48 protein-coding genes and 1 tRNA gene (2 of these 49 running past the window's edge) are annotated in these 57,671 nt (G+C 72.1%); 23 read left to right on the top strand and 26 right to left on the bottom strand.

Features of this window, described 5'->3' with window-relative positions; translation table 11 throughout:
• The 3 genes from BUE29_RS20660 to BUE29_RS20645 all read left to right on the top strand — a co-directional run.
• Window positions 1–638, top strand: partial view of a glycosyltransferase family 4 protein gene (locus tag BUE29_RS20660; RefSeq protein WP_073392346.1) — the 3' portion only. 586 nt of this gene lie to the left of the window's left edge; 638 of the gene's 1,224 nt are visible here — the last part of the coding sequence; its start codon lies off the left edge, out of view; the stop codon is at window positions 636–638.
• 99 nt (window positions 639–737) lie between these two features.
• Window positions 738–3,140, top strand: a complete 2,403-nt coding sequence (locus BUE29_RS21690; protein ID WP_084181592.1) for a right-handed parallel beta-helix repeat-containing protein — start codon at window positions 738–740, stop codon at window positions 3,138–3,140.
• A gap of 63 nt (window positions 3,141–3,203) precedes the next feature.
• Window positions 3,204–4,319, top strand: a complete 1,116-nt coding sequence (locus BUE29_RS20645) for a glycosyltransferase family 4 protein (RefSeq protein WP_073392345.1) — start codon at window positions 3,204–3,206, stop codon at window positions 4,317–4,319.
• Window positions 4,320–4,326: 7 nt separating this feature from the next.
• On the opposite strand, the gene BUE29_RS20640 is transcribed toward BUE29_RS20645, so the two are convergent.
• From BUE29_RS20640 to galE, 11 genes are all read right to left on the bottom strand, one after another.
• The gene (locus tag BUE29_RS20640; protein WP_073392344.1) at window positions 4,327–4,962 is read right to left on the bottom strand and encodes a hypothetical protein; all 636 of its coding nucleotides are present in this window, start codon (window positions 4,960–4,962) and stop codon (window positions 4,327–4,329) included.
• A gap of 97 nt (window positions 4,963–5,059) precedes the next feature.
• Window positions 5,060–9,475 carry a PKD domain-containing protein gene (locus tag BUE29_RS20635; protein ID WP_073392343.1) on the bottom strand — a complete coding sequence of 1,472 codons (4,416 nt, stop codon included), beginning with the start codon at window positions 9,473–9,475 and terminating at the stop codon, window positions 5,060–5,062.
• Between the two features lie 225 nt (window positions 9,476–9,700).
• Complete coding sequence (locus BUE29_RS20630; RefSeq protein WP_073392342.1) at window positions 9,701–11,119, bottom strand: O-antigen ligase family protein; 1,419 nt, start codon at window positions 11,117–11,119, stop codon at window positions 9,701–9,703.
• Window positions 11,120–11,127: 8 nt separating this feature from the next.
• The gene (locus BUE29_RS23305) at window positions 11,128–13,083 is read right to left on the bottom strand and encodes a hypothetical protein (protein ID WP_084181588.1); all 1,956 of its coding nucleotides are present in this window, start codon (window positions 13,081–13,083) and stop codon (window positions 11,128–11,130) included.
• A 34-nt stretch (window positions 13,084–13,117) separates the two neighbouring features.
• Window positions 13,118–14,422 (bottom strand): MATE family efflux transporter, encoded by a 1,305-nt coding sequence (locus tag BUE29_RS20620; RefSeq protein WP_073392341.1) that lies wholly within the window; start codon window positions 14,420–14,422, stop codon window positions 13,118–13,120.
• Window positions 14,423–14,470: 48 nt separating this feature from the next.
• Window positions 14,471–15,205: a WecB/TagA/CpsF family glycosyltransferase gene (locus BUE29_RS20615; protein WP_200800349.1), complete on the bottom strand. Its 735-nt coding sequence runs from the start codon at window positions 15,203–15,205 to the stop codon at window positions 14,471–14,473.
• A gap of 67 nt (window positions 15,206–15,272) precedes the next feature.
• Complete coding sequence (locus BUE29_RS20610) at window positions 15,273–16,265, bottom strand: NAD-dependent epimerase/dehydratase family protein (RefSeq protein ID WP_073392339.1); 993 nt, start codon at window positions 16,263–16,265, stop codon at window positions 15,273–15,275.
• A gap of 137 nt (window positions 16,266–16,402) precedes the next feature.
• A complete protein-coding gene (locus BUE29_RS20605; RefSeq protein WP_200800347.1) occupies window positions 16,403–17,110 on the bottom strand; it encodes a CDP-alcohol phosphatidyltransferase family protein in 708 nt (235 codons plus the stop codon).
• Between the two features lie 58 nt (window positions 17,111–17,168).
• Window positions 17,169–17,639 (bottom strand): FAD synthase family protein, encoded by a 471-nt coding sequence (locus BUE29_RS20600; protein ID WP_073392337.1) that lies wholly within the window; start codon window positions 17,637–17,639, stop codon window positions 17,169–17,171.
• Window positions 17,639–19,123, bottom strand: coding sequence for a sugar transferase (locus BUE29_RS20595; RefSeq protein ID WP_073392336.1), 1,485 nt, complete (start codon window positions 19,121–19,123; stop codon window positions 17,639–17,641). The genes BUE29_RS20600 and BUE29_RS20595 overlap by 1 nt, the downstream gene beginning before the upstream one ends.
• Window positions 19,124–19,766: 643 nt before the next feature.
• Entirely contained in the window at window positions 19,767–20,771 is a 1,005-nt protein-coding gene (gene galE / locus BUE29_RS20590) for a UDP-glucose 4-epimerase GalE (RefSeq protein WP_073392335.1), read from the bottom strand.
• 119 nt (window positions 20,772–20,890) lie between these two features.
• On the opposite strand from galE, the gene ppc reads away from it, so the two are divergent.
• On the top strand, window positions 20,891–23,740 hold the full coding sequence (gene ppc, locus BUE29_RS20585) for a phosphoenolpyruvate carboxylase (RefSeq protein ID WP_084181584.1): 2,850 nt from the start codon (window positions 20,891–20,893) through the stop codon (window positions 23,738–23,740).
• Window positions 23,741–24,046: 306 nt separating this feature from the next.
• Here ppc and BUE29_RS20580 read toward each other — a convergent pair whose 3' ends face one another.
• Window positions 24,047–24,412 carry a hypothetical protein gene (locus BUE29_RS20580; protein ID WP_143168297.1) on the bottom strand — a complete coding sequence of 122 codons (366 nt, stop codon included), beginning with the start codon at window positions 24,410–24,412 and terminating at the stop codon, window positions 24,047–24,049.
• 925 nt (window positions 24,413–25,337) lie between these two features.
• On the opposite strand from BUE29_RS20580, the gene BUE29_RS20575 reads away from it, so the two are divergent.
• The 3 genes from BUE29_RS20575 (at window position 25,338) to BUE29_RS23300 (ending at window position 26,772) form a co-directional block, all read left to right on the top strand.
• Window positions 25,338–26,231 (top strand): DUF2268 domain-containing putative Zn-dependent protease, encoded by an 894-nt coding sequence (locus BUE29_RS20575; RefSeq protein ID WP_073392375.1) that lies wholly within the window; start codon window positions 25,338–25,340, stop codon window positions 26,229–26,231.
• Window positions 26,232–26,318: 87 nt separating this feature from the next.
• Window positions 26,319–26,663 (top strand): recombinase family protein, encoded by a 345-nt coding sequence (locus BUE29_RS21680; protein ID WP_084181582.1) that lies wholly within the window; start codon window positions 26,319–26,321, stop codon window positions 26,661–26,663.
• Window positions 26,638–26,772, top strand: coding sequence for a helix-turn-helix domain-containing protein (locus BUE29_RS23300; RefSeq protein ID WP_234971540.1), 135 nt, complete (start codon window positions 26,638–26,640; stop codon window positions 26,770–26,772). Before BUE29_RS21680 ends, BUE29_RS23300 begins: the two co-directional genes overlap by 26 nt.
• 116 nt (window positions 26,773–26,888) lie before the next feature.
• Here the strand turns inward: BUE29_RS23300 and rfbD are convergent, their stop codons facing one another.
• Genes rfbD through rfbA form a run of 3 tightly spaced genes read right to left on the bottom strand, consistent with a single transcriptional unit; the run spans window position 26,889 to window position 29,202 of the window.
• Complete coding sequence (rfbD, locus tag BUE29_RS20565; RefSeq protein ID WP_073392333.1) at window positions 26,889–27,746, bottom strand: dTDP-4-dehydrorhamnose reductase; 858 nt, start codon at window positions 27,744–27,746, stop codon at window positions 26,889–26,891.
• Window positions 27,746–28,291, bottom strand: coding sequence for a dTDP-4-dehydrorhamnose 3,5-epimerase family protein (locus BUE29_RS20560; RefSeq protein WP_084181580.1), 546 nt, complete (start codon window positions 28,289–28,291; stop codon window positions 27,746–27,748). The genes rfbD and BUE29_RS20560 overlap by 1 nt, the downstream gene beginning before the upstream one ends.
• Window positions 28,288–29,202, bottom strand: a complete 915-nt coding sequence (gene rfbA, locus BUE29_RS20555) for a glucose-1-phosphate thymidylyltransferase RfbA (RefSeq protein WP_073392332.1) — start codon at window positions 29,200–29,202, stop codon at window positions 28,288–28,290. Before rfbA ends, BUE29_RS20560 begins: the two co-directional genes overlap by 4 nt.
• A 137-nt stretch (window positions 29,203–29,339) precedes the next feature.
• Between rfbA and BUE29_RS20550 the strand changes: the two genes are divergently transcribed.
• The gene (locus BUE29_RS20550) at window positions 29,340–31,181 is read left to right on the top strand and encodes a glycosyltransferase family 61 protein (RefSeq protein ID WP_073392331.1); all 1,842 of its coding nucleotides are present in this window, start codon (window positions 29,340–29,342) and stop codon (window positions 31,179–31,181) included.
• Between the two features lie 9 nt (window positions 31,182–31,190).
• On the opposite strand, the gene rfbB is transcribed toward BUE29_RS20550, so the two are convergent.
• Complete coding sequence (gene rfbB / locus BUE29_RS20545; RefSeq protein WP_073392330.1) at window positions 31,191–32,210, bottom strand: dTDP-glucose 4,6-dehydratase; 1,020 nt, start codon at window positions 32,208–32,210, stop codon at window positions 31,191–31,193.
• A gap of 89 nt (window positions 32,211–32,299) precedes the next feature.
• On the bottom strand, window positions 32,300–33,463 hold the full coding sequence (locus BUE29_RS20540; protein ID WP_073392329.1) for an SMI1/KNR4 family protein: 1,164 nt from the start codon (window positions 33,461–33,463) through the stop codon (window positions 32,300–32,302).
• A 197-nt stretch (window positions 33,464–33,660) separates the two neighbouring features.
• Here BUE29_RS20540 and BUE29_RS20535 point away from each other — a divergent pair, with 197 nt between their 5' ends.
• Window positions 33,661–35,103 (top strand): AlkA N-terminal domain-containing protein, encoded by a 1,443-nt coding sequence (locus BUE29_RS20535; protein ID WP_073392328.1) that lies wholly within the window; start codon window positions 33,661–33,663, stop codon window positions 35,101–35,103.
• Window positions 35,100–35,603 (top strand): methylated-DNA--[protein]-cysteine S-methyltransferase, encoded by a 504-nt coding sequence (locus BUE29_RS20530; protein WP_084181578.1) that lies wholly within the window; start codon window positions 35,100–35,102, stop codon window positions 35,601–35,603. Before BUE29_RS20535 ends, BUE29_RS20530 begins: the two co-directional genes overlap by 4 nt.
• Window positions 35,604–35,704: 101 nt before the next feature.
• Here BUE29_RS20530 and BUE29_RS22660 read toward each other — a convergent pair whose 3' ends face one another.
• A complete protein-coding gene (locus BUE29_RS22660) occupies window positions 35,705–38,002 on the bottom strand; it encodes a hypothetical protein (RefSeq protein ID WP_073392327.1) in 2,298 nt (765 codons plus the stop codon).
• Window positions 38,003–38,104: 102 nt separating this feature from the next.
• The gene (locus tag BUE29_RS20520) at window positions 38,105–39,193 is read right to left on the bottom strand and encodes a hypothetical protein (RefSeq protein ID WP_073392326.1); all 1,089 of its coding nucleotides are present in this window, start codon (window positions 39,191–39,193) and stop codon (window positions 38,105–38,107) included.
• 193 nt (window positions 39,194–39,386) lie between these two features.
• Between BUE29_RS20520 and BUE29_RS20515 the strand changes: the two genes are divergently transcribed.
• Window positions 39,387–40,022: a TetR/AcrR family transcriptional regulator gene (locus BUE29_RS20515; RefSeq protein ID WP_073392325.1), complete on the top strand. Its 636-nt coding sequence runs from the start codon at window positions 39,387–39,389 to the stop codon at window positions 40,020–40,022.
• A gap of 37 nt (window positions 40,023–40,059) precedes the next feature.
• Here BUE29_RS20515 and pth read toward each other — a convergent pair whose 3' ends face one another.
• Both pth and BUE29_RS20505 read right to left on the bottom strand, forming a co-directional pair.
• On the bottom strand, window positions 40,060–40,635 hold the full coding sequence (gene pth / locus BUE29_RS20510) for an aminoacyl-tRNA hydrolase (protein ID WP_073392324.1): 576 nt from the start codon (window positions 40,633–40,635) through the stop codon (window positions 40,060–40,062).
• Window positions 40,636–40,653: 18 nt separating this feature from the next.
• On the bottom strand, window positions 40,654–41,340 hold the full coding sequence (locus tag BUE29_RS20505; protein ID WP_073392323.1) for a 50S ribosomal protein L25/general stress protein Ctc: 687 nt from the start codon (window positions 41,338–41,340) through the stop codon (window positions 40,654–40,656).
• Window positions 41,341–41,532: 192 nt separating this feature from the next.
• Here BUE29_RS20505 and BUE29_RS20500 point away from each other — a divergent pair, with 192 nt between their 5' ends.
• Window positions 41,533–42,447: a 4-(cytidine 5'-diphospho)-2-C-methyl-D-erythritol kinase gene (locus BUE29_RS20500; protein WP_073392322.1), complete on the top strand. Its 915-nt coding sequence runs from the start codon at window positions 41,533–41,535 to the stop codon at window positions 42,445–42,447.
• 13 nt (window positions 42,448–42,460) lie between these two features.
• On the top strand, window positions 42,461–44,221 hold the full coding sequence (locus BUE29_RS20495) for an ABC-F family ATP-binding cassette domain-containing protein (RefSeq protein WP_073392321.1): 1,761 nt from the start codon (window positions 42,461–42,463) through the stop codon (window positions 44,219–44,221).
• A 12-nt stretch (window positions 44,222–44,233) separates the two neighbouring features.
• Here the strand turns inward: BUE29_RS20495 and BUE29_RS20490 are convergent, their stop codons facing one another.
• On the bottom strand, window positions 44,234–44,884 hold the full coding sequence (locus BUE29_RS20490; RefSeq protein ID WP_073392320.1) for a TetR/AcrR family transcriptional regulator: 651 nt from the start codon (window positions 44,882–44,884) through the stop codon (window positions 44,234–44,236).
• A gap of 17 nt (window positions 44,885–44,901) precedes the next feature.
• Here BUE29_RS20490 and BUE29_RS20485 point away from each other — a divergent pair, with 17 nt between their 5' ends.
• Together BUE29_RS20485 and kynU are read left to right on the top strand one after the other, a co-directional pair.
• Complete coding sequence (locus BUE29_RS20485) at window positions 44,902–45,678, top strand: tryptophan 2,3-dioxygenase (RefSeq protein ID WP_073392319.1); 777 nt, start codon at window positions 44,902–44,904, stop codon at window positions 45,676–45,678.
• Window positions 45,671–46,933 carry a kynureninase gene (gene kynU / locus BUE29_RS20480; protein ID WP_200800345.1) on the top strand — a complete coding sequence of 421 codons (1,263 nt, stop codon included), beginning with the start codon at window positions 45,671–45,673 and terminating at the stop codon, window positions 46,931–46,933. The genes BUE29_RS20485 and kynU overlap by 8 nt, the downstream gene beginning before the upstream one ends.
• Before the next feature lie 78 nt (window positions 46,934–47,011).
• On the opposite strand, the gene BUE29_RS20475 is transcribed toward kynU, so the two are convergent.
• A complete protein-coding gene (locus BUE29_RS20475) occupies window positions 47,012–47,974 on the bottom strand; it encodes an acyl-CoA desaturase (protein WP_073392318.1) in 963 nt (320 codons plus the stop codon).
• A gap of 153 nt (window positions 47,975–48,127) precedes the next feature.
• Here BUE29_RS20475 and BUE29_RS20470 point away from each other — a divergent pair.
• From BUE29_RS20470 to BUE29_RS20460, 3 genes are all read left to right on the top strand, one after another.
• Window positions 48,128–48,203: transfer RNA gene (locus BUE29_RS20470), tRNA-Gln, on the top strand.
• 45 nt (window positions 48,204–48,248) lie between these two features.
• The gene (gene glmU, locus BUE29_RS20465; RefSeq protein WP_073392317.1) at window positions 48,249–49,763 is read left to right on the top strand and encodes a bifunctional UDP-N-acetylglucosamine diphosphorylase/glucosamine-1-phosphate N-acetyltransferase GlmU; all 1,515 of its coding nucleotides are present in this window, start codon (window positions 48,249–48,251) and stop codon (window positions 49,761–49,763) included.
• Window positions 49,763–50,743: a ribose-phosphate diphosphokinase gene (locus BUE29_RS20460; RefSeq protein ID WP_073392316.1), complete on the top strand. Its 981-nt coding sequence runs from the start codon at window positions 49,763–49,765 to the stop codon at window positions 50,741–50,743. Before glmU ends, BUE29_RS20460 begins: the two co-directional genes overlap by 1 nt.
• Window positions 50,744–50,842: 99 nt before the next feature.
• Here BUE29_RS20460 and rsmA read toward each other — a convergent pair whose 3' ends face one another.
• The 3 genes from rsmA to BUE29_RS20445 are packed head-to-tail and all read right to left on the bottom strand — an operon-like array spanning window position 50,843 to window position 53,710.
• A complete protein-coding gene (gene rsmA / locus BUE29_RS20455) occupies window positions 50,843–51,685 on the bottom strand; it encodes a 16S rRNA (adenine(1518)-N(6)/adenine(1519)-N(6))-dimethyltransferase RsmA (RefSeq protein ID WP_073392315.1) in 843 nt (280 codons plus the stop codon).
• Window positions 51,682–52,896 (bottom strand): M20 metallopeptidase family protein, encoded by a 1,215-nt coding sequence (locus BUE29_RS20450; protein ID WP_073392314.1) that lies wholly within the window; start codon window positions 52,894–52,896, stop codon window positions 51,682–51,684. The genes rsmA and BUE29_RS20450 overlap by 4 nt, the downstream gene beginning before the upstream one ends.
• Before the next feature lie 31 nt (window positions 52,897–52,927).
• The gene (locus tag BUE29_RS20445; RefSeq protein ID WP_073392313.1) at window positions 52,928–53,710 is read right to left on the bottom strand and encodes a DeoR/GlpR family DNA-binding transcription regulator; all 783 of its coding nucleotides are present in this window, start codon (window positions 53,708–53,710) and stop codon (window positions 52,928–52,930) included.
• 166 nt (window positions 53,711–53,876) lie between these two features.
• On the opposite strand from BUE29_RS20445, the gene BUE29_RS20440 reads away from it, so the two are divergent.
• The 5 genes in view from BUE29_RS20440 to BUE29_RS20420 are tightly spaced (each overlapping or abutting the next) and all read left to right on the top strand, a layout consistent with a single transcriptional unit that may run on beyond the window.
• The gene (locus BUE29_RS20440; protein WP_073392371.1) at window positions 53,877–54,542 is read left to right on the top strand and encodes an HAD family hydrolase; all 666 of its coding nucleotides are present in this window, start codon (window positions 53,877–53,879) and stop codon (window positions 54,540–54,542) included.
• A complete protein-coding gene (locus BUE29_RS20435; RefSeq protein WP_073392312.1) occupies window positions 54,539–55,747 on the top strand; it encodes a sedoheptulose 7-phosphate cyclase in 1,209 nt (402 codons plus the stop codon). Before BUE29_RS20440 ends, BUE29_RS20435 begins: the two co-directional genes overlap by 4 nt.
• Window positions 55,744–56,622 carry an O-methyltransferase gene (locus BUE29_RS20430; protein ID WP_073392311.1) on the top strand — a complete coding sequence of 293 codons (879 nt, stop codon included), beginning with the start codon at window positions 55,744–55,746 and terminating at the stop codon, window positions 56,620–56,622. The genes BUE29_RS20435 and BUE29_RS20430 overlap by 4 nt, the downstream gene beginning before the upstream one ends.
• A complete protein-coding gene (locus BUE29_RS20425) occupies window positions 56,619–57,380 on the top strand; it encodes a TauD/TfdA dioxygenase family protein (protein ID WP_073392370.1) in 762 nt (253 codons plus the stop codon). Before BUE29_RS20430 ends, BUE29_RS20425 begins: the two co-directional genes overlap by 4 nt.
• Window positions 57,377–57,671: the beginning of an ATP-grasp domain-containing protein gene (locus BUE29_RS20420; protein ID WP_073392310.1), read on the top strand. It continues 1,031 nt past the right edge of the window; the window shows 295 of its 1,326 coding nt (coding positions 1–295); its start codon is at window positions 57,377–57,379; its stop codon lies off the right edge, out of view. Before BUE29_RS20425 ends, BUE29_RS20420 begins: the two co-directional genes overlap by 4 nt.

Here is a 57,671-nt window from a genome sequence, read left to right as displayed (position 1 = left end):
ACGTCGCGCGCCGATTCGCTTACGCCCGGCGGGTGGTGGTCGAGCCCAACATCGCGCTGTACGACGATTTCCCGCAGCGGACGGCTACCCCCCGGGACGACGGGTCACGACGCCAGGCCGTCTTCGTCGGTCGACTCCTGCCGTGGAAGGGCCCGCAGCTGGCCATCCGGGCGCTCGCCCGCCCGGGGGGCGAACGGTGGGACCTCGCGTTGTACGGCGAAGGCCCGTACGAACCGGCCCTGCGCGCGCTGGTCGGCGAGCTCGGCCTCGGGTCGCGCGTGAGTTTCGAGGGGCACGCGCCGCGTTCGGACGTGCTCGCCGCGCTCGCCGCCGCCGACGCGCTGCTCTTCCCGTCCATGCACGACTCGGCAGGGTGGGTGGTCGGGGAGGCCAGCGCCGTCGGCTGCCCGGTCGTCTGCCTCGACGTCGGCGGCCCGCCCCTGTTGGCCGATCGCAATGGCCTCGTCTGCCCGATCGACGGCGACGTGGTGGGTGGTCTCGCCCATGCCCTGGACGCCTCGACCACGTTCGAGTCGGGGCCGACCGACCGCTGGTCCGCCGAGCGACTGCCCGCCATGACCGCTCGGTGGTACGCCGACGCGTGCGGCCGATCGGCACGAGCGTCCACCTCGACATAAAATTTGCGTCAAGGTATGGACACCTTTCGCGACCGCTGGCAAGGTACGAGGGGTTAGTCGCCCGCGGGGGGCACCACTGGGGTCACCGAAAGAGACCGCATGTCCCCCACCCGCACCCTCGCACGGCTGCGCGTCGCCGCAGTCGCGCTCGCCGTCGCTGTGCCCGCCCTCGCGATTCCCGCCTTCGGGTCCGCGACCGCCGCGGCGTCGACGGCCTGCACCGTCACCGTGACGCCCTCGTCGAACTTCCGCGCCGCGGTCAACTCCGGCGCGAACGGCTCGGTCGTCTGCTTCGCCGCGGGCGTGTACCGGGTGACGGCGCCGCTGGCCCCGCGGCAGGGACAGACGCTGCGCGGCGAGCCCGGCGCCGTCCTCTCGGGCGCGGTCGCCGTCGACAGCTGGGCGGCGTCGGGCGCGCGCTACGTCGCCCACGGCTACCTCCCCGCGGCCTACTCCGACGGCGGGGTCTGCGAGAGCACGACCAGCAACGACTGCCGGCTCGCCGAGACGCTCCGGGTGAACGGTCGGCTGCTCAGCAGGGCCAGCAGTGCCGCCACCGTCACCGCCTCGAGCTACTACGCCGACTACGACACCAACGACATCTACCTCGGTGTCGCCCCGGCCCCCGGGCAGGCCGAGCTCTCGCGCACCCGGATCGGCATCCAGTCCTCGTCCTCCGACGTGGTCGTCGAGGGATTCACGATCGAGGGGTTCGCGTCGCTCTACCAGCGTGGGGCGGTCATGGTCTGCGGCCCCCGCTGGACGGTCCAGAACAACGTCGTGCGCTGGAACCACAACGTGGGGATCCAGCTCGCCCTCAGCGACGACGCACGGATCCTGTCGAACACGATCGACAGCAACGGCGAGACCGGCGTCTCGCAGTGGAAGTCGACGGGCGTCGTCATCAGCGGCAACACCATCTCGAACAACAACACCGACGGGTACTGGATCGCCGACGGGCAGTCGGGCGGGATCAAGTTCGCCGAGTCCACCGCGCTGTTCTCGAAGAACGTGGTGGCGGCCAACAAGGGCGTCGGGGTGTGGGCGGACTCCTACACCTACGGGATCACCATCGACCAGAACGTCATCCGTGACAACGACGCCGACGGCGTCCGCTTCGAGATCAGCAAGAACGGCGTCATCTCCGACAACCAGATCTCCGACAACGCCCTGCACCTCGGACGCACGTCGGGAACGTCGCTGTACAGCGGCGGTGGGGTCAACATCTCCAACGCGAGCCAGGTCTCGATCTCGGGCAACTCGATCAGCGGGAACCTCAACGGCATCGCGCTGCAGGACCGCAATCGCAAGGCCGCGCCCAGCGGGGAGAGCTATCACCTGGCGGACGTGTCGGTCACGGCCAACACGGTCGACATGCACGACGGGGGCGCCACGGGCGTGGTCCAGAACAGCGGGATCACCGACATCGTCACCGCCAACAACCTGCGGTTCAACGCGAACCGCTACCTGCTCGCAAGCACGGTCGACAAGCGCTTCTACCAGGTCGGCGGTGCCCTGACCTTCGCGCAGTGGCAGAGCACCCAGGACAGCACCGGTTCGGTCCGGCGCTACTCGGAGGCGACGCCCACCCCGACCCCGTCGACGACGGCCCCCACGCCCACACCGACCCCGGACCCGTCGACGACGCCCCCCACACCGACGCCCACGCCGGACCCGAGCACCACCCCCCCCACCCCGGACCCGACCAGCACCACCCCCACCCCGGACCCGAGCACCACGACTCCCCCCACGTCCGTGCCCACCACGACACCGCCCACGTCCGTGCCCACCACGACACCGCCCACATCCGTGCCCACCACGACACCGCCCACGTCCGTGCCGACGCCGAAGCCCACGCTGCCGACGATCTCGCTCACCGGCGGGAAGGTGACCGACACCTTCGCGCGCCGCGTGAGCAAGGGTTGGGGTTCCACCCACGGCCACGCCTGGACCAACAAGGCCCAGCAGCTCCGCGCGAGCGGAAACCGTGGCGTCGCCGCCCTCTCGCGGGGGGTCTGGTTGGACAACACACTCCAGGGCATCCGCAAGACGAACGTGACGCTCACCAGCCGGCACCGCGTCCTCGGCACGATCGGGGGAACGGGGACCTATCTCAGCCTGGACGCGCGCGTGATCGCCAAGAACGTGCAGTACCAGGGCACCGTCCGCGTCCTACCGAACGGCAAGATCAGCGCGATCATCTACCGGTTGAACCACGGTGCGGCGCGCATCATCGGCACGGAGGTCTTCCTCGGCACCCGCTTCTCGACCGGCTCCCCCATCGCCGCCTCGTTCTCGGTGAAGGGGACGTACCCGACGGCACTGTCGATGACCGTCGTCCACGGTTCGGGCGCCGGTTCGGCCGTGCGCGTGACGGCGAAGGACTCGACGCCGGCGCTGCAGCACTCCGGTGGAGTCGGCGTCACCCAGGGGCTGTCGTCACGGGCACGAGCCTCGGAGAAGGTGCAGGTCCGCTACGACCGCTTCATCGTCGCGTACTAGCGGACCGGATCCGCGGCCTTCGGTACGATCCATATCCAGTCGAGCCAGTCCCAGGAAGTGTGGATGTCACCGATCAGCTACGGCGTCAACGCGTGCTTCGTGCGCCACGGCCGCGTCGGTGGGGCCGAACAGGCGACGGTCAACCTGCTCGAGGGATTGCGGACGGAGGCCCGCGCCACCGAGGAGTGGGTCGTCTACGACCGTGAGCCGCTGGTCACGCGCAGTGACCTAGCCCCGGTCCGCGAGCACACGCTGCGAGACGTCCGCCGGCTGAACCGGATGGCGTACGAGCCGGTGGCGCTCTCGGCGCGTCGCCAGCCCGCCGCGTGGCTGCACCTGAACTACGCGACCCCTGCCGGATTGCGCGCGCCGGCGGTCACGGTGATCCACGACGCGCAGTACGCGCATTACCCGGAGAACTTCTCCACCGTGAAGCGGACCTGGCTCGCCCGCGCTCACGCGCACACCGCACGACGTGCGGACGCGATCGTGGCGATCTCCGAGTTCACCGCACAGGATCTCGCTCGCCTGCACGGGCCACGCATCAGCGACAAGATCACCGTGATCCCGAACGCCGTCTCCTTCCGCCGGCTGCTGGTCGACGACGGGCAGCGCGACACCCCGTTCGGACGCGACCGGCCGTTCATCCTGTCGGTCGCGGCACCGTACCGGCACAAGAACCTGCAGACCCTGATCGCGGCCCACGAGTCGATCGCGCGGCGGCACGACGTCGACCTGGTGCTCGTCGGGCAGGACCGCGACGCGATGGTGGGGCGCGCGTCGGCGGTGCGGCTCGACCCCGCCGAGACCGGGCCGCGCGTGACCTACACCGGATTCGTCGACGACGCCGTGTTGGGTGCGCTCTACCGGGCCGCGGCGGTCTTCGCCTTCCCGTCGCTGTTCGAGGGCTTCGGCCTGCCCGTCATCGAGGCCCTCGGTCTCGGCGTTCCCACCGTGACGACACGGTGCGGCTCGATACCCGAGGTCGGCGGTGATCTCCCGGTCTACGTGCAGGACCCGATGTCGGTCGCCGAGCTCGCCGACGCGCTGGTGTCCGTGCTCGACGAGCCGGACGCCGTGCGGCCGAGCGAGGCCCAGGCACAGTCGCTGCGCGAGCGGTTCTCCCCCACCACGGTCGCCCGGCAGTACGCCGAGTTGGTGCGGTCGGTCGCAGCCTGACCCGCACTCAGTTCGCGAAGGCGGACCCGGGAATGCGCACCGTCAGCAGCCGACTCCCCTGACCCCCGTCGCGTGTCGCCCCGAACACGACCACGGAGCGGGGACGCGGCGAGCGGACGCCGACGAGGAAGACCTGCAGGTTGTCGGTCGTCGTCAGTCGGAACGGGGTCGCTGCGCCGGCACGCCCCGAAGCCGACGCGAGCGCGAAGTAGATGATCGGCCCGGCACCACGCCCCGGGTGGCGGAATGCCCCACGCAGGTTCCAACCGCCGTTGATCACGTCGTACTTCATCTGCAGGAAGCGCAGCGCCGACCCACGTGGCACCGTCGCGCCCGCGGGCAACGGGTGATACGTCTTGTCCCAGCTGCCCGTAGCCAGCGGCGTGGGCGGCGTCGTCGTGGGCGAGGAGGCGCCGCCCGTCCCGGACGCGGACGAGCGCGGCGGCGCGGTGGTCCGGCCCGGCGTCGAACTCGACGACGCCGGGCTCTCGGAGACCACCGACGACCCCGCGCTGGCGGGAGTCGTCGTCGCGGCGTCCTTGCCGCTCCCGCCGTCGCAGGCCGCGACGAACACCGCCACCGCCGCCACGCTCGCCGCGATGCCGAACGGCAGACGCGGACCCGTCCTCGTGGTGGTGGGCACGGCATTCCTCCGCTGGTTCATCGGCTGCGTCCGCCGGACCGGCGCCGCTCGGACGGACCTCAACAATAAGGCCGTCCGAGCGACGTCCGGATCCGGTTCAGGACGGCTTGACCGCCGACAGATTGGTGAAGCTCGCGACCACCGGGGCGTTCGTCGAGCTGCCCGACGAGATGAACGCCAGGCCGATGGTGCCGGCCGCCTGCAGCCCCGCCGTGCTGTCGGTGGCTGTCACCTGCCACGCCGTCGGCTCCGCGACGGACGAGTTCCAGACCCGCGCACGCACCGACGTCGGCGACGTCCCGGTCACCTGGACCCGCAACCGCAGCACCGTGCCCGGCGTGTAGGTGAGCCCGGCGATCGTCGTCTGTGCCGCGATCTGCGTCGGCGTGCCGTTCGCGTCGACCCGCTCGAGGCCGATCGACACCGCACCGCCGGCGAGCAGCCTGACCTTTGCCTGGTAGATGCCGGTGCCGACGACGCGACGACCCTCGACCGAGACGTACATGCCGCCGCCCGTCGCTGCCTTGTCCGTCGTGAAGCCCGCTACGACGTCGGCGGACGTCGTCGAGACACCGGTGAGGTACTGCGCGGTCTGCGCCCCCGCGGTCAGCGACTGGAACTTCGCCGCGCCGCCGGACACGGAGTAGCGCGACGCGCTCCCGGCGCCGAGCTTCCACGCACCACCCGTGTCGGCCGTGCCCAGCCCGTTCGTGACGGTGCGGTCGAACGCGTCGCTCGCCAGGGTCTCGCGGGCCGCCGCGGTGTGGGTGACGGTGTCCGTCGCCCCGCCGTTGTCGGTCACGGTGAGCGTGACCGTGTAGTCGCCGGCCGAGGCGTAGGAGTGCGTCACGGTGGCACCCGACGTGGTGTCGGTCTTCCCGTCGCCGAAGTTCCACGCGTACCCGGTGACCGACCCGTCGGCGTCGGCGGAGGTCGAACCGTCGAACGAGCAGTCTCGCTGCGTGCACGTCACCGTGAAGCGGGCGGTGGGTGCCGAGTTGGGCGCGGTCGCCGTCGCCGTGTGCGAGACGGAGTCCACCGCACCGTCGTCGTCGACGACCTGCAGCGCCACGGTGTAGTCGCCGGCCGAGGAGAACGTGTGCGAGACCTTCGCACCCGAGGTGGTGTCGGACTTCCCGTCGCCGAAGTTCCACGCGTACGCGGTCACCGAGCCGTCGCTGTCCGTCGAGCCGGAGCCGTCGAACGTGCACGTCAGATTTGCGCAGCTGAGCGCGAAACTGGCCGTCGGCGGTGAGTTCGGCGCCGTGGCCACGGCGGACTTGGTCACGGTCGCGGTCGCCTGCCGGTTGTCGCTGACCGTGAGCGACACCGTGCGCGTGCCGGCGCTGCCGTAGGCGTGGTCCACCGTCGGTCCGGTCGTCGTCTTGCTGCTGCCGTCGCCGAAGTCCCATGCGTAGCTGGTGATCGAGCCGTCCGGGTCCGAGGACGCCGACCCGTCGAAGGAACACGTCAGATCGGTGCAGTTGACCGTGAACGAGGCCACCGGCGGTTCGTTGGAGCCGTTGCGCGCCGCGTAGTGGGACGAGACGTCCTGCGCGGTGAGGGCGGTCGGGTACACCGACACCTCGTCGATCGAGCCGTTGAAGGCCGAGCTGCTGGAGCTCCAGGTCGTGTCGTTGCCGACCCGCCAGTACCCGGTGAAGTTCTCCGAGACCGTGTTGGAGTTCGTCCCGATCAGCTGACCGTCGACGTAGAGCGCCATCCCGCCGCTGCCCATCGTCGCCACCACCTGGTGCCAGGTGTCGTCGTTGTAGGCGGTTGCCGTCGTGACGGTCGCCGCGCTGCCGTTGTAGGCACCGAAGACGAGCGTGCCGTCGTTCTGCATGTAGACGTGGCGGTCGTAGTGGCCGCTACCGCCGACCTGCGAGGACCCGAAGCCGATGATCTTGCCACCGACGTTGGTCGACGTCTTGAACCACGCCTCCTCGCTGTAGGTGGTCGGGTTGGCGACCGCCTGGTTGCTGTAGACCCCGCCGCCGGAGAAGCGGACCGAGGTGCCGTTCCCGCCGTCGAGCGCGCCCGGCTGCCCTTGCGTGTAGCTGCCGTAGTACGTGCCGCCGTTGCCCGGCCCGGCGGCATCGGCTGCCGCGGAGCCGGCGGTCTCGTCGAGCCGCCAGTACAGCGAGGGGTTCGACTTGTAGACGGCGCTGCCGTAGGTGTCCGACGGGCTCTGCGGGCGAACGGTCGCCGTTTGGCTCGACGTGTCGGTGGTTCCCGAGTTGTCGGTGACCGTGAGCTTCACCGGGTAGGTGCCCGCGGTGGCGTAGTCGTGCGTCGTCGTCGGTCCTGCCGTGGTGACCGTCTTCCCGTCGCCGAAGTCCCAGGCGTAGGAGGTGATCGAACCGTCCACGTCGTCCGATGCCGAGGCGTCGAAGGAGCAGGGTTTCGCGGTGCAGTCGACGGTGAACGACGAGGTCGGTGCCACGGCGTAGCCGGCCGCTGCGTAGTGCTTCGCCACCTGCGTCCGGCTCAACACGACCGGGTAGGTCGCGACGTCCGAGATCAGGCCGTTGAAGAAGTTGGACGACGGCTGGCCGGGCCACCCGTTGATGTTGTCACCCCCGATGCGCCAGTAGCCCCGGAAGGTCTGCGAGCCGGTGGCGGCGGCCGTGCCCTGGGCGACGCCGTCGACGTAGAGCACCATCGCTCCGCTGACCATCGTGCCGACGATCTGGTGCCACTTGCCGTCGTTCAGCGCGGCCTTGCTGGTCACCGTCCAGGTGCCACCGGAGTAGACGCCGAAGGTGACCCGCCCGTCGTTCTGCATGTAGAGGTGACGGTCGTAGTTGCTGCTCGTTCCCGTCGGCGAGTCACCGAAGCCCAGGATCTTCCCGCCCTGGTTCGTGGTCGTCTTGACCCACGTCTCCTCGCTGAACGTGCTCGGTCCGGCGAACAGCTGCGCGGTGCTCACGATGCTGCTGCTGCCGTTGAACGAGGCCGACCCGACGCCGCCGGTGCCGCTGGGCTGACCCAGCGTCACGTTGGAGTAGGTGCCGGTGCTCCGGTAGGCCGGGTTGCCGCTGTCCGCCGCCGTGGTGCCGCTGGTCTCATCGAGCTTCCAGTAGTTCGACGCGCCGTCGGCCGAGACCAGGGTGCTGTAGTTGGGCGCCGACGCGGACACCGTCACCGCGCTGGTCCAGTTGGAGTACGTGGATCCGACGCCGTCCGTCGCCTCCACCCGGTAGTAGACCTTGCTGCCGGGCGTCAGCCCCGTGTCCACGAACTGCGCGCTCGGGATGTTCCAGAACTTGGAGTTGAGGGTGAGCGTCTTGATCGGGGCAGTCGTGCCCTGCCGGTAGATGTTGTAGGTCAGGTCCTCGTCGTCGGCGTCGAGAGCCGCGGTGAAGGTGACCTGCACGGCGTTCGGGCCGACGACGCCGGCGACCGGCGTCTGCACCTTGCCCGGCGGCGTCTCCGGCGTGGCGGCGAAGCGGGTCAGGTGCGCCTGCGCGGCGCCGTTGACCGTCGTGAAGTCACCGCCGACGAAGACCTGGGTGCCGTCGGTCGCGAAGGCGAGCGGTCCGACGTTGGTCGGCGCCGCGGCGTTCGTGGTCGGGAACCAAGGCCCGATCCGGCCGTTCGCGGGATCCTGGACGAGCAGGAAGTGGTTCGCCGCACCGACGCCGGCGTTCTGGCCGAAGTCACCCTGGTCGGAGCAGTCGTGGGCGTGCGAGCCCTTGAACAGCCAGTTCCCGACGTACTGGATGGCCTCCGTCGCGCCGAGGCAGTTGCTCCGCCACACGAGCGCGCCGGTGTTGACGTTGCCGGCGAAGGTGCCGTCGAAGCAGCCGCCGCCGTCACCCGCGGCGGACGCGTAGACGGTGTCGCCCTTGACCACGATGTTGCGCACTCGGCTCACGCAGTAGCTCGACACCGGCGGCATCGCCGACTGCGCCGGGAAGGCGAGCGGCGTCCCCGTGGTGGGGTCCACCGCGGCGAAGGCCCGCTCCGGCTGGCCCTGCAACGTGTTGAAGTCGCCACCGACGAAGACCTTCGAACCGTCCTCGGAGACCGCCACGGCCGCGGGGTTGTCGCCGTCGGCGTTCGGGTCCCACGGGAGGAGCGCGGCAGTGGACGCCGAGACCGCGGCCATCTTGTTGCGCGTGGCGGTGTTGACCATGCCGAACGGCCCGACGAAGTACACCGAGTCGCCGTACTGCGCGATGTCCTCGACGCGGTACGACACGTCCGGCTTCCAGGCCGACACGACCGACATCGACGACACGGTGATCGCCGCGAGCCGCTTGTGGGTCTGCCCGCCGATGGAGGTGAAGTCGCCGCCCACATAGACGCGGGAACCGTCCGGCGAGGCCTTGAGCGCCCACACCTTGCCGTTGGGCTGCGGGTTGAAGCTCGTGATCAGGTCGCCGGTGGTCGCGTTGAACGCGGCGAGGTAGCTTCGCGCGACCTCGCCCGAGCCTGCGGCCGAACCGGGCGGGCGCACGCTGGTGAACTCGCCGCCGACGAACAGCACGCCCTTGGCGACCGCCATGGCGCGCACCGTGTCATTGGGCTGCCAACTACTGGACGCGGTGGCGGAAACGCCCGTCACGTCCGCGGCGTTCGCGGCGGGCGCAGCGGCCAACACCGGAATGCCCATAATGAGCGCAGCACAAAGTAGAACTCGCTTGAACATTGATTGGCCCCCGCCAAAGTCCCCCGACAAAATCCCCGGGACTTAATGTAGGCCAAACATCGAGGGCCATCAACTCGGCGCTCACGACGCGACGGAACGGCCGGGCGCGACGCGCCGCTTGACCGGTTTTGTCCGCCCCGAACCGGCATGCGACGCGGAACTCTGGCGCTCTCTAGCCGGGTTCGGGAACCGAGACCGGCACGGCGCAACCCCGCCCGACACCGCGGCCGGCCGACGACGGTCGGCATAGCTGGCCAGCGCCACCACCATCAGCATCAGCAACAGCGGCGAGGCGTCGCTCAGCCCGGTCTCGCTCGCACCGTCGATCGCCAGATAGGTCATCAGGAAGACGCAGCAGGCACGGACGAACGGCGTGCGGGCCCGGAACGCCATGACCAACGTGGTGAGGAACGCGGCGGCCACGAGGCCGAGCCCGATCAGCCCCGACTCGTAGTACAGCGTGATCCAGCTGCTGTCGATCGGTGCGAGGCTGAGGGTGTTGTCGGGGCGCCGGATGAAGACCGACGTGTGGCCCAGGCCGCGACCGAGCAACAACGTCGTCGTGTCGACGGGGAGATGGATGATGTAGTTCCACGCGACCGTTCGACCGGTCAGCGACGACAACTGATCCGTCGACTGACCTCGCTTGACCCACGCCAGGATCAGCGGCACGGCCGGCAGCGCGGCGACGATCGCCCAGACCAGGCAGCGCCGCAGCCGCCGGCCACCGTCCGATCGGAGCGTGGCCACCGCCGCGATCAGCAGCCCGAGTCCGAGCGCTCCGGTGGCCGTCCTCGTGCGACTCAGCACGAGCAGGGCGAGCCCGAGCAATGCGACCGTGCCGGCCGGCAGCGGCCTGACGCGCCGGAACGCCCAGTGCAGCACCGCGAACCCGGCGAGCACGGCGCCGATCTCGCCGATGCGCGTGGGCAGCATCGGCAGCAGCGGCCCCACCAACCGTCCGCCGGCGGAGAACGGGGTGCCGTTCTGCCACGCCCGGTCGGGCAGCAGGACGGGTCCGAGGATCGTCGTGACCCCGAAGACCAGGTATGACAGGAACATCGCCGTGATGATCCGCGTCCGCGAGTCGCGAAGATGCGACCACAGGCACAGCGGGATGACCAGGAAGATCAGCAGGCGGACCACGCGGGTGCCCACCGACAACGTCCCGCCGATGAGCATCGTGCTCGCCACCGCCAGCCCGGCGTAGACGAGCAGGTACCACCAGAGGGCAGGTACCCGACCCCGGATCGCGCCCCGGGCACAGACGATGGCGAGCAGCAGGCAGCCGGCGACCAGCACACCCTTCGAGGCATTCGACGACTGACCGCTGCTTCCGATGCTGGCCCTCGACCACGGCTGCACGCTGACCAGCAGCAGCAGCCACACCGACGTCACGACGGCGGTGGACACCCGCGCGGCCGTCGCGGATCGCGTGCCCAGCAGCGCGTCACCGAGGCGGTCCGGCGGCCGCGCGAGCGTGGCCCGATCGACGACCAAGACGGGCCCTAGCGCCGTTTGTTGCCGCGTGCGGACCGTCGGGTCTGGCCCGACGAGCGCTTGCGCGCCGCGGCCGGCGACCTGGACGGCCCGACTGTCCGGGCAGGCGACTCGGTCGCTGCCGAGTCCTCGCGGCTCGAGATCGCGTCGTCCGAGAGCTGGGGTTCGGAGGCAGTCGGTTCGGCCGGCTCGACCGGCTCGACCGGCTCGACCGGCTCGACCGGCTCGACCGGCTCGACCGGCTCGACCGGCTCGACCGGCTCGACCGGCTCGGTCGGCTCGGTCGGCTCGATGGGCGATGGCGGTTCGCCGGCCACCGGTTCGAGCTCGGCTGCCGGCGTCGAGATCTGCGGCCCTGCCACGGCCGTCGGCTCCGGCTCGGCACGCGCCGCGGGGCGTACCGGGCGGTCGGTCCGCTCCGTCGCCGGGAGTGCGACCGCCGGCGGCGCCACCTCGCCGCCGGCCGGCACGGTGACGACACCCGCGGGTTCGAGGCCGGCGTAACGCAGCGATTCGGCGGACTGTCGCAGCAGCGCGCCACGGTCGGAGCCTCGGGCAACCGCCAGGACGGACACCGCGGTGGCCGGCAGCGCCACCGATGCCCGGTTCGCCGCCTCTGCCCGCGCCAGCCAGATGCGGACCGGCTCCCCGCGCCGGCCCGCTGCTCCGAGCGTCGGTTCGGCCGCATCGTGCGAGGCGTCCCCGTCCCCGACGTCGACGCGAAGGCGCGCGAGCTGCTCGAAGCGACGCCCGACCTCACCGGCCACCGGCTCGGCGACGACGGCGAGGGGCAGCTGGAACGTCGTGGCTGCGGCACGCAGGGCCGGGATCTCGTCGTCCGCGGCGACGACCTCCACGGAGTTGCCGAGGGCCACGTACCCGGCGGCCAACGCCATCGCCGCGTGGGCGTTGGCGGCCGCCGTGGTCAGGGGACGCACGACCACCTCGTGACCGGACACCCCTGCTTCGTCGCGCAGCCGGTCGATGGCGCGCGCAGCCAACGCCGGCGCGTCTCCCAGATCGGCCGGGTTGTCGTCGACGCCCCGCCGCGTCGGCAGCCACCGCTGCCGACGTCGTAGGTGACGGAGATCGAGCAGGACCGGCGCGCCCGCCGCGAGCTCGAGGTCGGCGTCCGAGCGCAACCGGTCGGACAACCGACCCGACACGATCGCGAAGACGACACCGGCCACGAGCCCGCCGAGCAGGCCGAACGCCGCCCACCTGATCGCGGACGGTGACTCGTCCGCGGAGGCGACGGTGGCAGGCCGGGGGACGCTGCCGCCACCGTCGAACGCCTGCGCGGCCGAGTTGAGCTGCGACGCCCGCGTCGTCGAGTCGTCGGCGGCGCTCAGCAACGACTGTTGACGCTGCAGCAGACTGCTGGTCGAACGGGAGTTCTCCCGTTGCGCCTTCGCGATCTGATCCCCGAGCTGGGTGGCGGCCCTCGTCTTGGACGCGGCCTCGGCGGCCGCCTCCTTGCCGAGCGTGAACAGTTCGGAGCGGCCCTTGTTCTGCCGGTACGTCAGGTAGGCCCGGGCGAGTGCGTTGGCCCGCGACACCGCCTGCCTCGCGGTCGACCCGGTGGCCTTGACCGAGAACGAGTTCTCGGTGACCGCCGAGGCGGCGGCCCCGGAGAGGAAGGTCGAGGCGTCGCCGGCACGGTCGCCGAGCGCATCGACGGCGATGGAGACGACGGTCGGGCTGGCGATGATGCGCGCCTGCGTGTCGGCCGACAACTCGAGGCCGAGCGGACCGGCCGTGCTGACCGCGGCCTCGTTGGAGATCGAGGCGGGCAGCGTGTAGGTACCGGTGATCAACTCGGCGGTGGCGCTCCAGCTCCGCGCTCGGCTCAACCCGTAACCCGCTCCGAGGACCAGACCGACGACGCCGAACAGGACGATCGTCTTCCAGTACCAGTGCGCGAATCGCGAGATCCACTCTCGCGGCGACGTGCCTTCGTCCAAGGTTGGTGACCTCACTCGGGATCGACGCACGATGCTACGTCACGGACGACGCATCGGCGCTGTGGCGCCGGGCCGGGGCGTCGGAGCCCTCGTTCGCGCCGAAGCGGGAGCGCTCCGTCAGGTAACCGGACCACCAGACGGACAGGTAGACGACCGAGGCGGCGAACAGGCCGTAGGCCGCCCCGCGGGCCCCGTCCACGGCCACACCGACGAGTGCGCCCGCCAGCTGGGCCAACGAGGCGAAGACGCGGACGGCAAGGCTGCGACGAGCTGCCTTGAACGCGCGCAGCCCGACGAACGCGCCGGTGTTCAAGCCGTTGGCTATCTGATAGAGCGACAGCGGCAGGAGCAACGACGACGCGGCAAGCCAGGACGTGCCGACCAGCCCCGAGGTGACGGCGGCCGGGGCGAGACCGAGGATCAACCCCCATGCCAGCGCACCGCCGCCGACGAGGACCGAGATCGCCACGGCGACGGCGTCCAGCCTGCGCAGCCCCCGGTGCATCGCCCGCACCGCCTCCGGAACCGCCACCAGGCCGATGCCCTGGGACACGACGTTCACCGGGCCGAGCGCGATCTGCACGAGTTTGAGCTGCCCGACGGCGACGAGGCCGGAGACCAGGCCGATCGCGAAGAGGTAGACCTGCTGCGTCCCGGTGAACAGCACGGTCTCGGCGAGGAAGCGCGGCCACAGGGTTCGGTTCTCCCGCAGCCAGGCCAGTGCCAGCCGCGGGTCGGGCAGCAACCGCGCCTGGACCGCGCCGAAGCACGCGGCGACGCACGCCGAGAGGCCCCAGGCGAAGGTGAGCGAACTCGCCGACGCGTCGCTCACCTCGTTCGCGATGACGAAGGCCGGCACGAGCAGGACGGTCCACACGGCGTCGTTGACGAAGGACTTGCGACCCTCGGCACTCGCGAAGAAGATGTTGCGCCAGGCTTCCTGCAGCAGCAGACCGGGCATCGTCGCGCCGAGCGCGATGAGCAACCAACGGAAGTCGCCGCCGATGACGACGCCGACGAGGACGAGCACACCGCCGACCGCGGCGCCGGTCCACAACGCCGTGCCACCGGCCCGCCGGGAGGCGTCACGCGTGGCGTCGCTGTCCGCGGCGGAGAAGCGGACGACCAACGCGTCGGTGCCGATGGCGCGAACGACGCCCACCATGACCGAGTAGATGGAGAAGGCCACGGCGAAGACGCCGAACTCGCGTGGTGACACGACCCGCGCCACCATGATGCCGACGCCGAAGTTCGACAGGCTGCTCAGGGCTTGGTCGGCCAGTCCCCAGCCAAGGCGTTTGGCGACGGCTCGGGCGGACTGCACCGCCGTCGTGCTCATGCGATTCCTTCGTCCGACTCTCGACCGACGTTGTGGGGCGATCCCACTCTAGGGCCGCGACGCGACCGCGCGCGGCCGCTGGCGGAGCGCACCCCACACGAAGGTCGGCACCGCGCGTGCGTAACGCCGCCAGAGCCGGCGCGGCTCCTGTGCCAGCCGAAACAGCCACTCGACGCCGTGCCGCTGAGCCCACAGCGGAGCCCGCCGGACGCGGCCGGCATGCATGTCGAACGCAGCGCCGACCCCGATCACCACGGCGCGGTCGAAGAGGTGGATGTGGTCGGCCATCCACTTCTCCTGCTTGGGCGCGCCGAGACCCACCCAGACGAGCGCGGCGCCCGATTCGTTGATGGCCGCGATGTCGGCCGCGACCTCGTCGGGCGTCATCGGCCGGTACGGCGGCGAGGCCGTGCCGGCGACCCGTAGCCCCGGAATGTCCGCGCGCAGCCGCTGGACCATCTCCTCGGCGACGCCGGGCGCGCCACCGTAGAAGAAGGAGTCGTGTCCCCGGTCGACGGCCTGCCGCAGCGTCTCGGGCAGCAGGTCCGGGCCGCACACCCGGGTCATGTCCGAGAACCCGGCACGCTTGCCGGCCCACACGAGGGGCATGCCGTCGGGCAGTGTCATCCCCGAGCCGTTGTAGACCGAGAGCAGCTCGGGATCCGCGGCGGCGTTGACGAGCCCGTTGGTGTCCGACACGCACACGTAGGCACGCCGTCCCGCGTCGACCCACGCGAAGATCTGCTCGGTGGCGCTGGACATGGAGGCGGCTGTCACCTCCACGCCCAGCACCTCGAACCGCGCGAGCGTCGACCGCGCGCCGTCGCAATCCTGATCGGTCACGAGGCGCTCAGACACCCGCGGTCTGCATGCTCCGCGTCACCTGCTCGTGCACCCACTCGTACGTGCGCGTCATGCCGTCGAGCAGCGTGATCGAGGGCTCCCAGCCGTAGCGGGCGACGATCTCGGTGTTGTCGCTGCTGCGGCCCCGGACGCCCTGCGGCGCGGACAGGTCGTAGCGGCGCTCGAGCTCGACGCCGGCGATCTTCTCGACGATGTCGACGAGACCGTTGATGGAGACCAGCTCGGCGCTGCCGAGGTTGACCGGACGCGGGTCGTCGCCTCGCAGGATCAACTGGCTCCCCGCGACGCAGTCGTCGATGTACATGAAGCTGCGCGTCTGGTTGCCGTCGCCCCAGATGTCGATGGAGTGGTCACCGGTCAGCACGGCCGTCGCGACCTTGCGGCAGATCGCCGCCGGCGCCTTCTCACGGCCGCCGGTCCACGTGCCGATCGGGCCGTACACGTTGTGGAAGCGGGCGACCCGGGTCTCGACACCGAAGTCCTCGAGGTAGTGCCGGCACATGCGCTCGCTGAACAGCTTCTCCCAGCCGTAGCCGTCCTCGGCGTCGGCGGGGTAGGCGTCCTCCTCGCGCAGCGGCACGACGTCGGGCGACGTCTGGTGCCCGGCGGCGTAGACGCAGGCCGACGACGAGTAGAAGTAGCGCTCGACGTCGAACTCGTGCGCGGCCATCAGCACGTGCGTGCTGATGAGCACCGACAGCATGCACTCGGCCTTGTGGCGCTCGATGAACCCCATGCCGCCCATGTCCGCGGCCAGGTTGTACACCGTCGTCGAACCGGCCACGGCCTCCCGCGCGTGCTCGAGCAGCGAGACGTCCAGCACGCGGGAATCGGCCGCGGGTGCGATCTGCGACCACTCGTCGAGCGGCTTCTTGTCGACCGCCCGGACCGAGTAGCCCTGACGCAGCAGATCCGCGGTCAGGTGACCTCCGATGAACCCGCCCGCGCCGGTCACCAGCACGTCAACACGATCGACCATCTTGTTCCCCCGAACTCGACTTGTGGACGCCGGCGGCCTCGCCGCCGGCGGAATGCCGGCCCCGTGAATCGGCACGGTCAGGACGGCTCATCCCGAGGCTCGATGTTAGCTCAAAGTTAAGTTGTTGACCAGCACGGTCACGCCGACAGGGCGCGCATCTCGTGGAACCAGCGGTAAGCGCCGACGACGAGGAAGACGGCGTTCGCTGCGAAGAGCAGGGAGTAGACGACGCCGAACACCAGGTGGCTCGCCAGCACCGTCATGGCCAGGCAGAACACGCCGTAGTCGTTGGGCAGCACGACGATCGACCGCAGGAAGGGGGCGTGCTGGTCCGGATTCATGTTCGGTACCGCCGACCCGACGATGCCCTGGCGTTGGAAGTTGATGCGCCGGAGCAGGTCGGCCAGCACGAGGCCCATGAAGAACGTCGTCGCGACCGCGGAGAACCCGAGGGGGATCAGCAGGTAGCCCGGGTGGTCGAGGTCGTAGAACCGGAACCAGCACACGGCGACCGCGAGGTGGATCGTCGCGTTCTTGAGCGCGTCGACGACATGGTCGGTCCACTCGCCGGCCGGGCTGCCCCCGCCGCGCAGCCGGGCGAGCTGGCCGTCGGCCGAGTCCAGTGCGTAACCGAGGAGCAGCACGACCGCGACCACCACACCGGACACCGCGGTGGGGCGCACGGTGGCGATGCCCGCGATCGCGCTCAGCGTGCACACGCCGCTCAGCACCGTGACCTGATTCGGCGTCAGCCCCACCCGGAACGCCAGGGCGGCGAGATGCCGGCCGAGGCTGCGGTTGACCCATCGCGAGTAGCCCGGGACGCCCTCACTGCTCTTGCCCACCCGCCGCAGCGAAGCGACGACGTCGCGGTGACGGGTTACCGGTTCGGCCACACGCAGATCAAGCATCGTTGCGGAGGCGGCTGTCAAGCGCCTGACGCAGCATCGTGCTCGACGTCTGCAGCGTGTAGGGCAGGTACACGACCTCGACCCCGACCGACGCGAAGTCGGCTTCGAGCTTGTTCCCCTTCGCGGTGCCGCGCCAGTCGTCGCCCTTGATGATCACGTCGAAGCGCAGCCGCCGCCACATGTCGAGCTTCTCCGGCACGTCCTCCTCGACGACCTCGTCGACGTAGCGGATGCTCCTGACGATCTCCAGCCGCTCGACGAGCGGCACGATCGGCGTCTTGTTCTTGTTGCGCAACGACAGCTCGTCGGAGACCACGCCCGCGATGAGGTGATCGCACGCCAGTCGCGCGTTCTTCAGGACGTTCAGGTGGCCGACGTGGAACATGTCGAACACGCCGGGGACGTAACCGACCCGCCCGACCCGTCCGTCGCCGCCCTCGGCGGCCGGCTGCAGAAACGACATCAGTACGCCCCGTCCGCCTTCAGGACCGCCCGGGCGGTCTTCCAGAGCACGATCATGTCCAGCGACAGCGACCAGTCCTCGACGTAGCGCAGGTCGAGCCGGACCGACTCGTCCCACGAGAGGTCGCTGCGACCACTGACCTGCCAGAGACCGGTGAGACCGGGCTTGACGAGCAGGCGGCGCTTGACGTGGTCGCCGTAGGCCGCGACCTCGACCGGCAGCGGCGGCCGCGGGCCGACGAGCGACATGGAACCGGTGAGCACGTTGATCAGCTGGGGCAGCTCGTCCAGCGAGAAGCGACGCAGGACCCGCCCCACCCGGGTGACGCGCGGATCGGCGCGGATCTTGAACAGCAGCCCGTCGGACTCGTTCGACTCGAGCAGGTCGTCGCGGTGGACCTCGGCGTCGACGACCATCGAGCGGAACTTGAACATCGTGAACTCGCGGCCGTCGCGGCCCACCCGGGTCTGGCGGAACAGCGCCGGGCCGCGGCTGGTCAACCGGACCGCGAGGCCGACGCCGACGAGCACGGGGGCGAGCAGCAGCAACGCGGTCGCGGCGACCAGGCGGTCGAAACCACCCTTCATCGCCCGGCCGATGCCGCCGAACTTCGGCTTCTCGATGTGCAGCAGCGGCAGGCCGGCGACGGGCTGGATGTGCAGCCGGCCCCCACCGAAGTCGGCCAGGCCCGGCGACACGACCAGGTCGATGTCCGAGCCCTCGAGCTGCCACGAGATCCACCGCAGCTTCTCCGGGCTGACGTCACCGGAGAGCACGGCGACGGAGTGCGCCCCGCTCGCGCGGACGGCGTCGAGGATCGAGTCCACGTCACCCAGGACGGGGATGCCGAGGGTCCGCAGCTCCTGCTGCGAGGCGTCGTCGCCCTCGCCCGTCGACGACAGGCACGCGCCGACGACACGCATCCCGGCGTGCTCGTCGCGGCGCAGCATCGTGGCGAACGAGGCGAGCGAACCCAGGCCGCCCACGGCGACGACGTCGATCATCGACGCGCCGTGGCGCCGCCGGCGGTGCAGCACCTTGCGCGCCGAGTACCGCGCGGTGACGTCGAGGACGAGGGCAAGGCCGAACGCAGGCAGCGCGAGACCGCGGGCGACCGGCATCTGGAAGGTGTAGAGCACCAGGCCCGAGAGCACGGACAGGTACAGGAAGGCGCGGAAGACGCGATCGAACTCGGCGCTGCCGACCCCGACGAAGCGACCCTCGTACGCCCCGTTCAGGCCGACCGCCGCGACCCACGCGAAGGGCAGGGCGCCGGCGAAGAGCAGGTTGGTGGTGTCCAGCGCGCCGAAGCCGGGGAAGCGCATGACCCAGGCGAGCAGGATCGCGACGGCCGCGGCGCCGAAGTCGAGGCCGAGCAGGGTCAGCTGGTAGTTCCGGCGCCAGCCGGTCGACGCGCTCGCCGTGCGTTCGGCGCGGGTCGCCGACCAGTCGCCGGTCGAGATGGACGTGACGTCCTCGCTCACGACGGTGAGCGCGCGCCCGTGGTCTGTGCTGCGGTCATCGGTCCCGACCGACGGCGCGTGCGCAGCCCGCGGCCTGCGGCCGAGAAGCGTGCGCAATCCCCCGTCGGTGACCGTGAGGTCACCCAAAGACATGAATCCCCCGATTCGTGACCCCGGTGCCGCGAGCCCCCCAGCTCGCGTACGTCACGGCGTCGCTTCTGTTATATCGGGGTTTGGCGGCTAAGCCAAACGTGACGCGACTATTGGGTGACGACACGCCGAGAACAGGGACCAACGGCCCGACAAATCGGGCGGCAGACACTTTGACACCGTGTCACGTGAAGAACGTGCTAAGTTCGGGCTGGCGACGCGGAGCCACTCCACGCCGGGGGGAACGGTGTGACAGTCCGCCCCGCGCCGCCATTCGGGGCCGCCCCACAGGGCGCTGCCGGGAGCGCACGTCTGGTGCAACGCCGCTCCCTCGTGCCGGTCCGCACGCTGCCATGACGCCCGAAACGCCGCGCGCAGACCGAAGCTTTCCCGCGCGAGGCGCGGGAGGCGAGAATCCCCCGATTCCTGAACTGCGTCGCTATTAGACCAGTCCCGCTGACGCTACTCCAGACCCGCCTGCGACAGTCCGTCGCGCGAAGGCCATCCTGCGCCCTCAGGACAGGTCGTCCGAGCCGTCCTCGGCCGGCTCGCCGGCCCGGTCGTTGCGGAAGCGCCAGGCGTCGTCGACCATCGTGGTGAGGTCCAGGACCGGGTGCCAGCCGAGCAGGTCCGCCGCCTTCTGGTTCGAGGCGACGAGCACCGGCGGGTCCCCGGCGCGACGGGGGCCCTCCTCGACCGGGACCGGCGTCCCCGTCACCCGCTCGACGGCGTCGAGCACCTCGCGCACGGAGCTGCCCGACCCGCTGCCGAGGTTGACGACGTGGTGCTCGCCGGGCTCCCCGGCCGACAGCGCGCGCACGTGCGCGTCGGCCAGGTCGATGACGTGGATGTAGTCCCGCACGCACGTGCCGTCGGGGGTCGGGTAGTCGGTGCCGAACAGCTTCAGCGAACCGCCCGACCCGGCGACGGCCGCGAGCGCGTTCGGGATCAGGTGGGTCTCGGTGTCGTGCCGCTCACCGTAGAACCCGGCGTCGCTGGTCTCGAAGGCGCCGGCGACGTTGAAGTAGCGCAGGCTCGTGGCGGCCAGGCCGTACGCCCGGGCGTAGTCGGTGAGGGCGAGGTCGATCGCCAGTTTCGTCGCGCCGTACGGGCTGCTCGGGCGGGCGGGCGCGTCCTCGCGGATCGGTTCGTCGCCCTGCTGCCCGTAGGTCGCCGCGGACGAGGAGAACACGATGCGCCCGACGCCGTGGGCGCGCATCGAGTCCAGCAGCGCGATCGTGCCGACGACGTTGTTGCGCCAGTACGCCGACGGCAGCGTCGTCGACTCCCCCACCAGCGATTTCGCGGCGAAGTGGACGACGGCCTCGATGTCCCAGTCGCCGAGCACCGGGTCCAGGGCCGCGACCGACATCTCGTGGAACACCGCACCCGGGGGCACCGCGTCGGCGTGGCCGGTGGACAGGTCGTCCACGACGACGACCTCGTGCCCGTCGGCGATCAGCCGCGCCGCGACGACGCTGCCGATGTAGCCGGCTCCTCCGGTGACGAGTACCCGCACTGGTGCCCCTTCGTTCGGCGCTGCTGAGGCGCCGACGCTACCCGACACGAGTCAAGTGGCCGGCCGGAACCGCATGTGCCTGGGTGATGCGCAAGGATCGTCACGTGGCGCATTCGGAGATGGACCAGGACACCGGGGCCGAGGTCGCGGTCGACACCGCCGGCGACGTCGTCCTGCCCTCGGCCCTGAACGGTGCGGACGACGACAGCGACGCACAGCTGCGCGCGGACGTGCGTCGTGTCGCCGCCCTGCTCGGCCAGTCGCTCGTCCGCCAGCAGGGGGAGTCCGCGCTCGATCTGGTCGAACGGGTCCGGTCGCTCACGAAGCGCAGCGTGGACGCCGGGCCCGCCGCGGACGGCGGGAGCACCGCCGCCGACGACGTCCGGGCCCTGCTCGCGCAGCAGCCCATCGAGACCGCCATCGTGCTGGTGCGCGCGTTCTCGGCGTACTTCCAGCTCGCGAACATCAGCGAGCAGGTGCACCGCGTGCGTGGGCTGCGGGCACGGGGCGAGGACGAGGGCTGGCTCGCCCGCGCAGTGGACGACGTCGCCGGTGAGCTCGGCGCGGGGGCACTGCGCGAGGCGCTCGACGGGTTGGCGGTGCGACCGGTGTTCACCGCACACCCGACCGAGGCGAGCCGACGCTCGATCCTCACCAAGCTGCGCCGCATCGCCGACGTGCTCGGGACCGAGACCGCGCCCGGGTCGGCGGCGCGCAGCCGGCAGGACCGCGCGCTCGCCGAGCTCGTCGACCTGATGTGGCAGACCGACGAGCTGCGGCAGAACCGGCCGACGCCGCTGGACGAGGCCCGCAACGTCGTCTACTACCTGCAGGACCTCGCCCAGGAGACGCTGCCCGAGCTGACCGCCGACCTCGCCGAGGAGGTGCGCCGCCACGACGTCACGCTGTCGCTGGACGCGCACCCGCTCACCTTCGGCACCTGGATCGGCGGTGACCGCGACGGCAACCCCAACGTCACCGCCGACGTCACCCGCGACGTCCTGCGCCTGCAGCACCACGTGGCCGCGCGCACCGTCGACCGCGCCCTGGACTCGCTGATCGCCGAGCTGTCCTCCTCCACCGAGGTGGTCGCGGCGTCGCCGGAGCTGCTCGCGTCCATCGAGGCCGACCTCGCCGTCGTCGAGGTCGATCCGCGGCTGGCCCGGCTCAACGCCACCGAGCCCTACCGGCTCAAGCTCATGGGCATGAAGGCCAAGATCGCGAACACCCGCCGTCGGGTGGACGACGGGACGCCGCACCGTCCGGGCCGCGACTACCTCGGCAACGGTCAGCTGCTCGCCGAGCTGCGGCTGCTCGGCGACTCCCTGCGCGCCAACGCCGGCGGTCTCGTGGCCGACGGCCTGCTCGCCCGCGTCGAGCGCACCGCGGCCGTCTTCGGGCTCCACCTCGCGACGATGGACGTGCGGGAGCACGCCGACGCTCATCACCACGTCGTCGGCCAGCTCGTGGACCGGCTGGTCGAGGAGACCTGGCTCTACGCCGACGTCCCGCGCGACTACCGGTTGCGGCTGCTCTCGCGCGAACTGCGCTCGCGCCGCCCGCTGGCCGGCTCGCCGCCCCCGCTCGACGACGAGGGCGCGAAGACGTTCGCGGTGTTCACCGAGATCCGCCGGGCGCTCGACACGTACGGCGACGCGGTGATCGAGAGCTACATCGTGTCGATGACGCGCGGCGCCGACGACGTCCTCGCCCCGGTGCTGCTCGCCCGCGAGGCCGGTCTCGTCGACGTCCACGGCTCGGGGCGCGACGGGCAACGACCGCCGTTCGCGCGCATCGGCTTCGTGCCGCTGCTCGAGACCGTCGACGAGCTGCGCAAGGCCGGCGAGGTGCTCGACGACCTGCTCTCCGACCCCACCTACCGGCTGATCGTCTCCCTGCGCGGGGACGTGCAGGAGGTCATGCTCGGGTACTCGGACTCCAACAAGCAGGCCGGCATCGCGACGTCGCAGTGGGAGATCCACCGGGCCCAGCGCACGCTGCGCGACGTCGCGGCCCGGCACGGCGTGCGACTGCGGCTGTTCCACGGCCGGGGCGGGACGGTCGGGCGCGGCGGCGGCCCGACCTACGACTCGATCCTGGCGCAGCCCTTCGGCGTGCTCGACGGCGAGATCAAGTTCACCGAGCAGGGCGAGGTCATCTCCGACAAGTACACGCTGCCCGAGCTCGCCCGCGAGAATCTGCAGCTCACCGTCGCCGCCACGCTGCGCGCCTCGGTGCTGCACCGCTCACCGCGGCAGTCGGCCGCGCAGCTGCAGCGCTGGGACGAGTGCATGACCGTCGTCAGCGATGCCGCGTACGCGGCGTACCGCGCGTTCGTCGACGACGACGACCTGCCCGACTACTTCCTCGCCTCCACGCCCGTCGAGCAGCTCGGCATGCTCAACATCGGGTCGCGGCCGGCGAAGCGGCCGTCCTCGGGCGGCGGCATCGAGGGCCTGCGGGCGATCCCGTGGGTCTTCGGGTGGACGCAGTCCCGGCAGATCGTGCCGGGCTGGTTCGGTGTCGGCACCGGCCTCGCCGCGGCGCGGGACGCGGGACTCGGCGACGTCCTCACCGAGATGCACGAGCAGTGGCACTTCTTCCGGACGTTCCTGTCCAACGTCGAGATGACGCTGGCGAAGACCGATCTGGACATCGCCGCGCACTACGTCGCGACCCTGGTGCCCGAATCGCTGCGACACGTGTTCGACGACGTGCGCACCGAGCACGAGCGCACCGTCGCCGAGCTGCTCGCGGTCACCGGCGAGAAGCGGCTGCTCGACGACTCCCCCGTGCTGCAGCGGACGTTCGCGGTCCGCGACGCGTACCTGGACCCGATCTCCTACCTGCAGGTCGACCTGCTCTCACGCGTCCGCGACAGGGCCGACGGTGAGGTCACGTCCGAGTTGCAGCGCGCGCTGCTGCTCACCATCAACGGTGTCGCGGCGGGGCTGCGCAACACCGGTTGAGCATTCGGGTCAACGAACGGGCTTGCGGCTGAGCAGGTAGTAGGGGTGACGTCCCAGCGCGTGGTGTAGCTGTTCGGTCTGACGGCGTGGTGACCGCGACGTTGCGCCAGCAACTCGGTGACAAGCTCGGGCTCGTCGCCATTTCGTGAACTCCGATGCAGCCATGTGACAAGGACAAGATCCGCCCGCCAGCGGATCCGCTCATCGGGACGGCGAGCGGGTGGTGATTCGTGCCGACGCGCGATGAAGAGCTGCTCGACCCAGGCGTGCCACACAGAGTGCTTGAGATGCGGTTGCTGACTGCTGTCAGGTGGTGCCGAGGGCGGCGGTGAGCTGGTTGGCGAATGCGACGATCGTGGGGAAGGTCTTGGCGTCTCCGCCGGAGACGTTGAGGACGCCGTCGGCGGCGTCGAGGTAGCAGGTGGGGTTGTCGGGGTCGTCGGTGGTGCCGCAGGTGCCGGTGCCGGCGGCGGTCTTTCGCTGCTTCAGCGCTGTGACGATCGTCTTGTAGGTCGAGCCGGACAAGAAGCTGACCCCGACCTGGTCGCCGTTGCTGTTCTCGTAGATCGTCGCCGGTCCCGAGGCGGGCTGCTTGGAGTACCCGCCCACGGCCGCGGGCAGTTTCGCCGACGCGCCGGCGCGAATCTTCGATCCGGAGGGCGCCGGACCCACGGACGGAGCCGAGGACGAGGCCGACGGTGACGCGGACGATGAGGCGTCCGCGCTGGAGCTCGTGGCGCTGCTGCTCGACGCGCCGGACGACGACGACGTCACGGGCGTGGACGTCGCCGCGGACGATGAGGCGTCCGAAGGCGGAGTGGACGAGTCGCTACCGCACGCCGCAAGCGCCACGGCACTGACACAACCGATCACGAACACACCAAGACGGCGCATGAACCCTCGTCCTATCGTTGTAGATCATCTTCTGACTTGGAGGAGTATCACCCACGATCGTCACGATCGCGACGCATGGCGCGGTACCGAACGGGGGCAGGCCGCGCTCGACGCGATCGCCGACCGACTCAACAACCGACCTCGCGCCGTGCTCGGCTGGCGCGCCCGAGGGCCGGTCCACACCGCGCCCACCGATCCCGCTAGACGCCAACCGTGCTCACCGCAGCGCGCGACCACGCGGTCAAGATCGGTCACGTCGAGTGCGAGGTGCCAGGAACCGAGTCGTTGGGCCGGGGCCGCAGGTGGTTTCGTTGGGCAAGGAGGCATCCAGGGAGCGGACGGTGATTCCGGTATGGGCAACCCCCAGGACGCACGTCATGCGTGTCAGTGTCCCCACGACGAGACACCGCCCGGAAAGAAGACAGAGCCACGATCGCAGTCAGTGACCGCGGCTCGGCTATCAGCTCAGCACGCTATCCCGCAGCGGGACCCGCTTGAGGACACGGGCGACCGCGACAATCAGGTCGCCGACCGCATGCGGACGATCATGTCCGACCGTCTCGCTGCGGATCGGCTTACGGCACGCTGTCCGTGCCCGTTTCTTGGCTCTCAAGACAATCTGGTGGGCGTCAGTGGCGCCAAGCGCCGAGGACATCGCGCAGGCCGAGCGCGAACCCACCGGCTGCTGCCCTAGTTTCGAGTGGTGACTATCACTGTGCTCGACTCCCGTGCGGGCATGCAGCGGGTACTCGACGCCCCCGAGGATGCGCGCAGGAATGCCGTCCGTGCCCTCTGGCAACCGATGGCTGCGATGTACCGCTTCGCTCCCGCCGCGCTCGACCTGGCCGACGTCCACTCCTCGAGCTTCGGCTTCGACTGGCGTACCACTGATCCCGTGGTGGGCCGGGCGCTGGACCTGCTCGACACGGCCGATGCGTGGGCTCGGCTTGAGCAGGCTCTGGCGTTGGGCTCCGCCGCGCTCGAACGCGCCACCGCCGTCGACGACCTGACCGTGCTGTTGGTGCTCGGCAACCCGTCGGATCGTCACTTCATGGACGAGCTGCAGGGCCTGTCGGCCTTCGGGGGTATCAGCGGCTACATCACCATCACGCTGTGGCCGACGCCCACCGTGCTGCAGCGGCTCGAGGCGATCGCCGTGCACGAGCTGCATCACAACGTGCGCTATTCGCCAAGTGGCGTGCTCTGGAACCCGGCGACCGTCGACGTCGGTGAACAGGTCGTCGCCGAGGGGCTGGCCGACGTCTTCGCGGCCGAGCTCTTCGGCGACCTCGGATGGACCCACTTCGTCGCCGAGTCGACGCGCGCCGACCGCGCGGTGCTCGCGAAAGTCGTCTCCGGTGCCGGGATGACCGGCATGCAGAACTTCACCGCGTGGGTGCACGGCGACGCCAGCGCGCGAAGGTTCGGCGTCGAGCCGGTCGGCTTGCCCACCGGCGCCGGGTACGCCGCGGGCGCACAGCTGGTGACGGCGTACCTCGAGCGGGCGGGCGGCACTGCGGCCGAACACGTACACACCCCGTCCGCAAGCGTGCTCGAGACCGGCTGCCGTGCTCTAGGTCTGCCCCGGCCGTCCTGACCTCGCTGGCCGGTCATCGCAAGCGGCGCTCGGCCAGCACCTGGTGGTTTCGAGGCAGACAATCATCGCCATCAAGGCCGGCCGTCGATGGCACGCACCGGGCGGTGCTCATCGTCGCGTCACCGCCGGGCTGGTCTCGCCCGCTCACTGCCCGACGCGCGCGACATCGCCGACGACCTCACCACCCGCCAGATCGAACTCAGCCTTGGCGGCTCGGTCTATGACCCCGCCGACGCGATCGGCACGCTCCTGTTCACCGTCCTGGCCATGGCCGCCGAGTTCGAAGGCGACCTCATCCGCATGCGCACCCGCGAAGGCATGGCTGTCGCCGAGGCATGGCTGTCGCCGAGGCCGAGGGCCGGCTGCGCGGCACGCAGCCCACACTCAGCCCCGCCAGGAAGCCCACCTGGTCCAGCTGCACCGCGCAGGTGAGCACACCACCGCCGAGCTCGCTGAACTGTTCAGCGTCGCCCGGTCGACGGTCTACCGCGCGATCGCACGCGCCGACCAGCCTGCGCGACCACTGACGACGCCGTCCTGATCCCGGCGTCGACCAGCCAGCTGCGACGTGGTGCGTTGACCGGTTGAGAGCACCGCCGATCATGGAACCGAAACAAGCGACCCTACGTCGACCGAGGTTCGAGCGTCATAACTCGGTCACACGGCAGGCGCTGCGGCGAGGTACGCGGCGAGGGCGTCACGCCACGGGCGCGGGGCGGTGAGCCCGGCCGCCACCCAGGCCCGGGTGGACAGCACCGACCACGCCGGTCGCGGCGCCGGGCGCGGGAACGACGCGGTGTCGGTCGGCTCGACCCGCCCGGGGTCGGCGCCGACGAGCCGGAAGACCTCGCGCGCGAGGTCGTGCCACGACGCCTGGCCGGCGTTCACGAAGTGCAGGACCCCACCGGGGACGTCGGCGCGGCCGAGCTCGAGCAATCCGGCCGCGAGGTCCCGGGCCCACGTGGGACAGCCGAGCTGGTCGGCCACGACCGAGACGGTCTCCCGCTCGCCCTCCAGCCGTCGCATCGTGTCGACGAAGTTGGCGCCCGGCCCGCCGTACACCCACGCCGTCCGCACGACGTGCGAACGGTCGGGCAGGGCCGCCCGCACGCGCTGCTCGCCGGCGAGCTTCGTGCGTCCGTACGCCGTCCGCGGCCCGGTCGGATCGCCGATGTCGTAGGGCGTGTCGGCGGCACCGTCGAACACGTAGTCGGTCGAGACGTGCAGCAGCCGGCCGCCGTGTCGCGCCAGCGCCTCGGCCAGCAGGCGCGGACCGTCCTCGTTGACCGCGGCCGCCGTCGCCTCGTCCGTCTCCGCGGCGTCGACGGCGGTGTACGCCGCGGCGTTCAGCACGACGTCGGGCCGGACGTCGGCGACCGCGCGTTCGACCGCCGCGGCGTCGGTGATGTCGAGGTCGCGCGACGTGAGCGCGACGACGTCGTCCCCGCTGCCGTCGAGCAGGTCGACGGCCCGGGTCGCGAGCTGTCCGCCGCCACCGGTGACGAGCCAGCGCACTAGAGCTCCGCGAACATCGGGGCGGCGGCGTCCTTGGCCGAGACCAGCGCGTCGTCGCCGGTGAGCGGCCAGGCGATGCCGAGAGCGGGATCGAGCGGGTTGACCGCCACGCCGGCCATGCCGGGCGTCCACTCGACACCGAAGCAGTACAGGTACTCGCAGTCGGTGACGGCCTGGAAGCCGTTGCACACGCCGGCGGGGACGAACAGCTGCGTGCCCACCCGCAGCTCGGCCGTCACGACCGCGCCGCGGGTGGCGGAACCGGGGCGCGCGTCGACCCAGGCGCCGAAGGCCTCGCCGGCCGCCAGTCCGATGAGCTTGTCGGCGTTCTCCCCGTGCAGGCCGCGCAGTCCGCCGCGCACCGTCCGCGTCAGGTTGACCTGCGCCCAACGCTCCGGCACCGGCACCTCGTGCTCGCCGAAACCGCTGGTGCGGAAGAACTCCCGGACCGTGCCGCGGTCGTCGGTGACCGTCTTGGTGGTGATGAGCAGCAGGCCGTCGATCGCGGTGCGCGCGACGGACATGTCCTCGACGCGAACGCTCACGTCGTGACCGCGGCGCTGTCGTCGAGGAACTGCTGCGCGGTGCGGCGCAGGTACTGGGCGTAGTTCGACTTGCCCATCTCCTCGCCGATGCGCAGCGCGTCGGCGGGCGAGATGAACCCCCTGCGCATGGCGACCTCCTCGAGACAGGCGATGGTGATGCCCTGACGGTGCTGCAGCACCTGCACGAAGTGGGCGGCCTCGAGCAGCGCGTCCTGGGTGCCGGTGTCGAGCCAGGCCGTGCCGCGGCCGAGGTCGACGAGACGAGCCCGGCCGCGTTCGAGGTAGGCCCGGTTGAGGTCGGTGATCTCGAGCTCGCCGCGCGGCGAGGGCACGAGGGTGCGCGCGAGCTCGACGACGTCGCCGTCGTAGAAGTACAGCCCGGTGACCGCGAGGTCGGAGCGCGGCTCGGCCGGCTTCTCCTCGATGTCGACGAGGGCGCCCTCGGCGTCCAGGACCGCGACGCCGTACCGCTCGGGGTCGCTCACCCGGTAGCCGAACAGCGTGCACCCGCCGGAGCGGACGACCTCGTCGGCGGCCTCGCCGAGCGTGCCGCCGATGCCGTGGCCGAAGAAGATGTTGTCGCCGAGCACCAGCGCGGCACCGTCGCCCTCGGCGAGGAAGCCGACGTCGGCACCGATCAGGAACGCCTGCGCGAGGCCGTCCGGGGACGGCTGCACCGCGTAGCTCAGCTGCAGGCCCCACTGCGAACCGTCGCCGAGCAGCTGCTCGAACTGGGGACGGTCGTGGGGCGTGGTGATGACGAGGATGTCGCGGATCCCGGCCAGCATCAGCACCGAGACCGGGTAGTAGATCATCGGCTTGTCGTAGACCGGGAGCAGCTGCTTGCTCACCGAGCGCGTCAGCGGGTGCAGCCGGGTACCGGAGCCACCGGCGAGGACGATGCCTTTCACCGGCCACACTATAGGGGGAGGCCCCCGCCGCCCCTCGTCCGTTCGTCCCGCCGACATGCGCGGTCCGCCCGATTTCGACCTCCTGGACCGGGTGGCGGGCCGACGACGTTAGGATCGCCCGCCGAGGGGGGCCATTTATGACGCGATTCGATCACTCCGCCCGAAGTATCCGCCGCTTCCGCGACCGCGCCGACGTCACGGCGCGCCTTCGTGCCGCGGCGCGGGCGGCACGCCACCCCGCCCGGCTCGCGCCGGCACCGGTACCGCTCCCGGCGGCCGAACCGGACTCCCCGACCATCTCCCCGCTGGCCGCCCTGCGGACGCCGATCGACCCCCCGCGCGAGGGACTCGTCGTGATCATCGCGCCGACCGGTCGCACCGCCGCGGAGCTGGCGCCGTGGCTGTCGGACTTCGAACGCTCCCGGTGCCACGTCTTCGCCGCGGCCCCCGGCGACGACGTGGCCACGGTCGCGACGCACGTGCACACCGTCCCCGACACCGTCGACACCGCCGCGATCCACGAGACGCTGAAGACCCTCCCCCGTGTCGGCGTGATCCTCGACCTCGTCGGGGACGACCCGGCAGCCCGCTGGCGCCGGTTGTTCCTGCACCTGCGCGCCAAGGGCCACTACGTGATCGGTCGACTCGACGACCAGCCGCTGGCGCCGGACGTCCGAGCCTGGGCCGCGACGCTGGTCGCCTTCCGCGACAACGGCACGGCGGCGCCGCAGTCCGTCGCCGGCGAGTTCGCGCTGGCGATCGAGGACGTCACGGTGACGCCGACCGTGCTCACCATCGGCAAACGCGGCACGCACCTGCTCAAGCTGCGCGGCCACGAGACCGACGCCGTGCTGCCGGTCCGCGACCCGGACGTCACGGTCGACAGCCTCGTCGTCCGTCCCGCCGGCAGTTTCGAGGGGCGCGACACGGTGGTGCATCACCGCACCGACGCCGAGCTGGTGTGGCCCGACCGCACCATCGCCTACCCGCCGCTGCACCTGCGTCACTACGCCGGGCGGGTGCTCTTCGCGTCCCACATGCTCTTCGCGACCCAGCGCTCGGTGCTGCCCGACTCCTACCGCTGGCACCTGTACGCGAACCCCAGCAACCCCCGCTTCGGCAGCCCGACGTCCGACTTCGCGCGGCTGACCCCCGACGTCAAGGCGAAGGGGACGCTCGAGGGCACCTACTACAACCTGGATCCGCAGTTCAGCGGCTTCGGCCACGTCATGACCGAGGTCGTCGGCCGGCTGTGGGGCTGGGACCAGGCGAAGCGCGAGTTCCCCGGGATCAAGGCGTTGTTCGGGGTGAAGAGCGCCAACAATGCGCGCAACACGGCCAAGTACCGCGTGCTGCGCGCGTACGGCATCCCCGAGGAGGACATCGTCTGGGCGTCGAAGCCGAAGCGGGTGAACTCGCTGGTCTCGGCGACGTCGATGTGGCACAACAACCTGCCGTACTCGGTGCACCCCGACCTGCCGGAGGTGTGGGACCGGCTCGCGGCCAACCTGGTCGACCCCGCGGTGGAGACCTACGACAAGGTCTTCGTCTCCCGTTCCGGCCAGTTCGCGCGCCGCTCGTGCCACAACATCGCCCAGGTCGAGGAGCTCTTCGCTCGCCACGGCTTCACCATCTACTACCCGGAGCACTTCGACCTCACCGAGCAGGCCTCGGTGTTCGCGTCGGCGCGCGTCCTGGCGGGCCTCGGCGGTTCCGGCCTGTTCAACATCCTGTTCGCCAAGCAGCTCGAGACCGCGATCATCCTCAACCAGGACGCGTACTACCACCGCAACGAGCACCTGTTCACGTCGCTGCTCGGCGGCGAGGTGCACTACTTCTGGTCGCCGACCGACCCGCCGCCGGCCGAGGGCTGGACGCGACAGAGGGCGTCCGAGGCGAGCTGGACCTTCGATCTCGAACGGCACGAGGAGCCGCTCGTCGAGCTGCTGCGCAGCGTGGGCACGCCCGCGCGGCGCTGAGCGACGGCGCTACTGGCCGCCCTGCGCGTAGCGCTGCTCGATGCCGGCCTTGCCGGCCTCCCACCACGTCCGGTTGTCGCGGTACCACTCGATGGTGCGCGCGAGACCGCTGCGCAGATCGGCGTACTTCGGCGTCCACCCGAGCTCCTGCCGGAGCTTGGACGCGTCGATCGCGTAGCGCAGGTCGTGGCCGGCACGATCGGTGACGTGGTCGAACGCGTCGGCCGGCTGGCCCATCAGCTCGAGGACGGTGCGTAGGACGGTCAGGTTGTCCGACTCGCCGTCGGCACCGATCAGGTACGTCTCCCCGATGCGGCCGCGCTCGATGATCGTCCACACCGCGTCGTTGTGGTCGTCGACGTGGATCCAGTCGCGCACGTTCTGGCCGGCGCCGTAGAGCTTCGGGCGCAGGCCGGCCAGCACGTTGGTGATCTGGCGGGGGATGAACTTCTCGACGTGCTGGTAGGGCCCGTAGTTGTTCGAGCAGTTCGAGATCGTCGCCTGCACCCGGAAGGAGCGCACCCATGCCCGCACGAGGAGGTCCGACCCGGCCTTGGTGGCGCTGTAGGGACTGGACGGGTTGTAGGGCGTGTCGGGGGTGAAGCGGCCGGGGTCGTCGAGCTCGAGGTCGCCGTAGACCTCGTCGGTGCTGATGTGGTGGTAGCGGGTCCCGTGTCGCCGGATCGCCTCGAGCAGCGTGAACGTGCCCACCAGGTTCGTCTGCACGAACGGCGAGGGGTCACGCAGCGAGTTGTCGTTGTGGGACTCGGCGGCGAAGTGGACGACGACGTCGGCCTCGGCGACCAGCGGATCGACGACGGCGGCGTCGGCGACGTCACCGACGACGAGGCGCACCCGGCTGTCCGTGTCGCCGGCCGCGCTCGGGTCCGCGCCGTCGAGGCTGTCGGCGTTGGCCGCGTACGTCATCTTGTCCAGGACGGTGACGCGGACGTCCGGCCGGGCCGCGAGGGTGGACCGCACGAAGTTGACGCCGATGAAGCCCATGCCTCCGGTGACCAGCAGCTGCACGCGCCGGAGTCTAGCCACAGGGCGCATCGTCCGGTCGCTGCGCTGGGCGGGGTGATCCACGGCGGCGCGTGACACGTACCGACCGCTGTTCAGAGGGAGCGAGGCGCTCGGAGGAGTTCCCGACCGTGCTCGGGGGTGAAGAGGCGGCGGAGGTCGACGTCCCAGACGAGGGCCAGCGGGGCGAGGTGCAACGTGGAGGCGGGCCGCCAGGAGGGCAGGGCGAGGTTGAACGCTTGCCAGGCTTCGAACATCCAGTCGCTCTCGACCAAGGTCCGCACGTAGCTCAGCTGCTCACCGAACTCGCCGGGGTACCTCGCCCGAAGGCCGCCGTCGCGGCGGTGCTCGTCGACCAGTCGCAACAGAGTTGTCCTGGTCGACTGTGCCAGGTCGGGTGAGTCGAGCGCCCTGTCCAGTGCCCAGCCCATGGCGTCGTGCGGATCGAGCGCTGAGGAGACGAACAGGGGAAGCAGATCCTGTTCGGCGGCAGGATCGGCCTCCAGCGCGGAGAGGTGGCCCAGCAGATGCAGACCGGCGCGGCGAGGCAACAGCAACGCCTCGTACTGGACCAGCAGGACGGACGCGCGTTCGTTCCCGTGTTTCGTCGCAGTCCGGAGGGCCTCGACACCGTCGAGACGGCCGTTCAGCAGCCGCACGTAGATGTCCTCGACCTCGTCGCGGACCGCGTCGTGGGTCGGGCTCTCCGGCACCTCGTAGCGGACGAAGGTGGCGTAGTGGCTGGACAGGCCAGCGCGGAAGCTCGGCTGTTCGTCACCCATTCCGGGGTACCAGGACGTCAGGCCGAACGTGCCCCATTCGCCGTCAGGGCCGACTCGTCCGGGATCGAGGAGCATGTGATCCGGACCGTCGGACACCAGAAACGAGCGACCGAGGACGGCCGGATAGCCATCGTCTTCGTCCTCGTCGTCGTCCTCGTCGTCGGCCCAGATCTCGAACATGTCCGGGGCAGCGTCGCGGAACAGCGCGAGCTCGGCGACGGGGACGATCACGCCGAAGTCGAAGCTGGTGAGCGGCCACCCATTCGTGATCGAGTAGAACTCGCGCAACGACGCCGGGAGTCGTCGCCCGAGTCGTGCTTCGGCCGCGGCGAGCTCGCCTTCGCCTGCCGGCGGGTTGCCCAGCCATTCCGAGTTGATCTCATGCTCGGACAGCTCCATGCCGAGTTCGTCGCGGTGGGCCACTGCTTCGGCACTCCACCGCTGCAGCAGCTGGCGCAGATCCAGGTCATCGGGCACTCCGCCATTCTGTCAGCGCGAACGGTCGTGCCGACGAACGCAGGTGTCGGCGCCACCATCGTCGCCGGGACACGGCACACCCCGAACTGTCGCCGGGCCGGTGTCCGTCACAGCGATGGCGTGGTCTCCGTCGTACTGTCGGGTCCCGCGTCCGAAACCCGCCAGCCGATGTCGGTGGGGCGAGGCAGACTCGGGATGTGCTCCTTCCCGACGACGAGACGTGCTACCGCGCCGTCCAGTCGCGCGACGCCCGCTTCGACGGCTGGTTCTTCACCGCCGTGCGCACGACGGGCATCTACTGCCGGCCGTCCTGCCCGGCGATCACCCCGCGCCGGCGCAACGTCACCTTCCATCCGAGCGCGGCGGCCGCCCAGCGGGCCGGGTACCGGGCCTGCAAGCGGTGCCGGCCGGACGCGTCGCCCGGCTCGCCGGAATGGCACGTGCGCGGCGACGTCGCGGGCCGGGCGCTGCGGCTGATCGACGACGGCGTCGTCGACCGCGACGGCGTGCCCGGGCTCGCCCGACGGCTGGGCTACTCGCAGCGACAGGTGCACCGCACCCTGGTCGCCGAGGTCGGCGCCGGCCCGCTGGCCCTGGCCCGGGCGCAACGGGCGCAGACGGCACGGGTACTGCTGGAGACCACCGACCTGTCCGCGGCCGACGTCGCGTTCGCCGCCGGTTTCGCGAGCGTCCGCCAGTTCAACGACACCGTCCGCGACGTCTTCGCGGCCACGCCGTCCTCGCTGCGGGCGGCGGGACGGGTCGGCGCGCGCCACGAGCCGGGCACCGTCACGTTGCGGCTGCCCTACCGCGAGCCGATGACCGTCTCCACCGTGCTCGACTTCCTCGGTGCGCACGCCGTGCCGGGGCTCGAACGCTACGAGGACGGTGTCTTCACCCGACTCGTGCCGGCGCCGCACGGGCCCGCCCTCGTCTCGCTGTCCCCCGGCGACGCGGCGGTGATCTGCGCGGCCCGCCTGCAGGACCTGCGCGACCTCGTCACCGTGGTGGCGCGGGTGCGCCGGCTGCTCGACCTCGACGCGGACCCCGTGGCCGTCGACGCGGTGCTCGGCCGGGATCCGGCCCTGGCACCGCTCGTCGCCAAGCGACCGGGGCTGCGCGCGCCCGGTTCGGTCGACGGGTTCGAGACCGCCGTGCGCACCGTCGTCGGCCAGCAGATCTCGGTCAGCGGGTCACGCACGGTGCTCGGCCGCATCGTCGCCGAGTACGGCGAGCCCACGTCCGACGGCTGGCTGTCGTTCCCGACGCCGGCGACGCTCGCCGCGGCCGACGCCGAGACCCTGCCGATGCCGCGGGCCCGCGGCCGCGCCGTCCGCGGACTCGCCGAGGCCTTCGCCGCCGGCCACGTCGCGCTCGACACCGGGGTCGATCGCGACGAGGTGCGTGCGGACCTCCTCGCCCTCCGCGGCGTCGGGCCGTGGACCGCCGACTACCTGCTCATGCGCACCGTCGGGCACCCCGACGTCCTGCTCACGTCCGATCTCGTGGTGCGTCGAGCGGCGGCGGATCTCGGCGTCGAGCTCGCCGACGGCCGCCCTGACTGGGCGCCGTGGCGCACGTACGCCACCTACCACCTCTGGGCCCACCTGTACGCCGACCTCTGGAGCGTGACCCCGTGACCCACTCGCTGCGCCACACCAGCATCGCCTCGCCGCTCGGCGACCTGCTCGCCGTCCGCGACGACGTGGGGCTGACCCATCTCTACCTGCCCAGCGGCCGACACCCGCGGGTGGCCCCGGCCGGCTCGGTGGCCGACGCCGGCGCCTTCGACGACGTCCGTGACCAACTCGCGCAGTACTTCGCCGGTGAACGGACGGAGTTCGACCTGCCGCTGCACGCGACGGGTACCCGGTTCCAGCACACCGTGTGGGACGCCCTCGTCGCGATCCCCCACGGCGAGACCCGCAGCTACGGGCAGCTGGCCGCCGAGATCGGCTCCCCCGGCGCGTCACGCGCCGTCGGTCTGGCCAACGGGCAGAACCCCGTCTCGATCGTCGTCCCGTGCCACCGCGTGATCGGAGCCAACGGCTCGCTCACCGGGTACGGCGGCGGCCTGCCGGCCAAGAAGTGGCTGCTGGCCCACGAGGCCCAACGGAGCGGTCTGTTCGCCGACGCGTAGCGCGGTGCCGCGGGCGTCCACGGCGCGAGACCGTCGGTGGCCGGACGCGCGTCGACGCGGTGGGTGCCCGGCCAGGGCACCCACCGCGTCGAGCGGCCGGTTCAGCCGTTCGTCCGGCGCCGTCCCGCGAAGCCGAGAACGCAGCCGAGCAGCATCAGCAGCACCGCACCGACGAGGACTCCGCGGGTGTCCGCACCGGTCTGCGCGAGCTGACGTCCCCCACCGACCGTGTCGCTGGAGTGCGAGTCGGGCGTGCTCGTCGCCGCCTCCACCGTCGTGTCCGAGCCGGCGTTGACCGGGTCGGTCACAGTCGGGTTGTCCGAGCCCGGGTCGTTGCTGCCCGGATCGTTCGTGCCCGGGTCGTTGCTGCCCGGGTCGTTCGTACCCGGGTCGTTCGTGCCGGGCGTGTCGCCGCCGGTCGAGCAGGACGCGCTCGCCGTGCCCAGGAGGCCGACCCCGTTGCCGCACACCGTGACGGGGGTGTCGACGGGCACGGTCACCGTGCCGCCGTCCGTGCCGCCGTCCGTGCCGCCGCCGGTGGTCGTGGTGGTGCTGCAGCTGGAGTCGGCGCTGCCGACCGCGTTGCCGCACACCGTCACCGGGACCTCGACCGGGACGTCGACGATCGTGTCGTCACCGCCGGTGGAACCGTCCGAGCCGCCGGTGGTCGCGCCACCGGTCGAACCGCTCGTGCAGTCGGCCGACGCGTCACCCAGGGCACCCACGCCGTTGCCGCACACCGTCACCGGCGCATTCACCGGAACCTCCGCGACACTGCCGTCGTCACCACCGGTCGAACCGTCCGAGCCGCCGGTGGTCGCGCCACCGGTCGAACCGCTCGTGCAGTCGGCCGACGCGTCACCCAGGGCACCCACGCCGTTGCCGCACACCGTCACCGGCGCGTTCACCGGAACCTCCGCCACACCGCCGTCGTTCCCGGTCGAGGCACCCGACCCGGTCGACGAACCCGCAGTCGACCCCGCACCACACCCGGCCGCCGCGTCACCTGCGACACCGACACCGTTGCCGCACACCGTCACCGGCGCGTTCACCGGAACCTCCGCGACACTGCCGTCGTCACCACCGGTGGAACCGTCCGAGCCGCCGGTGGTCGCGCCACCGGTCGAACCGCTCGCGCAGTCGGCCGACGCGTCACCCAGGGCACCCACGCCGTTGCCGCACACCGTCACCGGCGCATTCACCGGCACCTCGACGGCACCGTCGGACGCGCTCGCGCCACCGGAGCCGGTCGAGGTCGAACCCGCCGACCCGGCACCACACCCGGCCGCCGCGTCACCTGCGACACCGACACCGTTGCCGCACACCGTCACCGGCGCGTTCACCGGCGCCTCGACGGCACCATCGGACGCGCTCGCGCCACCGGAGCCGGTCGAGGTCGAACCCGCCGACCCGGCACCGCACCCGGCCGCCGCGTCACCTGCGACACCGACACCATTGCCACACACCGTCACCGGCGCGTTCACCGGCACCTCGACGGCACCGTCGGACGCGCTCGCGCCACCGGAACCGGTCGAGGTCGAACCCGCCGACCCGGCACCACACCCGGCCGCCGCGTCGCCTGCGACACCGACACCGTTGCCACACACCGTCACCGGCGCGTTCACCGGCACCTCGACCAGGCTGCCGTCGCCGCTCGCGCCCGAACTGGTGGACCCGGCACCGCAGTCGGCCGTGCCCTCACCCAGCACACCGACACCGTTGCCACACACCGTCACCGGAGCGTTCACCGGCACCTCGACGGCACCGTCGGACGCGCTCGCGCCACCGGAGCCGGCCGAGCCCGCGCCGGTGCTGCTGCTGTCGGCGTCACCGAGGACGCCGACGGCGTTGCCCGCGACGGTGATCGGCGCCGAGACCGGGACCGAGACGAGCGAGCGCTGCTTCGCGTCCGCGCCGCCCTTCTCGTCACCGCCGTTGTCCGCGCCGCTCTTCGCCGAGCCGCCGTTGTCCGTGTCCTTCGAGCCGCCCGAGTTCGAGCCGCCCGAGTTCGAGCCGCCCGAGTTCGAGCCGCCCGAGTTCGAGCCGCCCGAGTTCGAGCCGCCCGAGTTCGAGCCGTCGGCGACGGCCATGTCGTTGTCGCTCACCGTGACCGGGACGTGCACCGACACGTCCACGACCGAGGAGCGCGACGACGAGCCCGACGACGAGCCCGCCTTCGCCGAGGTGTCCGAGTGCGCCGACGCGTCACCCGAACCGTTCGCGACGGTGACGTGGTTGTGGCCCACCGTCACCGGCACGTCGACGTCGACATGAGCCAGGGAGACCTGCGATGGGGGGACGGCGGGAGCCGTGTCGGCCTCGGCGATGCCGGTACCGACCAGCCAGACGCCGGCCCCGAGCAGCCCCATCTGCAGGCTGCGCTTGAGCCAGATGTTCATGATTGTTCCTCTTCTTCGACCGGGGGAAGCGACGAGACGTCCTGCCTCGTTCGCGTGAAGCCGTCTGCCGCGGGCGGAAGAGCACCGCGGCTGGCGGCGTCCCTAGTCGGGAGAGAAGCCGGGCCGGCGGACCGGCCCGGCGAGAACCGCGTCGTCGCGGTCGGTGCTGCGCACGGCCGCGGCGGGCGCGGCGGTGACTCCGGCCGCCGGAGCGGTCAGGCCGGGAAGGTCGTAGCCCGCGGTCCGCGCCGAGGACGGCGGCGCGACGCCACCGTCCGGCGCGGGGGTCACCGGGGTAGTCGGCGTCGTCGGCACGACGCCGGTGGCCTCGGCGCGGACCGCGGGCCGGTTCAGGGCCTCGCGCGGCGCGGCCGGCAGGGAGCCGGTGCCCGCGGCGACGAGGGCGAGAGCAGAGCTGGTGGAGCCCGCCGGGACCGCGTCGCCGGAAACGACGGTCGCGGGACCGGTCGTCGCGGAGTCGCTCGTCGCGGGGTCGGCCGGCACGGCGGTGACGATCGGCGCCGCCGGGTGCGTGCCGGCCGGTGCACCGACGGCCCCGCCCACGACGGGGAGGAGGCCGCCGACCACCGGCGTGCGCGACGCCTCGTGCAGCAGCACGCGGACCGAGGTGCGCACCGTCGTGGTCGTCGCCGTCGCGCTCTCGCGGACGGCATGGGCGGTGTGACGGACGGTGCGGACCGTGTGGCGGGCGACGTCGCCGGTGGCGTGCACGGTGGCGTGGACGGTCCCGCGGACGGTGTGGCCGAGGGCCCGGCCGGCGCCGGCGACGTCGGCCGAACCGACGGCGTGGGTCAGCTCGCCGACGCCGTGCCCCAGCTCCGCGACCGGCGTCGAGCTCGGCCGCGCGGGATGCGCCGCGCCGTGGTGCGCCGCGCCACCGTGCGATGCGGCGGAGGCCGTCGGCCGGTCGTGCCGGGCGCCGTCGCTCGGGGCGTGCGGCGCCGGCAGTGGGAGCTTCACACGGGCCGGCAACGATCGTGCCGACGGGTGCGCACCCGACCCGTGCGTCGAACCGTGCGTCGAACCGTGGGCGCGTTCGGGCGTCACCGCCGAGGCGGAGGGCGAGCTCAGCAGGGCGCCGAGCAGCCACAGACCCAGCGCCGCCCCGGCGAGCAGCAGCAACCTGAGGAGCGGACCGGTACGGGGCGCGGCCGACGACGGCGATGACATGGCGTCCGACCCTCCCGTCCGTTGTGAAACCGCGATCACTGTGAGCAACGTGCGGCGCTCCTCGACGTTACGCAGCGTGCCCCGCCGAGTTGCGCCGAACGCTTGATCGGAACACCCTCTCGTGGTAACTAACTGGTAGAACATGAGTTACACACCGTCACCAAAGGACTTTCGGGGGTGATCGGAGTGCCTGATGACCGACCGCACGAACCGGCCGCGCGACCGCTACCACGCCCAGGTGCGCGCCGAGATCCTGACCGCGGCGTGGGAGCAGCTGCTCGGCACGCCCGCCGCCGATCTCTCGGTCAAGGCGATCGCCGCGCAGCTGCAACTGACGGCGCCGGCGCTGTACCGCTACATCGGTAGTCGCGACGAGCTGTTGGGCGAGCTGGCCGTGCAGGTCGGCGAGGAGCTCGCCGACGTGGTCGAGCAGGCCGCGGCCGCGGCGGGCGGCTCTCCTGCACCGCTCGTCGCGGTGGCGGTCGCGGTCCGCCGCTGGGTGGTCGCGCACCCCCACCACTACCTGCTGCGCTCCATCGAGCGTCCGGTGCCGGCGGCGGCGGCCGGCGCGGAGCAGCGCGCCCTCGCCGCGATAGGCAGGGTGTGCGAGGCGGCCGGGGACGGCCCGCGGCGACCACGCCCCGGCACGGGGGGACGGGACGCGGCGGTGCCGTCGACCACGCCCGCCGCGCAGCGGGCGGTGTGCTTCTGGACGCGGGTGCACGGCGTCCTCGGCCTGGAGCTCACCGGCCACCTGGCCGGGCTGGGCATCGACGCCGAGACGCACCTCGTCCGCGAGGTGGCCACGCCCGACGGGGCCGCGGTCTGAGCGTCGCCGCGACCGACGAGCGCACCCGGAGCGTCGGTCAGCCGGCGTGGAACCGGTTTTGAGCGGCCTCGACGCCGTCGGTGAGGACGGCCTCGACCGCGTCGGCGGCCCGGTCGACCTCGAAACCGAGATCCTTGCGCTCGGCGGCGGCGAAGTCGCGCAGCACGTAGTCGGCCGGGTCCTGACGTCCGGGGGGCCGGCCGATGCCGAAGCGCACCCGGGCGTACTCGCGGCTGCCGAGGGCCGAGCTGGTCGAGCGCAGTCCGTTGTGGCCGCCGTCCCCACCGCCGCGTTTGACGCGCAACGTGCCGAAGGGGACGTCGAGCTCGTCGTGGACCACGACGACCCGCTCGACCGGGATCTTGTAGAAGCTCGCGACGGCCTTCACCGGACCGCCGGACTCGTTCATGTACGAGCGCGGCTTCGCGAGCACCACGGGCAGCCCGGCGAGGCGACCCTCGACGACGTCGGCACGGCTGCGGTGGGTCTTGAACCGGCCCCCGATCCGATCGGCGAGCAGCTCGAGCACGAGGAACCCGGCGTTGTGCCGGGTGGTCTCGTACTTCGGGCCGGGGTTGCCGAGGCCGACGACCAGGAACCTGTCGTCGGCCACGGCGGTACGGCGGCGGGGTTACTCGGACGCGGTCTCGGCGGACTCGCCCTCGGCCGACTCGCCCTCGCCCGACTCACCCTCGGCGGTGTCCTCGTCGGGGGCGTCCTCGACGATGCCGAGCTCCTCGGCCGCCTCGGCGACCTCGGCCTCGAGCTCCTCGGCGGTCGGCGCCTCGGCGATGGCCAGGATGAGGGTCTCGCCGTCGGTGACCAGCGTGGAGCCCGCGGGCAGCGTGACGTCGGCCGCGGTGATCTGGCCGCCGATCTCGAGGCCCTCGACGCTGACCTCGAACTCGCTCGGGATGTGGGTGGCCTCGGCCTCGACCGAGACGGTGGTGTTCTCCTGGTTGAGCAGGCCACCAGGGACGACCTCGCCGGTGACGGTGATCGGGACGTCGACGGTGACCTTCTCGCCGCGGCGGACGGTCAGCAGGTCGACGTGCTCGAAGTAGCCCTTGATCGGGTGGCGCTGGATCGACTTCGGGATCGCGAGCTGCTCGCCGCCCTCGAGCGCGAGGGTCAGCAGCACGTTGGCGCCGTTGTTGCGGATCGCGGCGGCGAACTCGTGGGCCGGCAGCGCGACGTGCTTCGGGTCCTCGCCGTGGCCGTAGACGACGGCCGGCACCTTGCCGTCACGCCGGGTACGGCGCGAGGCACCCTTGCCGAACTCGGTGCGGGTCTCGGCGGACAGACGGACCTCGGACACAGCAGAACTCCTCAGACGATGATCTCGGCGGTTGTCGGTGCGGTGCCTCGGACGCGGGACGCGCGTCGACGAGCGACACCGCGTCGATGACGGACCCGTCGGACTGCGGTCCCTCGCCGTGGCAACCGGTTCAGCCTACCGGCTCCCCGAGCCCGTGCCGACCACGGGGCGGCACCTCATTACGCTGGCCCGGTGCCGAGCCGACCGACCACTGCGCCGGTCCGCGTCCGGGTGCCGGCCAAGGTCAACCTGCACCTCTCGGTGGGCGAGCGCCGCCCCGACGGGTACCACGAGCTCGTCAACGTCTTCCACGCCGTCGACCTCGTCGACGAGGTCGACGCCGCTCCCGCCGACACCCTGTCGCTCGGGGTGACCGGCGAGGGCGCCGCGTCGCTGCCGACCGACGGCGACAACCTGGCCTGGCGCGCGGCGACGCTGCTCGCCGAGGCGGTCGGCGTGCCGGCCGTCGCCCGGCTCGACGTGCGCAAGGCGATCCCGGTCGCCGGGGGCATGGCCGGCGGTTCGGCCGACGCCGCCGCCGCGCTGCTCGCCTGCGCCCGACTGTGGCAGCTCGACGTCTCGGTCGACGACCTGGTCTCGCTCGCCGGCCGCCTCGGCAGCGACGTCGCCTTCCCCCTCCTCGGCGGGACGGCCGTGGGCACCGGCCGCGGCGAGCTGCTCACCTCGGTGGCCGCGCCCGCCCGGCTGCACTGGGTGTTCGCGATCTCCGACACCGGCATCTCCGCCGGTGCGGCGTACGGCGAGCTCGACCGATTGCGCGACGCCGGTGCGGCTCCGTCGCCGATCGGCGCGCCGGAGGCGCTGCTCGCCGCGCTGGCGGCCGGCGACGTCGCGGCCGTTGCCGGCCGGCTCGGCAACGACCTGCAGCCCGCGGCGCTCTCCCTGGCGCCGGCGCTGCGCGACACCCTCGCCGCCGGCCGCGGCGCGCTCGCGTCGCTCGTCTCGGGGTCGGGCCCCACGTGCGCCTTCCTGTGCGAGGACGCCGCGGCAGCGACCGTCCTCGCCGCCGAGCTGGAGTCTGCCGGCGTCTGCCGGACGGCCCGGGTCGCGACGGGTCCGGCCGCCGGCGCGACGGTCGTCGGCTGATGGGCGCGCGCTGATGGCCGCGGCCAACCTCGTCAACCTCGAGGACGTCGGGAAGGCCTACGCCACCACCGTCGTCCTGGCCGGCGTCTCGCTGGGCCTCGCCGCGAACGAGCGCATCGGCGTGGTCGGGCGCAACGGCGGCGGCAAGTCGACGCTGCTGCGGCTCGTCACCGGCGAGGAGCAGCCCGACACCGGTCGGGTCACCCGTACCCGCGACCTCCGCATCGCCCGCGTGACGCAGCGTGGCGAGCTGCCCGACGGCGCGTCCGTCCGCGACGTCGTGGTCGGCGACGCCGCCACCCACGAGTGGGCCGGCGACGCCGCGGTGCGGGCGGTGCTCGGCGGGCTCGGCCTGGCGACGCTGGGGCTCGATGCCGACGTCACGCGACTCTCCGGCGGCGAGCGGCGTCGCGTGGCCCTCGCGGCGGCGCTCGTCCAGGAGGCCGACCTGCTGGTGCTCGACGAGCCCACCAACCACCTGGACGTCGAGGGCATCACCTGGCTCGCCGAGCACCTGCGCGGCCGCAAGGGCGCGCTGCTCGTCGTCACCCACGATCGCTGGTTCCTCGACGCCGTCGTCGAGCGGACGTGGGAGATCGGGGATGCGACCGTCCGCCAGTTCGACGGCGGCTACGCCGCCTACGTCCTGGCGCGGGCCGAGCGGGCCCGGCAGGCCGACGCGAGCGAGGCGCGGCGGCAGAACCTGCTGCGCAAGGAGCTCGCCTGGCTGCGCCGTGGCGCGCCGGCGCGCACGTCCAAGCCGAAGTTCCGCATCGCCGCCGCCGAGGCGCTGATCACCGACGTCCCCGAGCCCCGCAGCGGGGTCGAGCTGCGGGCGCTCGCCCAGCGCCGCCTCGGTCGGACCGTCGTCGACCTCGAGGACGTCACCGTCACCGTCGGCGGCAGCCGCACCCTGCTCGACGACGTCACCTGGCACGTCGGCCCCGGCGACCGGATCGGCGTCGTCGGCGTCAACGGCTCGGGAAAGACCCACCTGCTGCGGCTGCTGGCCGGCGAGCTCGCCCCCGACAGCGGGACGGTGACCATCGGGCAGACCGTCCACGTAGGGCACCTCACCCAGGAGCTGCGCGAGCTGCCCGAGACCCTGCGCGTGCTCGAGGCGGTCAGCGAGGTCCGCACGACCGCCGAGCTCGGCGGCGTCGAGCAGTCGGCCGGCCAGCTCGCCGAGCGCTTCGGCTTCCCCAACGAGCGGCAGTGGACGCCCGTCGGCGACCTGTCCGGCGGCGAGCGGCGACGGCTGCAGCTGCTGCGGCTGCTGCTCGTCCAGCCCAACCTGCTGCTGCTCGACGAGCCGACAAACGACCTCGACACCGACACCCTCGCCGCACTCGAGGACCTGCTCGACGCGTGGCCGGGGACGCTCGTCGTCGTCAGCCACGACCGCTATCTGCTGGAACGGGTCTGCGACACCGTCGTCGCGCTGCTCGGCGACGGCTCGCTCGCCGCCCTGCCCGGGGGCGTCGAGGAGTACCTCGCCCGCCGCTCGGCGCAGGCCGACGCCGCCGTCGCGACCGCCGCCGACGAGCGGCGCGAGCGGCGCGGCGACACCCGCGCCGCGCGCAAGGAGCTGACCCGGCTGGAGCGGCGGGTCGAGACGCTGGGCCGACGCGAGGCGACGCTGCACGAGCAGCTCGCCGCCCACGCCACCGACTACGCCCGGGTGGCCGAGCTCGACGCCGAGCTGCGCGAGGTCACCGCCGAGCGCGAGGCGGCCGAGCAGGCCTGGCTCGAGCTCGCCGACGAGCTGGGCTGACGGCTCGCCGGCCTACTCGGCGTCCGGGCGGGGGTCGGTGCGGCGCAGCGGACGGGGTTTCGCCTCGAGGTGGGCGAGCCCGTTCCAGCCCAGGTTGACCAGGTGTGCCGCGACCTCCTCGCGCTTCGGCTTGCGCTCCTCCAGCCACCACTGACCGGTCAGCGCCACCATCCCGACGAGCATCTGGGCGTACATCGGCGCGTGCTTGGTGGCGATGCCACGCCGGGCGAACTCGCGACCGAGGATGTGCTCGACCTGGTTGGCGATGTCGTTGAGCAGGGAGGAGAAGGTGCCCCGTGCGCCGGCGACCGGGGAGTCGCGCGACAGGATGCGGAAGCCGTCGGTCTCCTCCTCGATGTAGGTGAGCAGCGCGAGCGCCGCCTGCTCGACGAGCTGGTGCGGCGCCCCGCCGGACAGCGCGCGGGTCAGCCGGTCCAGGAGATCGCCCATCTCGCGGTCGACCACGACGGCGTACAGCCCCTCCTTGCCGCCGAAGTGCTCGTAGACGACGGGCTTGCTGACGCCCGCCCGAGCGGCGATCTCCTCGATCGAGGTCGCGTCGAAACCCTTCTCGGCGAACAGCGAGCGGCCGACGGCCACGAGCTGCTCGCGCCGCTCGCGGCCGGTCATTCGTACCCGGGTTCGCCCACCTGCGTCGCTCATCAGGACAAGATGGTCCCATGACCGCCCCCGGCGACACCGACGAGCTGACCTACGTCAGCTACCTGCGACTGCCCGAGCTGCTCGACTGCCAGTCGCCACGCACCGACGCGCACGACGAGCTGCTGTTCGTGATCATCCACCAGGTCTACGAGCTGTGGTTCAAGCAGATCCTGCACGAGGCCGCCCTGCTGCAGGCCCGCCTCGAGGCCGGTGACGCCACCGGGGCGCTGCAGCCGGCCCGCCGGATCGCGAAGATCCTCAAGACGATCGTGGGCCAGCTCGACGTCCTCGAGACGATGACGCCCAAGCAGTTCGCCGCGTTCCGTCCGCAGCTCGGCGGATCGAGCGGCTTCCAGTCCGAGCAGTTCCGCGAGCTGGAGGCCGTCCTCGGTCGCCGTGACCTCGACCCGTCGCGCGACGAGCGCACCGCGGCGGCCCTGCGCCGTCGCTCGGTCTTCGACTCGCTGCTGCGCTGCCTCGCGGCGGCCGGGCACGACGTCCCCCAGGCGGCCCTGGAGCGCGATCCGGCCGAGCCGTGGCCCGCCGGGGACCCCGACATCCTGCGCGTGCTCGCCGCGGTCTACGAGCACGACGGCGATCCGATCACCGGGGTGTGCGAGGCTCTCGTCGATCTCGACGAGGGCATCCAGGAATGGCGGTACCGGCACGTGAAGATGGTCGAACGGATCATCGGGGCCCGCCCCGGCACCGGCGGCTCGGCGGGTGCGGACTACCTGCGCTCGACCCTGTTCCGGCCGGCCTTCGCCGACCTGTGGCAGGTGCGCGGTGGCTGAGCCCGGCCGCGGGGTGCCCCGCGTCGACTCGCGCGACGCGGCGCTCGCGGCCGACGAGGCCGACCCGATCGCCTTCGTCCGCGCCCGCTTCGCCGTACCCGAGGACATCACCTACCTCGACGGCAACTCGCTCGGCGCCCTGCCCGTGGGCGTGCGCGACGCGGTGGCCGACACCGTGGAGCGGCAGTGGGGGCGTGACCTCGTCCGCTCCTGGAACGCGAACGGCTGGTGGACCCTGCCGGCGCGCGTCGGCGACCGCATCGGCGCACTCGTCGGGGCCGCCCCCGGGCAGGTCATGTGCGGCGACTCGACGAGCGTCCAGCTGTTCCAGGCGATCACCGCGCTCGCCCGGCTCGTGCCGCACCGGCGCACGATCGTCACCGACGGGGGCAACTTCCCCACCGACCAGTACGTCGCCGAGTCGGTGGCCCGGCTGCTCGGCGTGCGGCTGCTGCGCGTCGCGCCGCCCGACCTCGACGCCGTGCTCGCGCGGGAGGGCGGCGACGTCGCGGTCGTGGCCCTCAGCGCCGTCGACTACCGCACCGGCGAGCTCTGGGACGCGGCCGGCATCACCCGGGCCGTCCACGCCGCCGGCGGGCTCGTGCTGTGGGACCTCGCGCACGCCGCCGGGGCCGTCCCGTTCGACCTGGACGGCATCGGCGCGGACGCCGCGGTCGGCTGCTCGTACAAGTACCTCAACGGCGGCCCGGGGGCGCCGGCGTGGATCTACCTGCCCGCCCGGCACCAGGCCGCGGCCGAGCTGCCGCTCACCGGCTGGCAGGGCCATGCCGCCCCGTTCGCGCTGGAGCGGGCGTACGCCCCGGCCGCCGGCATCGAGCGGGCGCGGATCGGCACGCCGGCGGTCCTCGCGATGCGCTCGCTGGACGCCGCGCTCGACGTCTTCGACGACGTCACCATCGACGACGTCCGGGCCAAGTCGCTCGCCCTCACCGGCCTCGTCATCGACTACGCCGACGCGTTCCTACCCGGGGTCGGGGTGGCGACACCCCGCGACCCGGCCCGCCGGGGCTCGCAGGTCGCCCTCGCCCTCCCGGACGCGTACGCCGTCACGCAGGCCCTCATCGAGCGCGGCGTCATCGGTGACTTCCGCGAGCCGGACCTGCTGCGCCTCGGCTTCGCGGCGCCGTACCTGAGCTACGCGCAGGTGTGGGACGCGCTGGACACGCTGCGCGCGGTGCTGGCCGGCGGCGAGTACCGCGATCCCCGCTTCGCCACCCGCGCCCAGGTGACCTGACGCTGGCAGGTGATGGCAACAGCGACGCCGCGCCGTGCGGCGGCCGGCGACGACAACAGCAGAGTGCCGGGGAGGCGGTCAGCCGACTCGGAGCTTCTCGAGGCGCTCGGGCTTCGGCCAGCGGACGTCGGTCGCCCAGCCGAACTTCTCGAAGAGCCAGATCATGCGGGCCGACGAGTCGAGCTGGCCCTTGAGCACCCCGTGTCGGGCGGCCGTCGGGTCGGCGTGGTGCATGTTGTGCCAGCTCTCGCCGAAGCTCACGATCGCGAGCGGCCAGAAGTTGGCGCTCTTGTCGCGGGCGCTGAACGGGCGCTGGCCGATCATGTGGCAGACGGAGTTGATCGACCACGTGACGTGGTGCAGCACGAAGATCCGCACGAGCGAGGCCCAGAAGAAGGCCGAGAGGGCGCCGGCCCAGGACATCGACACCAGGCCGCCGATCGTCGCGGGGCCGAACACCGACACCAGCACCCAGACCGGGAAGAGCTTGTCGACGACCCGAATGTCCTTGTCGCGCAGCAGGTCGGGCGTGTACTTCTCGCGATTGGTGTGCTCGAGGTCGAACAGCCAGCCGATGTGGGCGAACCAGAAGCCCTTGGCGAGGCCCCTCTTGGTGTCGCCGAAGCGCCACGGCGAGTGCGGGTCGCCCTCCTTGTCGCTGAAGGCGTGGTGCCGGCGGTGGTCGGCGACCCAGCGGATCACCGGCCCCTCGATGGCCATCGACCCCGCGATCGCGAGCGCGATGCGCAGCGGGCGGTTCGCCTTGAACGAGCTGTGCGTGAACAGCCGGTGGTAGCCGACGGTGATGCCGAGGCCGGAGACGATGTAGAAGCTCAGGAACAGCACGACGTCGGTCCAGCCGAGACCCCAGCCCCACGCGACCGGGATCGCGGCGAGGAAGGCGAGGAACGGGACGATGACGAAGGTGTAGAGCATCGTCTGCTCGCCGGGCTTCTTGGTGCCCTCGAAGACGGGCTTCGGGCCCTTGGGGGCGGCTCCGGCGCTGTCGGCGCCTCCGGCGCGCTCGTCGATCAGGGTCATCGGCGACTTCCTCACGTGTGGGGGTGTGCTGCGGTGTCCGGCCGCGACCGGCTGCGCGGCTGCACCATGGCTACGCAAGCGTAACTTACGCGAGCGTAGCCAGTGAAGCCCGACGGCCGTCGCACGACGGTGGCATAGGCTGTGGCCGTCCCGTGGGGGATGGGGTAATCGGCAGCCCGCCGGCCTTTGGAGCCGTGCAGTCTCGGTTCGAGTCCGAGTCCCCCAGCCAACGCAGCCAACGGCCGACCAACGAACCGAGAGGTGTCGCCAGCCCGTGTCCGCGTTTCCCGCCGCCGTCGTCGTACTCGCTGCCGGTGAGGGCACCCGGATGCGGTCCCGGGCCCGCCCCAAGGTGTTGCACGGCTTCGCCGGACGCACGCTGCTCGGCCACGTGCTCGCCGCCGCCGCACCGCTGCGCGCCGAGCGGACCGTCGTCGTCGTCGGGCACCGCCGCGACGAGGTCACCGCGCACCTGTACGAGCTCGACGACGCCGCCGTCCCCGCGGTGCAGGACGAGCAGCGCGGCACCGGGCACGCCGTCCGGCTCGCCCTCCACGCCGTCCCCGCCGACGCGCAGGGCACGGTCGTGGTGGTCCCCGGCGACGCGCCGCTGCTCACCGACACCGCGCTCACCGCGCTGGTCACCGAGCACGTCGCCTCGGGCGCGGCCGCGACGCTGCTCACCAGCGTCGTCACCGACCCGACCGGGTACGGCCGGGTCGTCCGCGGGTCGGACGCCGCGGTGCTGCGCGTGGTCGAGCACAAGGACGCCTCCCCCGACGAGCTCGGCATCCACGAGGTCGCCACGAGCGTCTACGCCTTCGACCACGCCCTGCTGCGCGACGCCGTGTCCCGACTCTCGACCGACAACGCGCAGGGCGAGGAGTACCTCCCCGACGTCATCGCCATCTTCGTCGCCGAGGGCCGCCGCGTCGCCGCGGTCGTCGCCCCGGCCGACCAGACCGCGGGCGTGAACGACCGGGTCCAGCTCGCCGACGCGCACCGGACGTACAACCGCCGCCTCCTCGAGGCCCACATGCGCGCCGGGGTCGCCGTCGTCGACCCCGCCACGACCTGGGTGGACGCCGGCGTCGAGCTCGCGCCGGACGTCACCCTGCTGCCGTCGACGTCGCTGCACGGGACGACCCGGGTGGCCGAGGGCGCCGAGATCGGCCCGGACGTCACGCTGACCGACACCACCGTCGGCGCCGACGCCCGCGTCAGCCGCACCGTGGCGATCGACGCCACGATCGGGGCCGGCGCCTCGGTCGGTCCGTTCGCCTACCTGCGCCCGGGCGCCGCGGTCGCCGACACCGCGCACGTCGGCACGTACGTCGAGGTGAAGAACAGCTCGATCGGGCCGGGCAGCAAGGTGCCGCACCTGTCCTACGTCGGCGACGCGACGATCGGCGCACACACCAACATCGGCGCGGCCACGGTCTTCGTCAACTACGACGGGGTGACGAAGCGGCGCAGCACCGTCGGCGACCACGTCCGCGTCGGCTCGGACACCATGATCGTCGCCCCCGTCGCGATCGGCGACGGCGCCTACACGGCGGCCGGCTCGGTCATCACCCAGGACGTCCCGCCCGGTGCCATGGGGGTCGCGCGCGGCCGGCAGCGCAACGTGGCAGGCTGGGTGCAACGGCGACGCGCTGGTACCCCCGCCGCCGACGCCGCCGCGCACGCCCTCGACGACACCACCGCCGACACCACCGCCGACACCATCCGTGACGACACCGCCCGTGACGACACCGCGGTCGCCGGCGAGCGCGAAGGGGAACGCTGATGTCCACGCTCCAGGTAGCCGGTAGCAAGAGCCTGGTCCTGCTCTCCGGCGGGGCCTATCCCGAGCTCGCCGACGAGATCGCCGAGCACATCGGCGTCACCGTCACCCCGACCACGAGCCGGGCCTTCGCCAACGGCGAGCTGTTCATCCGTCCCAACGAGTCCGTGCGCGGCACCGACGCGTTCGTCGTCCAGTCGCACACGACGCCGATCAACGAGTGGGTGATGGAGAGCCTGCTGCTGGTCGACGCGCTCAAGCGGGCGTCGGCCAAGCGCATCACCGTGGTCGCGCCGTTCTACCCGTACTCGCGGCAGGACAAGAAGCACCGTGGTCGCGAGCCGATCTCGGCGCGGCTGATCGCCGACATGTTCAAGACGGCGGGCGCGAACCGGCTCATGACCGTCGACCTGCACACGGCACAGATCCAGGGCTTCTTCGACGGTCCCGTCGACCACCTGTTCGCGATGCCGCTGCTCGCCGAGTACGTCCGGGAGAAGTACGGCGACCAGGATCTCGTCGTCGTCTCCCCCGACACCGGCCGCGTCCGCACCGCCGAGCAGTGGGCCGACGAGCTCGGCGGCCTGGACCTCGCGTTCGTCCACAAGAGCCGTGACATCGACGCCGCCAACGAGGTCGTCGCCAACCGCGTCGTCGGCGAGGTGCGCGGCCGCTGCTGTCTGCTCATCGACGACATGATCGACACGGCCGGCTCGATCACGAAGGCCGCCGAGCTGCTCTTCGCCGAGGGCGCGACCGACGTCGTCATCGCCGCGACGCACGGCATCTTCTCCGGCGAGGCCACCGACCGGTTGAAGAACAGCCAGGTCGCCGAGGTGCTCGTCACCAACACGCTGCCCATCACGCCCGACCGGCAGTTCGACAAGCTGACCGTCCTGTCCATCGCCCCGCTGCTGGCGAAGGCGATCAAGGAGGTCTTCGAGGACGGCTCGGTCACCAGCCTGTTCCACGGCCGCAGCTAGCGTCCCGCGTCCCAGGCCACGGCCGTCCTCGTCCCGCCTTCCTCGGCGAGTTGGTCGACCGGAAGCGCTGTCGATCAACCAACTCGCCGAGGAAGCGGGTCAGGAGGGACGGTGCTCGGCGAGGCGGGCGAAGTCGACGACACCCAGCGTCTCGCCGCGGGCGGACGGGTCGATCCCCGCGGCCCGCAGCGCCGCCTCGGCCTGCGGCGCCGAGCCGGCCCAGCCGGCCAGCGCCGCCCGCAGCGTCTTGCGGCGCTGCGCGAAGGCGGCGTCCACCACGGCGAAGACGTCGGCACGCGACACGGCGGTCGGCGGCGGGTCCCGCCGCGCCAGCCGCACCAGGCCGGAGTCGACGTTCGGGACGGGCCAGAACACCGCCCGCGGGACGGCGCCGGCCCGGGTCGCCGTCGCGAACCACGCGGTCTTGACGCTCGGGACGCCGTACACCCGGCCACCCGGGCCCGCCACGAGCCGGTCGGCGACCTCCGCCTGCACCATCACCAGGCCCCGCCGCAGCGTCGGCAGCACGGTCAGCAGGTGCAGGACGACGGGCACGGCCACGTTGTAGGGAAGGTTCGCCACCAGCGCCGTGGGGGGCGGCCCCGGCAGCTCGGTCAGCCGCAACGCGTCACGCGTGACGACCGTGAGCTCGGCCCGGGGCAGCCGCGGCGCCACCGTGGCCGGCAGCGCGTCGGCCAGCACCGGGTCGATCTCGACCGCGGTCACCGGATGACCGGCGGCCAGCAGGCCGAGGGTCAGCGAACCCAGCCCCGGCCCGACCTCCAGCACGCCCTCACCCTCGTCGAGCTGCGCCGTGCGGACGATGCGGCGGATCGTGTTGGGGTCGTGCAGGAAGTTCTGGCCCAGCGTCTTGGTCGGCCGGACGCCGAGACGGTCGGCAAGCGTCCGGACGTCGGCCGGTCCGAGGAGCGCGTCGCTCACCCGGTCGACGCGGCGGGAGCCGCGAGCCGGTCGAGGGCGAGCTTGGCGTAGAGCGCCGCCCCGGCCGGCAGCACCGCCTCGTCGAACACGGCCAGGGGCGAGTGGTTGAACGGCGCGGTGTCCGGGTCGGCCCCGGGCGGGGTGGCGCCGAGGAACGCCATCGCGCCGGGGACCTCGGCGAGCACGCGGGAGAAGTCCTCCGAGCCGGTGTGCGGGTCGGGCATGAGCAGGGTCGCCGGCGTCCCGAACAGCTCGGCGGCCGTCGCGCCCAGGAAGTCGGTCATGGCCACGTCGTTGACGGTCACCGGGTACAGCGACTCGTACTCGACCTCGGCCCGCAGCCCGTGTGCCGCCGCGATCCCCTCGCACAGCCGCACCGCACGCTCGCTCAGGGCGTGTTGGTGCTCGGGCGAGAACGAGCGGACGGTGGCGTCGAAGTGGGCGCGCTCGGGGATGATGTTGTGCTGCGTGCCGGCGTGCAGGTTGCCGACGGTGATCACCACCGGGTCGAAGACGTCGAACTGCCGCGTGACCATCGTCTGCAGCGCGGTGACGATCTCCGCGGTCACCGCGACCGGGTCCTGCGCGCGGTGCGGATTCGAGGCGTGGCCGCCGGTGCCCACCACCGTGACGTGCAGGGTGTCCGCGGCCGACATCATCGGCCCCGGCCGCAGCGCGACCACGCCGCTGGGGACCGTCGCGGCGGTCACGTGCATGAAGAACGCCGCCTCGGCGCGCGGGCCTGCGGCATCCAGCACGCCGTCGGCGATCATGTGCCCGGCGCCGTCGTAGCCCTCCTCGCCGGGCTGGAACATCAGGACGACGTCGCCGTCGAGCTCGTCGCGGTGCGTCGCGAGCAGCCGCGCCGCCCCGATCAGCATCGTGGTGTGCAGATCGTGCCCGCAGGCGTGCATCGTGCCGGTGGTCGCGGCGAAGTCGAGGCCGGTCTCCTCGGTCACCGGCAGGCCGTCCATGTCCGCGCGCAGCAGCACCGATCTGCCGGTCGGTCGACCGCGCAGGACGGCCACGACCGAGCCCAGCCCGGCCGGGCCGGTGGCGATCTCCAGCGGCAGCCCGTCGAGCTCGGCAAGCACCCGCTGCTGGGTGCGCGGCAGCTCGAGGCCGAGCTCGGGATCGCGGTGCAGCGCCCGCCGCAGCGTCACCAGGTCGTCGTGCCGGGCACGAGCCTCGGCGAGCAGGTCGGTGGCCACGCGCCGACCCTATCCCTCGTCCCGCCGCGCCCTACTCCGCGACGAGCACGTCGACGCCGGCGGCCGACACCTGCTCGACGATCTCGGGCGCCGCGGCCGAATCGGTGACGAGGGTGTCGACGTCGTCCAGCGACGCCAGCACCGTCGGGCCGCGCCGGCCGAGCTTGCTCGCGTCGGCGAGCACCATCAGCGCGTCGGTGTGACGCAGCATCCCGTGCTGGTAGCCGGCCTGGATGATCTTCGCGCCGGTCACGCCGACCGCCGGGTGTACGCCGTACGCACCGGCCACGATCACGTCGACGTGCAGGTCGGCCATGTTGGCCTCGGTCAGCGGCCCCAGCAGCGTCATCTGGTCGCGGTGCAGGTACCCGCCGAGCAGCAGCACCGAGACGTCGGCCGCGTGCCGCAGCCCGTGGGCGATCTCCAACCCGTTGGTGACGACGGTGAGCCGCCGCCGGACCAGGTGCGGCAGCAGGGCGCCGGTCGTGGAGCCGGCGAGCACCATGATCGTCGCACCGTCGGGCAGCTGCTGCGCCGCCCGGGCGCCGATGCGCGCCTTGACGTCGGCCGACACGCCCTCGGCGGCAGCACGGTCCTCCCCCTCGCCGGCGGGCGCGCCGGCGGGGTCGGTCGCGGACTCGACGTACGCGCCGCCGCGCGCGCGGCGCAGCAGCCCGCGCGCCTCGAGCTCGGCCAGGTCGCGCCGGACGGTCCACGCGCTGACCCCGAGCAGCCGCGCGAGGTGCTCGACCTGCGCGGTGCCCTCGCGGTGGACGTGTTCCAGCACACGGCGGCGGCGGTCGGGAACGAGCATGGCGGTGTCGAGCGTCGCCTATCGGGCCCCGATCGTCATCTTCGACACTCGCAATTCGGCTGCCCGTGCCTGCCCGGGGTTGCACACTGCTGCTCTATCTGCTCGCATATGCACAGTGATGCCCGTACGTGCCCGTAAGTCAACCCACCTCGTGGAGGCCAGTGACATGCCGACCCTGCTGTTCGGATCCATCAGCACGCTCGTCGACACCTCGGAACTGCAGCGGGCGGCGTTCAACGTCGCCTTCGACCGGCACGGCCTGCCGTGGACATGGGGACGCGACGAGTACCGCGAGCTGCTGACCGGCAACGGCGGCCGGCAGCGCATCGCCGACTACGCCGAGGAGCAGGGCACGCAGGTCGACGCGACGGCGGTGCACGAGACGAAGTCCGAGCTGTTCCGCGAGTCCCTGCGCTCGAGCCCGCTCGGGCTGCGCCCCGGCGTCGCCGACACACTGCAGGCCGCCCGGGAGCAGGGCTGGCGGGTGGCGCTCGTGACGACGACGTCGCGCGAGAACCTCGACGCGCTCTTCGACGGCGTCGACGGCCTCTCGGCGGCCGACTTCGAGGTCGTCACCGACACGTCGTCGGTCGAGCAGGGCAAGCCCGACCCCGCGGTCTACACATTCGCGCTCGGCGAGCTGGGCGAGCCGGCCGGCGCTGCCGTGGCGGTCGAGGACAACGTGGGCGGCGTCCGGTCCGCGCAGGCGGCCGGCGTCGCCTGCGTGGCCTTCGCCAACGAGAACACGGTGATGCACGACTTCGGCGACACGCCGCGCGTGACCCGCCTGGCGCTCGACGATCTCGCCGGGCTCGTGGCGGAGCGCGCGTGACCACCGCCGCGCCGGCACCCCGGCTCACGACGTCCGAGACCGCCTTCCGGGTCGAGGCGTGGGAGCGCATCGAGTACTCCCTGGACTACGTGGACGGCGTCTTCGCGCCCGACAACCCCGCCCTGGCCGACGTGTACCGACCGTGGGGACGCTGCCTGGCCGTGCTCGACGCCACCGTGCACGACCTGTACGGCGACGACCTGCGCGCGTACTTCGAGCACCACGACATCGCGCTGAGCACCGTGCCCATGGTCATCAACGAGACCGACAAGACGATGCGCACCGCCGAGCGCGTCGTCGACGCGTTCGGCGAGTTCGGCCTGGTGCGCAAGGAGCCGGTGCTGGTCATCGGCGGCGGCCTCACCACCGACGTCGTCGGCTTCGCCTGCTCGATGTTCCGGCGGGCGACCAACTACGTCCGCATCCCGACCACGCTCATCGGCCTCGTCGACGCCAGCGTGGCGATCAAGGTGGCGGTCAACCACGGCAAGGCGAAGAACCGGCTCGGCGCGTTCCACGCGTCGCAGCGCGTGATCCTGGACTTCGGCTTCCTGCGCACGCTGCCGCCGGACCAGGTCCGCAACGGGATGGCCGAGCTCGTCAAGATCGCCACCGTCGGCAACGGCGAGATCTTCGACCTGCTCGAGAAGTACGGCGAGGATCTGCTGCGCACCCGCTTCGGCCATCTCGACGGGACGCCGGAGCTGCGGCAGATCGCGCGGCGCGTCACCCACGAGGCGATCCGCACGATGCTCGAGCTCGAGGTGCCCAACCTGCAGGAGCTCGACCTCGACCGCGTCATCGCGTTCGGCCACACGTGGAGCCCGACGCTCGAGCTCGCCCCCGACCGGCCGTACTTCCACGGTCACGCGATCGCGGTCGACATGGCGCTGTCGACGACGCTGGCCGAGCGCCGCGGCTACCTCGCGGCCAGCGAACGCGACCGCATCTTCTGGCTGTTCAGTCGGCTGGGGTTGAGCCTGGACAGCCCGTACCTCACGCCGGAGCTGCTGGCGCGCGCGACGGCGGCGATCGTGCAGACGCGCGACGGCAGCCTGCGGGCCGCGCTGCCGCACCCGATCGGGGCCTGCACCTTCGCCAGCGACGTGACGACCGAGGAGCTGACCGACGCCCTCGCGGCGCACCGGGAGCTCGTCGCGCGCTACCCGCGTGGCGGCGCGGGCGAGTCGCCGTTCCGCTCGTGACCGCCGCGCGCCCCGCCGCCCCGCCGGTCCCCCGGCCGGTGACTCCGGCCGGCATCGTCGCGGAGCGCCTCGCCGCGCTCGCCGCCCGGGCGGCCGCGCTGCCCGGCAGCGACCCCGGGCTCGTCGCCGAGCTGCGGGGGATCGCCGAGCTCGCGGGCGGGATCGAGCCCTACACCCGGCAGTGCACCACGCCGGAGTCGCCCGACCTGGCCGAGCTCGCGCGACGGACCCGGTCGCACGACTGGTCCGCCGCCGGCGGCGGGTTGGAGCAGGAGATGCTCTCCGGGCACGTCGAGGGGCGCTTCCTGGCCGTGCTGGTCCGCGCGACCCGCGCCCGGCGCGTCCTCGACATCGGCATGTTCACCGGCTACTCGGCGCTCGCGATGGCCGAGGCGTTGGCGTATTCCGCCGCGGGCGGCCGCGTCGTGGCCTGCGAGCGGGACGCGGCGGTCGCCGACCTCGCCCGGGCCGCGTTCGCGACCGCCGCCGCCGGCGAGCTGGTCGACATCCGCGTCGGGCCTGCGGCCACGACCCTCGACGACCTCGCCGCCGCGGGCGAGACGTTCGACCTGGTCTTCGTCGACGCCGACAAGGCCGGCTACCGGGACTACGTGGACACCGTGCTGCGGACGGGCCTCCTCGCCGAGCACGGGCTGCTGTGCATCGACAACACGCTGCTGCAGGGTCAGCCGTGGACCGGTGACGGCGGCCCGAACGGCGGCCACGAGAACGGCGGCCACGAGAACGGCGGCCACGAGAACGGTGTCGCCGTCGCCGCGTTCAACGACTGGCTCGCGGCGGACCCGCGCGTCGACCAGGTCGTGGTGCCGCTGCGCGACGGCATCACGCTGGCGTGCCGGACGGCCCGTCGATGACCGAGACGCTGCTCGACCCCCTCGGCGTCGAGGTCACGGGCGTGCAGGTCGGCGCGGTCGACGACGACACCGTCGCCCGCTGGCGCGGGCTGCTCGCAGAGCACGGCGTGCTCGTGCTGCGCGACCAGCTCGTCGACGACGCGGGGTTCCTGGCTTTCCTGCGCCGCTTCGGCGAGCCGGTGTTCACCGTCGGCGAGACCGCGGTGCCCGGCTTCCCCGACCTCAACGTGGTCAGCAACGTGGGGCGCGCCAGCGCTCCGCGCAGCTCCTTCCACGTCGACACGAGCTACGTCAGCCGGCCGCCGTCGCTGACCGCGCTACGCGCGGTCACCGTCCCGGCCGAAGGTGGCGAGACGCTGTTCAGCGACCAGTACCGCGCCTACGAGACGCTCTCCCCGGCGCTGCGCGACCACCTCTCGGGCCGCACCGTCCGCCACGCCGTCACCGGGGTCGACCCCGGCGATGAGCAGGAGCACGAGGCCCACCACCCGCTGTTCCGGCACCACGACGTATCGGGGCGGACGTCGCTCTACCTGTCCACGCCCGAACGGTGCACGACGATCAGCGGGCTGCCCGACGACGCGGCCCGAGCCCTCGTCCACCACCTCTACGAGCACTCGACCATCGCGGCGAACGTCCTGCGGCACCGCTGGCGCCCCGGTGACGTCGTCGTCTGGGACAACGGCTGCGTCCTGCACAAGGCCGACCACTCCGGCGTCGTCGGCGACCGCGTGCTGCACCGCGGCATGGTGCGATGAGCGGGCACGACCCGCGACAGACCGCACGGACGGTGGGCGCGCTCGCGCTGCTGACCGCGGCGCTGCCGGCCAACCTCGCGCTCACCGCGGCGGCACTGGCCCGCACCGCGCTGCGCCCCCCGCCCGCGCCGCCGGTTCCGGACCGGCGCCGGACCGTGCTCGTCAGCGGCGGCAAGATGACCAAGGCGCTGCAGCTGTGCCGCTCGTTCCACGCCGCCGGGCACCGCGTGATCCTGGTCGAGACCGCCGCGTACCGGCTGACCGGTCATCGCTTCTCCCGCGCGGTCGACG

This window comes from Jatrophihabitans endophyticus (assembly GCF_900129455.1).
GTDB classification, from domain to species: Bacteria; Actinomycetota; Actinomycetes; order Mycobacteriales; family Jatrophihabitantaceae; genus Jatrophihabitans; species Jatrophihabitans endophyticus.
The sequence above is the reverse complement of the archived record's forward strand: the minus strand, read 5'-3'. Positions and strand labels throughout refer to the sequence as shown.

Coding starts and splice junctions, on each gene's coding strand:
- ppc (WP_084181584.1), top strand. CDS start 20,891: ATGGACCAGGACACCGGGGCCGAGGTCGCGGTCGACACCGCCGGCGAC.
- BUE29_RS22660 (WP_073392327.1), bottom strand. CDS start 38,002: ATGAACATCTGGCTCAAGCGCAGCCTGCAGATGGGGCTGCTCGGGGCC.
- BUE29_RS20550 (WP_073392331.1), top strand. CDS start 29,340: ATGACGCGATTCGATCACTCCGCCCGAAGTATCCGCCGCTTCCGCGAC.
- BUE29_RS21690 (WP_084181592.1), top strand. CDS start 738: ATGTCCCCCACCCGCACCCTCGCACGGCTGCGCGTCGCCGCAGTCGCG.
- BUE29_RS21680 (WP_084181582.1), top strand. CDS start 26,319: ATGGCACGCACCGGGCGGTGCTCATCGTCGCGTCACCGCCGGGCTGGT.
- BUE29_RS20520 (WP_073392326.1), bottom strand. CDS start 39,193: ATGTCATCGCCGTCGTCGGCCGCGCCCCGTACCGGTCCGCTCCTCAGG.
- BUE29_RS20600 (WP_073392337.1), bottom strand. CDS start 17,639: ATGTCGTTTCTGCAGCCGGCCGCCGAGGGCGGCGACGGACGGGTCGGG.
- BUE29_RS20425 (WP_073392370.1), top strand. CDS start 56,619: ATGACCGAGACGCTGCTCGACCCCCTCGGCGTCGAGGTCACGGGCGTG.
- BUE29_RS20635 (WP_073392343.1), bottom strand. CDS start 9,475: ATGGCGGTCGCCAAGGGCGTGCTGTTCGTCGGCGGCGAGTTCACCAGC.
- BUE29_RS20515 (WP_073392325.1), top strand. CDS start 39,387: ATGACCGACCGCACGAACCGGCCGCGCGACCGCTACCACGCCCAGGTG.
- BUE29_RS20490 (WP_073392320.1), bottom strand. CDS start 44,884: ATGAGCGACGCAGGTGGGCGAACCCGGGTACGAATGACCGGCCGCGAG.
- BUE29_RS20460 (WP_073392316.1), top strand. CDS start 49,763: ATGTCCACGCTCCAGGTAGCCGGTAGCAAGAGCCTGGTCCTGCTCTCC.
- BUE29_RS20495 (WP_073392321.1), top strand. CDS start 42,461: ATGGCCGCGGCCAACCTCGTCAACCTCGAGGACGTCGGGAAGGCCTAC.
- BUE29_RS20445 (WP_073392313.1), bottom strand. CDS start 53,710: ATGCTCGTTCCCGACCGCCGCCGCCGTGTGCTGGAACACGTCCACCGC.
- BUE29_RS20440 (WP_073392371.1), top strand. CDS start 53,877: ATGCCGACCCTGCTGTTCGGATCCATCAGCACGCTCGTCGACACCTCG.
- BUE29_RS20645 (WP_073392345.1), top strand. CDS start 3,204: ATGTCACCGATCAGCTACGGCGTCAACGCGTGCTTCGTGCGCCACGGC.
- BUE29_RS20610 (WP_073392339.1), bottom strand. CDS start 16,265: ATGGTCGATCGTGTTGACGTGCTGGTGACCGGCGCGGGCGGGTTCATC.
- BUE29_RS20485 (WP_073392319.1), top strand. CDS start 44,902: ATGACCGCCCCCGGCGACACCGACGAGCTGACCTACGTCAGCTACCTG.
- BUE29_RS20620 (WP_073392341.1), bottom strand. CDS start 14,422: ATGAGCACGACGGCGGTGCAGTCCGCCCGAGCCGTCGCCAAACGCCTT.
- BUE29_RS20475 (WP_073392318.1), bottom strand. CDS start 47,974: ATGACCCTGATCGACGAGCGCGCCGGAGGCGCCGACAGCGCCGGAGCC.